The sequence below is a fragment of the Cupriavidus taiwanensis genome, assembly GCF_900250075.1.
GTDB lineage: Bacteria > Pseudomonadota > Gammaproteobacteria > Burkholderiales > Burkholderiaceae > Cupriavidus > Cupriavidus taiwanensis_C.
The window spans coordinates 559,906-615,082 of record NZ_LT977070.1; the positions used below are offsets into that span (position 1 = coordinate 559,906).

The 55,177-nt window shown below is 69.0% G+C and carries 56 protein-coding genes (2 of these 56 running past the window's edge); 43 read left to right on the forward strand and 13 right to left on the reverse strand.

Annotation, left to right across the window (positions count from 1 at the left end; all coding sequences use genetic code 11):
• From CBM2588_RS02600 to CBM2588_RS02610, 3 genes are all read right to left on the reverse strand, one after another.
• Positions 1-1,171 carry the 5' portion of a sigma-54-dependent transcriptional regulator gene (locus CBM2588_RS02600; RefSeq protein WP_115679231.1) on the reverse strand. It extends 155 nt beyond the left edge of the window, so 1,171 of the gene's 1,326 nt are visible here — the first part of the coding sequence; it begins with the start codon at positions 1,169-1,171; its stop codon lies off the left edge, out of view.
• A gap of 11 nt (positions 1,172-1,182) precedes the next feature.
• Complete coding sequence (locus CBM2588_RS02605; RefSeq protein WP_115681369.1) at positions 1,183-3,195, reverse strand: sensor histidine kinase; 2,013 nt, start codon at positions 3,193-3,195, stop codon at positions 1,183-1,185.
• 79 nt (positions 3,196-3,274) lie between these two features.
• Positions 3,275-4,576 carry a dicarboxylate/amino acid:cation symporter gene (locus CBM2588_RS02610; RefSeq protein WP_092307412.1) on the reverse strand — a complete coding sequence of 434 codons (1,302 nt, stop codon included), beginning with the start codon at positions 4,574-4,576 and terminating at the stop codon, positions 3,275-3,277.
• A gap of 389 nt (positions 4,577-4,965) precedes the next feature.
• Between CBM2588_RS02610 and CBM2588_RS02615 the strand changes: the two genes are divergently transcribed.
• The 5 genes from CBM2588_RS02615 (at position 4,966) to CBM2588_RS02635 (ending at position 9,109) form a co-directional block, all read left to right on the forward strand.
• Positions 4,966-5,286, forward strand: a complete 321-nt coding sequence (locus CBM2588_RS02615; RefSeq protein WP_012351580.1) for a (2Fe-2S) ferredoxin domain-containing protein — start codon at positions 4,966-4,968, stop codon at positions 5,284-5,286.
• 141 nt (positions 5,287-5,427) lie between these two features.
• Entirely contained in the window at positions 5,428-6,069 is a 642-nt protein-coding gene (locus tag CBM2588_RS02620) for an alpha/beta hydrolase (protein ID WP_012351581.1), read from the forward strand.
• Positions 6,070-6,132: 63 nt separating this feature from the next.
• Positions 6,133-7,332 (forward strand): D-alanyl-D-alanine carboxypeptidase family protein, encoded by a 1,200-nt coding sequence (locus tag CBM2588_RS02625; RefSeq protein ID WP_115679232.1) that lies wholly within the window; start codon positions 6,133-6,135, stop codon positions 7,330-7,332.
• Between the two features lie 61 nt (positions 7,333-7,393).
• Positions 7,394-7,702 carry a YbeD family protein gene (locus CBM2588_RS02630; protein ID WP_012351583.1) on the forward strand — a complete coding sequence of 103 codons (309 nt, stop codon included), beginning with the start codon at positions 7,394-7,396 and terminating at the stop codon, positions 7,700-7,702.
• A 210-nt stretch (positions 7,703-7,912) separates the two neighbouring features.
• On the forward strand, positions 7,913-9,109 hold the full coding sequence (locus CBM2588_RS02635; RefSeq protein ID WP_115679233.1) for a class I SAM-dependent rRNA methyltransferase: 1,197 nt from the start codon (positions 7,913-7,915) through the stop codon (positions 9,107-9,109).
• 18 nt (positions 9,110-9,127) lie between these two features.
• On the opposite strand, the gene CBM2588_RS02640 is transcribed toward CBM2588_RS02635, so the two are convergent.
• From CBM2588_RS02640 to CBM2588_RS02650, 3 genes are all read right to left on the reverse strand, one after another.
• On the reverse strand, positions 9,128-11,236 hold the full coding sequence (locus CBM2588_RS02640) for an ATP-dependent helicase (RefSeq protein ID WP_115679234.1): 2,109 nt from the start codon (positions 11,234-11,236) through the stop codon (positions 9,128-9,130).
• Between the two features lie 153 nt (positions 11,237-11,389).
• Positions 11,390-11,923 (reverse strand): TlpA disulfide reductase family protein, encoded by a 534-nt coding sequence (locus CBM2588_RS02645; protein ID WP_115679235.1) that lies wholly within the window; start codon positions 11,921-11,923, stop codon positions 11,390-11,392.
• A gap of 134 nt (positions 11,924-12,057) precedes the next feature.
• A complete protein-coding gene (locus CBM2588_RS02650; protein WP_115679236.1) occupies positions 12,058-12,561 on the reverse strand; it encodes a thioredoxin fold domain-containing protein in 504 nt (167 codons plus the stop codon).
• 140 nt (positions 12,562-12,701) lie between these two features.
• Between CBM2588_RS02650 and CBM2588_RS02655 the strand changes: the two genes are divergently transcribed.
• The 3 genes from CBM2588_RS02655 (at position 12,702) to CBM2588_RS02665 (ending at position 14,292) form a co-directional block, all read left to right on the forward strand.
• Positions 12,702-13,304 (forward strand): hypothetical protein, encoded by a 603-nt coding sequence (locus tag CBM2588_RS02655; RefSeq protein WP_115679237.1) that lies wholly within the window; start codon positions 12,702-12,704, stop codon positions 13,302-13,304.
• A gap of 80 nt (positions 13,305-13,384) precedes the next feature.
• Entirely contained in the window at positions 13,385-14,026 is a 642-nt protein-coding gene (locus CBM2588_RS02660) for a LysE family transporter (protein ID WP_115679238.1), read from the forward strand.
• Between the two features lie 77 nt (positions 14,027-14,103).
• Entirely contained in the window at positions 14,104-14,292 is a 189-nt protein-coding gene (locus CBM2588_RS02665; protein ID WP_111521806.1) for a hypothetical protein, read from the forward strand.
• Here the strand turns inward: CBM2588_RS02665 and CBM2588_RS02670 are convergent.
• Positions 14,274-14,996, reverse strand: a complete 723-nt coding sequence (locus CBM2588_RS02670) for a GntR family transcriptional regulator (RefSeq protein ID WP_115679239.1) — start codon at positions 14,994-14,996, stop codon at positions 14,274-14,276. The two genes, CBM2588_RS02665 and CBM2588_RS02670, sit on opposite strands and share 19 nt — an antisense overlap.
• Before the next feature lie 572 nt (positions 14,997-15,568).
• Between CBM2588_RS02670 and zwf the strand changes: the two genes are divergently transcribed.
• Positions 15,569-17,056, forward strand: a complete 1,488-nt coding sequence (gene zwf, locus CBM2588_RS02675) for a glucose-6-phosphate dehydrogenase (RefSeq protein ID WP_115679240.1) — start codon at positions 15,569-15,571, stop codon at positions 17,054-17,056.
• Positions 17,057-17,081: 25 nt separating this feature from the next.
• Here zwf and CBM2588_RS02680 read toward each other — a convergent pair whose 3' ends face one another.
• Positions 17,082-17,591 (reverse strand): MarR family winged helix-turn-helix transcriptional regulator, encoded by a 510-nt coding sequence (locus CBM2588_RS02680; protein ID WP_115679241.1) that lies wholly within the window; start codon positions 17,589-17,591, stop codon positions 17,082-17,084.
• 131 nt (positions 17,592-17,722) lie between these two features.
• On the opposite strand from CBM2588_RS02680, the gene CBM2588_RS02685 reads away from it, so the two are divergent.
• The 19 genes from CBM2588_RS02685 (at position 17,723) to CBM2588_RS02775 (ending at position 36,477) form a co-directional block, all read left to right on the forward strand.
• A complete protein-coding gene (locus CBM2588_RS02685) occupies positions 17,723-19,438 on the forward strand; it encodes an AMP-binding protein (protein WP_115679242.1) in 1,716 nt (571 codons plus the stop codon).
• Between the two features lie 22 nt (positions 19,439-19,460).
• Positions 19,461-20,645, forward strand: coding sequence for a thiolase family protein (locus CBM2588_RS02690; RefSeq protein WP_115679243.1), 1,185 nt, complete (start codon positions 19,461-19,463; stop codon positions 20,643-20,645).
• Positions 20,642-21,046: a Zn-ribbon domain-containing OB-fold protein gene (locus CBM2588_RS02695; RefSeq protein WP_115679244.1), complete on the forward strand. Its 405-nt coding sequence runs from the start codon at positions 20,642-20,644 to the stop codon at positions 21,044-21,046. Before CBM2588_RS02690 ends, CBM2588_RS02695 begins: the two co-directional genes overlap by 4 nt.
• Positions 21,043-21,801 carry an SDR family NAD(P)-dependent oxidoreductase gene (locus tag CBM2588_RS02700; protein WP_115679245.1) on the forward strand — a complete coding sequence of 253 codons (759 nt, stop codon included), beginning with the start codon at positions 21,043-21,045 and terminating at the stop codon, positions 21,799-21,801. The genes CBM2588_RS02695 and CBM2588_RS02700 overlap by 4 nt, the downstream gene beginning before the upstream one ends.
• Before the next feature lie 55 nt (positions 21,802-21,856).
• The gene (locus tag CBM2588_RS02705) at positions 21,857-22,273 is read left to right on the forward strand and encodes a cupin domain-containing protein (RefSeq protein ID WP_115679246.1); all 417 of its coding nucleotides are present in this window, start codon (positions 21,857-21,859) and stop codon (positions 22,271-22,273) included.
• Positions 22,263-23,378 carry an Ldh family oxidoreductase gene (locus CBM2588_RS02710; protein WP_115681370.1) on the forward strand — a complete coding sequence of 372 codons (1,116 nt, stop codon included), beginning with the start codon at positions 22,263-22,265 and terminating at the stop codon, positions 23,376-23,378. The genes CBM2588_RS02705 and CBM2588_RS02710 overlap by 11 nt, the downstream gene beginning before the upstream one ends.
• Positions 23,375-23,773 carry a RidA family protein gene (locus CBM2588_RS02715; protein WP_115679247.1) on the forward strand — a complete coding sequence of 133 codons (399 nt, stop codon included), beginning with the start codon at positions 23,375-23,377 and terminating at the stop codon, positions 23,771-23,773. Before CBM2588_RS02710 ends, CBM2588_RS02715 begins: the two co-directional genes overlap by 4 nt.
• A gap of 30 nt (positions 23,774-23,803) precedes the next feature.
• Positions 23,804-24,757, forward strand: a complete 954-nt coding sequence (locus CBM2588_RS02720; RefSeq protein WP_115679248.1) for a fumarylacetoacetate hydrolase family protein — start codon at positions 23,804-23,806, stop codon at positions 24,755-24,757.
• Positions 24,741-25,505 carry an SDR family NAD(P)-dependent oxidoreductase gene (locus CBM2588_RS02725; RefSeq protein WP_115679249.1) on the forward strand — a complete coding sequence of 255 codons (765 nt, stop codon included), beginning with the start codon at positions 24,741-24,743 and terminating at the stop codon, positions 25,503-25,505. Before CBM2588_RS02720 ends, CBM2588_RS02725 begins: the two co-directional genes overlap by 17 nt.
• A gap of 8 nt (positions 25,506-25,513) precedes the next feature.
• Complete coding sequence (locus CBM2588_RS02730) at positions 25,514-27,094, forward strand: FAD-dependent monooxygenase (RefSeq protein WP_231942091.1); 1,581 nt, start codon at positions 25,514-25,516, stop codon at positions 27,092-27,094.
• Positions 27,091-28,041: a VOC family protein gene (locus CBM2588_RS02735; RefSeq protein ID WP_115679251.1), complete on the forward strand. Its 951-nt coding sequence runs from the start codon at positions 27,091-27,093 to the stop codon at positions 28,039-28,041. The genes CBM2588_RS02730 and CBM2588_RS02735 overlap by 4 nt, the downstream gene beginning before the upstream one ends.
• Before the next feature lie 3 nt (positions 28,042-28,044).
• Positions 28,045-29,031 (forward strand): amidohydrolase family protein, encoded by a 987-nt coding sequence (locus CBM2588_RS02740; protein ID WP_115679252.1) that lies wholly within the window; start codon positions 28,045-28,047, stop codon positions 29,029-29,031.
• Between the two features lie 32 nt (positions 29,032-29,063).
• Positions 29,064-30,419 carry an MFS transporter gene (locus CBM2588_RS02745; protein ID WP_115679253.1) on the forward strand — a complete coding sequence of 452 codons (1,356 nt, stop codon included), beginning with the start codon at positions 29,064-29,066 and terminating at the stop codon, positions 30,417-30,419.
• 16 nt (positions 30,420-30,435) lie between these two features.
• On the forward strand, positions 30,436-30,978 hold the full coding sequence (locus CBM2588_RS02750) for a V4R domain-containing protein (protein ID WP_172583550.1): 543 nt from the start codon (positions 30,436-30,438) through the stop codon (positions 30,976-30,978).
• Positions 30,975-32,312, forward strand: coding sequence for an aromatic ring-hydroxylating dioxygenase subunit alpha (locus tag CBM2588_RS02755; RefSeq protein ID WP_115679255.1), 1,338 nt, complete (start codon positions 30,975-30,977; stop codon positions 32,310-32,312). The genes CBM2588_RS02750 and CBM2588_RS02755 overlap by 4 nt, the downstream gene beginning before the upstream one ends.
• Complete coding sequence (locus CBM2588_RS02760; protein WP_115679256.1) at positions 32,309-33,298, forward strand: PDR/VanB family oxidoreductase; 990 nt, start codon at positions 32,309-32,311, stop codon at positions 33,296-33,298. Before CBM2588_RS02755 ends, CBM2588_RS02760 begins: the two co-directional genes overlap by 4 nt.
• 16 nt (positions 33,299-33,314) lie before the next feature.
• Positions 33,315-34,649: an aromatic ring-hydroxylating dioxygenase subunit alpha gene (locus CBM2588_RS02765; RefSeq protein ID WP_115679257.1), complete on the forward strand. Its 1,335-nt coding sequence runs from the start codon at positions 33,315-33,317 to the stop codon at positions 34,647-34,649.
• Positions 34,646-35,146 carry an aromatic-ring-hydroxylating dioxygenase subunit beta gene (locus CBM2588_RS02770; protein WP_115679258.1) on the forward strand — a complete coding sequence of 167 codons (501 nt, stop codon included), beginning with the start codon at positions 34,646-34,648 and terminating at the stop codon, positions 35,144-35,146. The genes CBM2588_RS02765 and CBM2588_RS02770 overlap by 4 nt, the downstream gene beginning before the upstream one ends.
• Before the next feature lie 194 nt (positions 35,147-35,340).
• Positions 35,341-36,477 carry a porin gene (locus CBM2588_RS02775; RefSeq protein ID WP_115679259.1) on the forward strand — a complete coding sequence of 379 codons (1,137 nt, stop codon included), beginning with the start codon at positions 35,341-35,343 and terminating at the stop codon, positions 36,475-36,477.
• 30 nt (positions 36,478-36,507) lie between these two features.
• On the opposite strand, the gene CBM2588_RS02780 is transcribed toward CBM2588_RS02775, so the two are convergent.
• Positions 36,508-38,049, reverse strand: coding sequence for a YifB family Mg chelatase-like AAA ATPase (locus CBM2588_RS02780; RefSeq protein WP_115681371.1), 1,542 nt, complete (start codon positions 38,047-38,049; stop codon positions 36,508-36,510).
• An 88-nt stretch (positions 38,050-38,137) separates the two neighbouring features.
• Complete coding sequence (locus CBM2588_RS02785; protein ID WP_012351595.1) at positions 38,138-38,416, reverse strand: accessory factor UbiK family protein; 279 nt, start codon at positions 38,414-38,416, stop codon at positions 38,138-38,140.
• A 389-nt stretch (positions 38,417-38,805) separates the two neighbouring features.
• Here CBM2588_RS02785 and CBM2588_RS02790 point away from each other — a divergent pair, with 389 nt between their 5' ends.
• The 12 genes from CBM2588_RS02790 (at position 38,806) to mnmH (ending at position 50,449) form a co-directional block, all read left to right on the forward strand.
• Positions 38,806-39,588, forward strand: coding sequence for a TorF family putative porin (locus CBM2588_RS02790; protein WP_115679260.1), 783 nt, complete (start codon positions 38,806-38,808; stop codon positions 39,586-39,588).
• A gap of 52 nt (positions 39,589-39,640) precedes the next feature.
• Positions 39,641-39,979 carry a P-II family nitrogen regulator gene (locus tag CBM2588_RS02795; RefSeq protein ID WP_115679261.1) on the forward strand — a complete coding sequence of 113 codons (339 nt, stop codon included), beginning with the start codon at positions 39,641-39,643 and terminating at the stop codon, positions 39,977-39,979.
• Between the two features lie 32 nt (positions 39,980-40,011).
• Positions 40,012-41,571 carry an ammonium transporter gene (gene amt, locus CBM2588_RS02800; RefSeq protein WP_115679262.1) on the forward strand — a complete coding sequence of 520 codons (1,560 nt, stop codon included), beginning with the start codon at positions 40,012-40,014 and terminating at the stop codon, positions 41,569-41,571.
• Between the two features lie 557 nt (positions 41,572-42,128).
• Positions 42,129-43,424: a glutamate--cysteine ligase gene (gshA, locus tag CBM2588_RS02805; protein ID WP_115679263.1), complete on the forward strand. Its 1,296-nt coding sequence runs from the start codon at positions 42,129-42,131 to the stop codon at positions 43,422-43,424.
• 8 nt (positions 43,425-43,432) lie between these two features.
• Complete coding sequence (gene gshB / locus CBM2588_RS02810) at positions 43,433-44,398, forward strand: glutathione synthase (protein ID WP_115679264.1); 966 nt, start codon at positions 43,433-43,435, stop codon at positions 44,396-44,398.
• A gap of 78 nt (positions 44,399-44,476) precedes the next feature.
• A complete protein-coding gene (locus CBM2588_RS02815) occupies positions 44,477-44,932 on the forward strand; it encodes a PTS sugar transporter subunit IIA (protein ID WP_012351600.1) in 456 nt (151 codons plus the stop codon).
• Entirely contained in the window at positions 44,901-45,170 is a 270-nt protein-coding gene (locus CBM2588_RS02820) for an HPr family phosphocarrier protein (RefSeq protein WP_115679265.1), read from the forward strand. Before CBM2588_RS02815 ends, CBM2588_RS02820 begins: the two co-directional genes overlap by 32 nt.
• A gap of 49 nt (positions 45,171-45,219) precedes the next feature.
• Positions 45,220-46,992: a phosphoenolpyruvate--protein phosphotransferase gene (gene ptsP / locus CBM2588_RS02825; protein WP_018008657.1), complete on the forward strand. Its 1,773-nt coding sequence runs from the start codon at positions 45,220-45,222 to the stop codon at positions 46,990-46,992.
• Positions 46,993-47,206: 214 nt separating this feature from the next.
• Positions 47,207-47,512 carry a (2Fe-2S)-binding protein gene (locus tag CBM2588_RS02830; protein ID WP_026164535.1) on the forward strand — a complete coding sequence of 102 codons (306 nt, stop codon included), beginning with the start codon at positions 47,207-47,209 and terminating at the stop codon, positions 47,510-47,512.
• 123 nt (positions 47,513-47,635) lie between these two features.
• Positions 47,636-48,115, forward strand: a complete 480-nt coding sequence (bfr, locus tag CBM2588_RS02835; RefSeq protein WP_115679266.1) for a bacterioferritin — start codon at positions 47,636-47,638, stop codon at positions 48,113-48,115.
• 184 nt (positions 48,116-48,299) lie between these two features.
• The gene (gene selD, locus CBM2588_RS02840) at positions 48,300-49,343 is read left to right on the forward strand and encodes a selenide, water dikinase SelD (protein ID WP_115679267.1); all 1,044 of its coding nucleotides are present in this window, start codon (positions 48,300-48,302) and stop codon (positions 49,341-49,343) included.
• Complete coding sequence (mnmH, locus tag CBM2588_RS02845; protein ID WP_115679268.1) at positions 49,343-50,449, forward strand: tRNA 2-selenouridine(34) synthase MnmH; 1,107 nt, start codon at positions 49,343-49,345, stop codon at positions 50,447-50,449. The genes selD and mnmH overlap by 1 nt, the downstream gene beginning before the upstream one ends.
• Before the next feature lie 84 nt (positions 50,450-50,533).
• Here the strand turns inward: mnmH and CBM2588_RS02850 are convergent, their stop codons facing one another.
• From CBM2588_RS02850 to gpmA, 3 genes are all read right to left on the reverse strand, one after another.
• The gene (locus tag CBM2588_RS02850; protein ID WP_115679269.1) at positions 50,534-51,331 is read right to left on the reverse strand and encodes a HesA/MoeB/ThiF family protein; all 798 of its coding nucleotides are present in this window, start codon (positions 51,329-51,331) and stop codon (positions 50,534-50,536) included.
• Between the two features lie 31 nt (positions 51,332-51,362).
• Positions 51,363-52,970 (reverse strand): S41 family peptidase, encoded by a 1,608-nt coding sequence (locus CBM2588_RS02855; RefSeq protein ID WP_115679270.1) that lies wholly within the window; start codon positions 52,968-52,970, stop codon positions 51,363-51,365.
• A 179-nt stretch (positions 52,971-53,149) separates the two neighbouring features.
• Positions 53,150-53,896 (reverse strand): 2,3-diphosphoglycerate-dependent phosphoglycerate mutase, encoded by a 747-nt coding sequence (gpmA, locus tag CBM2588_RS02860; protein ID WP_115679271.1) that lies wholly within the window; start codon positions 53,894-53,896, stop codon positions 53,150-53,152.
• Between the two features lie 200 nt (positions 53,897-54,096).
• On the opposite strand from gpmA, the gene CBM2588_RS02865 reads away from it, so the two are divergent.
• The 3 genes from CBM2588_RS02865 to secB all read left to right on the forward strand — a co-directional run.
• Complete coding sequence (locus CBM2588_RS02865; protein ID WP_115679272.1) at positions 54,097-54,510, forward strand: rhodanese-like domain-containing protein; 414 nt, start codon at positions 54,097-54,099, stop codon at positions 54,508-54,510.
• 73 nt (positions 54,511-54,583) lie between these two features.
• Positions 54,584-54,841, forward strand: a complete 258-nt coding sequence (gene grxC / locus CBM2588_RS02870) for a glutaredoxin 3 (RefSeq protein ID WP_012351615.1) — start codon at positions 54,584-54,586, stop codon at positions 54,839-54,841.
• A 203-nt stretch (positions 54,842-55,044) separates the two neighbouring features.
• On the forward strand, positions 55,045-55,177 hold the 5' portion of the coding sequence (gene secB, locus CBM2588_RS02875) for a protein-export chaperone SecB (protein WP_062796574.1). The gene runs 389 nt beyond the window's last position; only the first 133 of its 522 coding nucleotides appear in the window; its start codon is at positions 55,045-55,047; its stop codon lies beyond the right edge, outside the window.

Here is a 55,177-nt window from a genome sequence, read left to right on the forward strand (position 1 = left end):
CGTCGGGGCCCGCCGCCTGCGCGCCGGCCTGGCCGCCCTCGGGCACGCCCAGCACCATGCGGTCGGCGGCATTGCGCAGCTCGCGCACGTTGCCCGGCCACGGCCGCTGGGCCAGCGCCTGGCGTTGCGCCTCGGACAGCAGCGGCGCGGGCCGCTGGTAGCGCACCGCCGACACCAGCGAGAAATGCTCGAACAGCGGCACGATGTCCTCGCGCCGCTCGCGCAGCGGCGGCAGCGCGATGGTGACGACATTGAGCCGGTAATACAGGTCTTCGCGGAACGTGCCCTGCGCCACCAGCGCGTCCATGTCGCCCTTGGCCGCGGCGACGATGCGCACGTCGATCTGCACCGAGGCGTTCGAGCCCAGCCGCTCCAGCGAGCCCTCCTGCAGCACGCGCAGCAGCTTGACCTGCAGCGCCAGCGGCATGCTTTCGATCTCGTCGAGGAAGAGCGTGCCGCCCGAGGCATGCTCGAGCTTGCCGATGCGGCGCTTGCCGGCACCGGTGAAGGCGCCGGCCTCGTGGCCGAACATCTCGCTCTCGAAGATGGCCTCGGGCACCGCGCCGCAGTTCAGTGCGATAAAGGGCCCCTCGGCGCGCCCGGACAGCGCGTGCAGGCTGCGCGCCACCAGTTCCTTGCCGGTGCCGGTCTCGCCGTTGATCATCACCGGCACGTCGGTGGGCGCGACATTGGCCACCAGCGCGCGCACCTGCTCGATCGCCGGCGAGCGGCCGATGATGCGCGTGCCGGCGGCGGGCCCCGCCAGTTCGCGGCGCAGCGCCTGGTTTTCCAGCTCCAGTGCGCGCCGTTCCAGCGCGCGGCGCACGGTGTCGGTCAGGCGGTCGGCGCCGAAGGGCTTTTCGATGAAGTCATAGGCGCCCTCGCGCATCGCCTGCACCGCCATGGTGATGTCGCCGTGGCCGGTCACCAGGATCACCGGCACGCCGGGCGCGGCGTTGCGGCAGTGCTGCAGCAGGTCCAGCCCGCTGGCGCCGGGCAGGCGCACGTCGGTCACCACCACGCCGGCGAAGGCGCCGTGCAGGTGCGGGATCGCGGCCTCGGCCGAAGGCAGCGCCAGCACGCGGAAGCCGGCCAGTTCCAGGCTTTGCGCGGTGGCCTGCCGCACCAGCGGCTCGTCTTCGACAAACAGGACACGCAGACCATCTTGCATGGCAATACTCATCAGGACGCGGAAACCGATGGCGCCGGATCGACGGCCGGCGCGCGCGCCAGCACCAGCGTGAACTGCGCGCCGCCGCCGGGGACATTGGCGACGCTGAGCTGGCCGCCGAACTCGCGCACGATCGACGACGAGATCGCCAGCCCGAGGCCCAGCCCCTGGCCGGTTTCCTTGGTGGTGAAAAAGGGTTCGAACAGGCGCGGCAGCGCTTCCGGCGCGATGCCGGTGCCGTTGTCGCGCACGACGATGGTGACGGCGTGCTCGCCGGCCTGCACTTGCAGGTCGATGCGGCCGGGGGCCGGAGCGGCCGGAGCGGCCGGCGCGGCCGCGGCGATCGCATCGAGCGCGTTGCCGAGCAGGTTCAGCAGCACCTGTTCCAGCTTCAGCTCGTCGGCGCGCACGGCGAGGCCGGGCACGGTATCCAGGCCGGTGAGGTGGATCGTGACCGCGCCGAGCCGCGGCGCCAGCAGCGCCAGCACGTGCTCGACGGCCGCGCGTAGCGCCACCGGCCGCTGCACCGGGCGCGCCTTGCCGGCAAACAGCTTGAGCTGGCCGGTGATCTTGCCCATGCGCTCGGTCAGGTCGGCGATCGCCGTCAGGTTGCCCTCGGCCGCGGCCAGCTGGCCGCGCTCAAGCAGCACGCGGGTGTTGTCCGAGAACGTGCGCAGCGCCGCCAGCGGCTGGTTCAGCTCATGCGTGATGCCGGCCGCCATCTGTCCCAGCGCGGCCAGCTTGCTGGCCTGCACCAGCTCGTCCTGGGCCGCGCGCAGCTCGCTTTCGGCGCGGGTGCGCTCGGCCACTTCGTCTTCCAGCTTTTCGTTGATCGCCATCAGGTCGGCGGTGCGGGCCTCGACGCGGCGCTCCAGCTGGTCGTAGGCAGCTTCCAGCAAACGGCGGCTGTACTGCATGTCGCGCGCGCGCTGGCGGCGCTGGCGCCAGTTGACCAGCAGCAGGCAGATGCAGGCATAGCCCAGCGCCGCGGCCACGGTGGCGTTGCGCGCGTTGGCCAGCACCGGGTCCAGCGGCGCCATCACCTGCATGGTCCAGCCTGCCGGGCCCACGGTGCGGTTCAGCGCCAGATAGCGGTCGGCGCGCTCGGCGCCGTCCGGCGCGAAGGTGGTGCGGCCGGCCGCGGCCTCGTCGCGCACGCGCACCAGGCGCGCGCCTTGCGCCAGCGTGGTGTCGGCCAGCCAGCGCGTGAGCGGCGACGTCAGCGGCTCCAGCGGCAGCGGCGTCACCGCGCGGCCGTGGTACTGGCGGGTCCGCTCCATCTCCGCGCGCAGCGCCGGCGGCAGCGGACGCAGCGTGCGGTATTGCCACGCCGACACCGACGACAGGAAGATCACGCCGTGGTCGTCGCTGACCATCAGCGGCTCGGCGCCGCTGCCGGCACGCTGGAACCACTCCAGGTTGAGCTTGACCACGGTCACGCCGATGACCTTGCCGCCGGCTTCGATCGGCTGCGCGAGGTAGTAGCCGGGTTCGTCGCTGGTGATGCCGATGGCGTAGAAGCGTCCCATCCTGCCGCCCGCGGCGGTCTGGAAGTAGGGGCGGAAGCGGTAGTCGGTGCCGACGAAGCTGCCGGGCTGGCCGTGGTTGCTGGCCGCCAGCGCAATGCCGTTGGCGGCGATCACATAGGTGGCCGACGCATGCGCGCGCCGGTTGACCTCGGCCAGGTACTGGTTGGCGGCGGCGACGCGCTGCGCGTCGTCGGGGGCGGCGAGCAGTTCGCGCACGAACGGATGCAGCGACACCAGCGCGGGCAGGAACTCGTAGCGGTCGAGCGTGCTTTCGAGCGTGGCGGCGTAGCGGTCGGCGCGCGTCGCGGTGCCTTGCTGCAGGCTGGCCAGTCCGCGCTGGACCGAGACCAGCCAGGTCAGCGCGCACAGCAGCAGCAGGCCCGCGGCAAGGGCGGCGGCAAAGCCCCACCAGCGCCCGCTGCCGGTCTCCGGCGCGTGCACCGGGCGGGTGGCGGCGGGGTCATGCACGGCGAGAAAGTCGTCGGAGTGTGGCATCGGCGCGCGCGAGGGGTGTCGCGCCGATGATACCCGCAGGCGCGCGGCGGGGGCAGCCGCGCGCGCGGGCGCAGCCGTTTCAGGCGGCGCGCTGGCCGGCTTCGCCAAGCGTATCGGCATCGTCGCCGGCACCGTGCTGCAGCACGCGTGCCAGGCGCTTGCGGTCCAGCTCGCGTTCCCACGCCGACACCACCACCGTGGCCACGCCGTTGCCGATGATGTTGGTCAGCGCGCGGCACTCGCTCATGAAGCGGTCGATGCCCAGGATCAGCACCATGCCCGCCACCGGAATGGTCGGCACCACCGCCAGCGTCGCCGCCAGCGTGATGAAGCCCGAGCCGGTCACGCCGCTGGCGCCCTTGGAGGTGATCATCGCCACCGCCAGGATGGTCAGCTGCTGCATCAGCGTCAGCTCGATGCCGGTGGCCTGGGCGATGAAGATCACCGCCATGGTCATGTAGATGTTGGTGCCGTCCAGGTTGAATGAATAGCCGGTCGGCACCACCAGGCCCACCACCGACTTTGAGCAGCCCAGCTTCTCCAGCTTTTCCATCATGTGCGGCAGCGCGGCCTCGGACGAGCTGGTGCCCAGCACGATCAGCAGCTCTTCCTTGATGTACGAGATAAAGCGCACGATGCTGAAGCCGGTCATGCGCGCGATCGTGCCGAGCACCACCAGCACGAACACGATGGCGGTGAAGTAGAAGGTGCCGATCAGCTTGAGCAGCGGCACCAGCGAGCCCAGGCCGTACTTGCCGATGGTGAACGCCATCGCGCCGAAGGCGCCGATCGGGGCCACCTTGGTGATCACGTGGACGATGTGGAAGAACACCTTCGAGACCTGCTCGATCAGCTGCACCACGATGCGGGCGCGTTCGCCCAGCACCGCCAGCGCGGCGCCGAAGAACAGCGACACCAGCAGGATCTGCAGGATGTCGCCGTTGGCGAAGGCGCTGAACACGGTGTCGGGGATGATGTGCATCAGGAACTCGACCGTGCTCTGGCCGTGCGCCTTCGACACGTACTGGGCGATGGCCTTGGTGTCGAGCGTGGCGGGGTCGATGTTGAAGCCCACGCCCGGCTTGAGCAGGTGCGCGGCGCCCAGCCCGATCAGCAGCGCGAAGGTCGACACCACCTCGAAGTACAGCAGCGCCTTGCCGCCGACGCGGCCGACCTTCTTCATGTCGCTCATGCCGGCGATGCCGGTCACCACGGTACAGAAGATGATCGGGCCGATGATCATCTTGATCAGCTTGATGAAGCCATCGCCCAGCGGCTTCATGGCGACGCCGGTGTCGGGCCAGAAGTGGCCGAGCAGGATGCCGATGCAGATGGCGAACAGGACCTGCACGTACAGGATCTTGTAGAAGGGTTTCCTCATGATGTCGTCCTCGGTGTTGACCGTACCCGGGCGGGTCCGCGCGGGCGCGCGCCGTCACGGTTGCGGCGCGTTCAGGGGCGGGAATTCGCAACCGGCATGCCAGTCCAACCGGTATTGCTAACTGGTTGATTCACAAGGAAAGGCTGGCCGCGGACGGGCGCCCGGCCTCCGGGATTCCGGAATCCCGGACGGCGCGGATCCGGCAATCCGGAAGAGCGGGCGGGCACAGGGTGCGCGAGGCGCCACCTGACAGGGCCCGGGGTGCATGGCGGTGCGCGCAAAGCTGCCGCATATCGCGGCCCGGCGCTCGCAACGCCGTATAATTCCGAGCTTCCGTTCAATGCCGTCCGGGCCGTGCCGCCGTCCGGGGCCGTCTTCACACCGTACGCATGCGCAGCTACTACCAGCACCACGTCTTTTTCTGCCTGAACCAGCGCGAGGCCGGCGAGAACTGCTGCGCCAACTACAACGCCAAGGCCATGCAGGAATACGCCAAGAAGCGCTGCAAGGAACTGGGCATCGCCGGCGGCGAAGGCCGCGTGCGCATCAACAAGGCGGGCTGCCTGAACCGCTGTGAACTCGGCCCGGTGCTGGTGGTCTACCCCGAGGCCATCTGGTACACCTATGTCGACGAGCATGACATCGATGAAATCATCGACAGCCACCTGCTCAAGGGCAAGCCGGTCGAGCGGCTGATGGTGGATCGCTGAACGAGAACGAAGTCCGCGGCGCTGCCGATGCCGCAGCGCCGATGCCTGACCCCGCCGCCCGCACGCCGGACGGTTTTTTCATTTTTTGCCCCGGGATTTCCGGGCCTGAGCCAGCCGGTTCATCGCCATCCAGACCGCCCTATGAACGCGCATACCCAGGTACTTTCCATCGCCGGTCCCGTCGGCGCGATCGACGTGTCGGTGGACCTGCCGCAAGGCGAGCCCCGAGGCCTGGCGCTGGTGGCGCACCCGCATCCGCTGTTCGGCGGCACCAAGGACAACAAGGTTGCGCAGACGCTGGCGCGCGCCTTCGTGCAGCTGGGCTATGCCACCGTGCGCCCCAACTTCCGCGGCGTCGGTGCAACCGCCGGCGAGCATGACAACGGCATCGGCGAACAGGACGACCTGCTCGCCGTGGCGGCCTGGATGCGCCAGCAGACCGCGTGGTCGGCGCAGGCCGCGACGCTGCCGCTGGCGCTGGGCGGGTTCTCGTTCGGCAGCTTCGTCAGCACCCACGTGGCGCGCCGCCTGGCCGAGGCCGGCACCCCGGTGCAGCGCCTGGTGCTGGTGGGCACCGCCGCCAGCCGCTGGGAAGTCGCGCAGGTGCCGGCCGACACCATCGTGATCCATGGCGAACAGGACGACACCGTGCCGCTGGCCAGCGTGTTCGACTGGGCCCGCCCGCAGGAGCTGCCGGTGATCGTGATCCCCGGCGCCGACCATTTCTTTCACCGCAAGCTGCACCTGATCAAGCAGCTCGTCGTCAATGCGTGGGACCGGTAAGGCCGGCACGCCGCCGTCCCGGAACTTCCCGCGCCACCTTCTTACCGTCGGAAAAACAGAAACATGCTGAATCGAGCCACGACACGCCTTTCGTCCGCCTTTGCTCCCGCCGCCATCGCCGCCGCCGTCGTGCTGGCCACCGCGCCCGCCGCCGTGCTGGCGCAGGGCGTGCCGATGCCGCAGGTCGCAGCCAAGTCGTGGATGCTGTATGACGTCACCAGCGGCCAGGCCCTGGCCTCGCAGAATGCCGACGCGCGCATCGAGCCGGCTTCGCTGACCAAGCTGATGACCGCCTACCTGGCGTTCGAGGCCCTCAAGGAAAAGCGCCTGACGCTGGACCAGGCGGTGGTGCCGACCAACCTGGTGCTCAAGGTCAAAAGCGACGAGTCGCGCATGTTCATCGAGCCCAACAAGCCGGTCACGGTGCAGGACCTGCTGCTGGGCCTGATCGTGCAATCCGGCAACGACGCCGCGCTGGCGCTGGCCGAGGCCGTCGGGGGCTCGGAAGAGGGCTTCGTCGCGATGATGAACCGCGAGGCCCAGCGCATGGGCATGAAGAACACCCACTTCACCAATACCGACGGCATCCCCGACCCCAACCACTACACCACCGCGGTCGACCTGGCGACGCTGACCACGCGCCTGATCAAGGACTTCCCCGAGTACTACAGCATGTACTCGCAGAAGGAGTTCACCTATAACAAGATCAGGCAGCCCAACCGCAACCGCCTGCTGTACATCGACTCGACCGTCGACGGCGTCAAGACCGGCCACACCAAGTCGGCCGGCTACTGCCTGATCTCGTCGGCCAAGCGGCCGCTGGCCAACGTGCCGGAGGGCTCGCGCCGCCTGATCTCGATCGTGATCGGCACCACCACCGAACAGGTGCGCACCCAGGAAAGCCTGAAGATCCTCAACTACGGCTTCCAGTTCTTCGACACGCTGCGCCTGTACGACAAGGGCCAGGTGCTGGCCACGCCGGACATCTACAAGGGCAAGAGCGGCACGGTCAAGATCGGCGTGCAGAACGAGACCTTCGTCACCGTGCCCAAGGGCACCGGCGGGCGCCTCAAGCCGGTGCTGGAGCGCCAGGAACTGCTGATCGCGCCGATCTCGGCGGGCCAGCAGGTGGGCATGGTCAAGCTGATGGACGGCGCCAACAAGGTGGCCGAATTCCCGGTGGTGGCACTGGAAGAGGTGCCCGAGGCCGGCTTCTTCGGCCGCCTGTGGGACACCATCCGCCTGTGGTTCAAGCGCAAGTGACCTGAATGCGCGCGAGCCGGTGCGCCACGCGGCGCGCCGGCCTCGCGCCGGAGAATCCGAGATGACGACCGACAACCAAGGCAGCGGCAACAAGCCCGGCGATATTCCGCCGGAGCAGTCGCTGATCGAATACCCGAGCCATTTCCCGATCAAGGTGATGGGCGCGATGCAGGACGGCTTCGCCGAAGCCATCGTCGCGCTGGTGCAGGAGTTCGATCCGGACTTCCACGCCGGCAAGATGGAAATGCGCCCGTCGAGCAAGGGCAACTACCTGGGCCTGACCGTGACGGTATGGGTCACCAGCCGCGAGCAGCTGGATGACCTGTACCGGGCGCTGACTTCGCATCCGATGGTGAAGGTGGTGCTGTAACGCGCCGGCGTTTCTTTCGCGCCATGTTTGCTCCCCTCTCCCGCGCGCGGGAGAGGGGCCGGGGGAGAGGGCAGGCGCGCGCATACCGACGCGCTTCACTTCGTCTGAAGCTCCTGCCCTCTCCCCCAACCCCTCTCCCGCAGGCGGGAGAGGGGAGCCTTCCGCAGCCCTGGCGATTGTCCGCTCCGGCATGCCAATTCCCATACCAACATGAACACCATCACCCTGAAACCCGGCAAGGAAAAATCCCTGCTGCGCCGCCACCCGTGGATCTATGCCACCGGCATCGCCACCACCGAAGGCCGCTGCGAGCCGGGCGCCACCGTGATCGTGCGCGCCGCCGACGGCCGCTTCCTGGCCAAGGCCGCCTACAGCCCCGAATCGCAGATCCGCGCGCGGGTGTGGACCTTCGACGAGAACGAGCCGGTCGACCACGCGCTGTTCAAGCGCCGCGTGGCGGCGGCCATCGCCTACCGGCGCCAGTGGGTGCGGGACAGCGACGCGGTGCGGCTGATCTTCGGCGAATCGGACCGGCTGCCCGGCCTGATCGTCGACTACTACGGCAACGGCGCCACGGGCCAGCTGGTGTGCCAGTTCAACTCGGCGGGCGTCGAACACTGGAAGACCGCGATCGTGCAGGCGCTGGTCAAGGAGACCGGCTGTCCCAATGTCTATGAGCGCTCCGACGCCGCCGTGCGCCAGCGCGAGGGGCTGGAGCTGGTCACCGGCGTGCTCGCCGGAGCCGAGCCCGATCCGGCACTGTCCGTGACCGAGCACGGCGTGCGCTATTACGTCGACGTGCGCAACGGGCACAAGACCGGCTTCTATGTCGACCAGCGCGACAACCGCAAGCTGGTCGGCGATCTCGCCGAAGGGCGCGAGGTGCTGAACTGCTTCTGCTATACCGGCGGCTTCTCGCTGGCCGCGCTGCGCGGCGGGGCGAAAGCGGTGACGTCGATCGATTCCTCGGGCGAGGCGCTGAAGATTGCCGCGGGCAACGTGACGTTGAACGGCTTCGATCCGGAGCGCGCGACCTGGCTCGACGCCGACGTGTTCAAGACGCTGCGCGAATTCCGCGCCGAGGGCCGCCAGTTCGACCTGATCGTACTGGACCCGCCCAAGTTCGCGCCGTCGGCGCAGCATATCGACCGTGCCGCGCGCGCCTACAAGGAGATCAACCTGGTCGGCACGCAGCTGCTGCGCCCGGGCGGGCTGCTGTTCACGTACTCATGCTCGGGAGCGATCAGCATGGAGCTGTTCCAGAAGATCGTGGCGGGCGCGGTGACCGATGCTCGGGCGGATGCGCGCATCCTGCGCAGGCTGTCGGCGGGAACCGATCATCCGATGCTGGCGGCGTTCCCGGAAGGAGAGTATTTGAAGGGGTTGCTGCTGGAAAAAGTGGCCTGAGCTGAAGGCCAATTCCCATCACCGCCACATATTCCGCATCCGACTGGCCAGATCCACCGGCGCCAGCGCCGGCTTCACTGCGCCTTCCCCCGGCATCGGCGGTGGCGGCCACGAGCGGCTGTAGAAGTTCGGCATCACCCGGTTCGGCAAGAACCGCGTGCGCGACGCATACACATGCCGGTCGCCGAAGCCCACCTGCTGGTGCACGTAGAACCGCTGCGGCACGATGACATCGAGGTGGTCCCTGGCCCGCGTCATCGCCACATAGAGCAGTCGCCGCTCCTCCTCGATCTCTTCGGTGGTGCCGGTGGCCAGGTCGCTCGGCATGCAGCCGTCGACGGCATTGAGCACATAGACCGCCTTCCACTCCTGGCCCTTGGCCGAATGGATGGTCGACAGGATCAGGTAATCCTCGTCGCGCGAAGGCACGCCGGATTCATCGCTGGAGGCGCTGGGCGGGTCCAGCGTCAGCTCGGTCAGGAAGCGCTCGCGCGCGCCATAGGTGGCGGCGATGCGCTCCAGTTGCTGCAGGTCGGCCTGGCGCGCGGGCGCATCGTCGTGCAGGCGTTCGAGGTGCGGTGTGTACCACGCCAGCACCTGCTCGAATTCCGACGGCCACGGCGAGGTCGGTGCCATCAGCGCGCGCGCCAGCGCAAGCAGGTCGGCCCACGCCGGCGCGGCGGCCGGCGGCGGTTCGAATTCCTGCAGCGAGAACAGCGGCTCGGTCGCCAGCGCCATGGCATCGAGCACGCGCGCCGCGGTCTTGGGGCCGATGCCCGGCAGCAGCTGCAGCGTGCGGAACCCCGCCATGCGGTCGCGCGGGTTCTCGAGCCAGCGCACCACCGCCAGCACATCCTTGACGTGGGTCGATTCCAGGAACTTGAGCCCGCCGAACTTCACGAACGGGATATTGCGCCGCGCCAGCTCGATCTCTACCTGCGCGCTGTGGTCGGCGGCGCGGAACAGCACCGCCTGCGCCATCAGCGCCAGGCCGGCCTCGCGCCGCGCCAGCACCTGCTCGACCACGTAGCGGGCCTGGTCGGCCTCGTCGTTGACCACGATCACGCCGGGCTTCTCGGCCGACTGGCGCTCGGACCACAGGTCCTTGGTATAGCGCTCGGCCGCGAGCCCGATCACCGCGTTGGCGGCCTGCAGGATCGGCTGCGTCGAGCGGTAGTTCTGCGACAGCGTGACCTGCTGCGCCGCCGGCGTGAACTGCGCGGGGAAATCCAGGATATTGCGCACGGTGGCGCCGCGGAAGGCGTAGATCGACTGCGCGTCGTCGCCGACCACGGTCAGGCCGCGGCCGTCGGGCCGCAGCGCCAGCAGGATCGACGCCTGCAGGGCGTTGGTGTCCTGGTATTCGTCGACCAGGATATGGTCGAAGCGGGTGCCCATGTCCTGCGCGATGGCGGGCTCGGCCATGGCCTGCGCCCAGTACAGCAGCAGGTCGTCGTAGTCGAGCACGTGCTGCTTCTGCTTGGCCTCGACATAGCCGGCGAACAGCGTGCGCAGCGCATCGGCCCACATCGCATAGCGCGGGAACTGCTGCCTGAGCACGTCTTCCAGCGGCGCCTGGGTGTTGACCACGCGCGAATAGATCGACAGGCAGGTTTCCTTCTTCGGGAAGCGGCTGGCGGTCTCCGACAGGCCCAGGTCGTGGCGCACCACGTGCATCAGGTCGGCGGAATCGCCGCGGTCGCTGATGGTGAAGGCCGGCGACAGGCCCAGGGTCTCGGCATATTCGCGCAGCAGCCGCGCGCCAATGGCGTGGAAGGTGCCGGACCACTGCAGCGCCGCGCGCCCGGTGCCGGTGCTGGTGCCCAGCGCCTGGTCGACGATGCGCTCGACGCGCCGGCCCATCTCGGCGGCGGCGCGGCGCGAGAACGTCAGCAGCAGGATGCGGCGCGGATCGGCGCCGGCCAGCACCAGGTGCGCGACCCGGTGCGCCAGCGTATTGGTCTTGCCCGAGCCGGCGCCGGCGATGATCAGCAGCGGCGCCTCGCTGCCGTGCTCGACCGCGGCGCGCTGCTCCGGATTGAGCCGGGACAGGTAGGCGGGGAGCGCTTCGGCGTCAGGGGTGGCGGCTTCGGCTGATTCAGCCGCGGGGGCTAGGTCCAGGGTCACGGGTTGGGGCGGGCAGGACACGCGATGAGAAAACTGGCGCCAACTGTATATCCATACAGCCCGCGGGCGCAACCCGCCGCACGCGGGATCGGTCCCGAAAACAAAAAAAGGTGCTCGATGAGCACCTTTTGTCGTGTGTTCGCAGCGCCTGAGTTACGCAGACTTTGCCAGCGCGCCGTCGAGCAGCTTGTGCAGCGCTTCCCATTCGGGCTCGCCGACATAGCGCTTCAGGATGCGGCCTTCCTTGTCGATCACGAACGTCGTAGGCGTCAGGCCCACATTGCCAAAGGCCTTGGCCGCGCTGCCGTCGCTGTCCATCGCCACCTTGAACGGCAGCCCGCGCGTCTTGGCGAAGTTCATCACGTACATGGGCGGGTCGTAGTTCATCGCCACCGCGACGAATTCCAGTCCCTTGCCCTTGAACTGCTCGTAGGTCTTGACCATGTCCGGCATCTCCTTGATGCAGGTGGCGCAGCTGGTCGCCCAGAAGTTGACCAGGTAGACCTTGCCCTTGAGGTCGGCGGTGCTGACCTTTTCGCCGGACAGCAGCGTGAAGGTAGCGGCCGGCGCGGTACCGGACGGCGACAGCGCGCGGTAGCCGAACCAGCCCAGCAGCGCCAGCACCACCACGGCGGCGACGATGGGCCAGGGCTTGCGGGAGGTCTTGGAGGCGGGGGTAGTGGTCATGGGAATCCGGCTGGAGCCGCTTCGTTGGTGCAGGGAGGACCGGGCGGGGCCGGTCAGCAGTGGGACATTCTAATGCGGCAGGCGTTCGCGCGCTGCGCGGTACCGCCTTGCGGTGATGCGCTGGAACCCTTCCGTCACTTGCGCGCGGCGACGGCGGCGCGCGCCTGCGCCAGCGCCTGTTCCAGGTAGGCGCCGTAGAAGTCGGGCTGCATGCCGCGCAGCGGGCTGGCGGCGGCGCGGCCCTGGCGGTCCAGGAACAGCACCGTCGGCGCCACCCGGACCTGGTGCGCGCGGGCCCAGGCGCGCGCGGTGGTCTGGCTGCCGTCGGCATCGCGCAGCGGGGTGTCGGCGGTCATGTCGAGCTCGCGCACGGCGATCTCGCCGGCGGCCGCCTGCGGGCCCAGGTAGTTGCGGCGCACCGCGTCGCAATAGCCGCAGCCCGGCATCGACACCAGCACCACCAGCGGCTCGCGGCGGCGGGCGGCGTCGGCGCCGTGGGCGGCGAGGTCAGTGGCCGGCGGCAGGTGCGCCGGGCCCGCGGCGGACTCGCCGGCCAGCGCCGCCAGCAACACGCCCGCGGCCAGCCAGTGCAGACGGGTGCTGGCGGCAGCAGTTCGGGCGAGGCGGGAGGCAGGCATGGCGGTTCGGGGGGCGGCACAGGTGGGACAGGCGGCGCGGCAAGCACTGGCGCGCCGCTTCCGGGATAATACCGGTTTCCGCGCGCCGGCGACCGCGCCCGCGCGCGCCGTCCCGAGCCTGTGCTTCCGTCCCGTTTTCCATGCGTCCCGTGCCGCCCCCGCCGAGCCCTGCTGCCGCGCCCCGCTGGTCCCTGACATGCTGTGCCGCGCTGCTCGCGCTGGCCCTGTGCGCCTGTTCGCCGCGCTATGACTGGCGCACCATCCAGTCGGGCGAGGGCGGCTACGCCGCGCTCTATCCCGGCAAGCCCACCAGCGCCGCGCGCGACGTGACCATTGCCGGGCGCAAGCTGCCGATGACGATGGAGGCCGCACGCGTCGACGACACGCTCTTCGCCGTCGGCGTGGTGACCCTGCCCGCCGATGATGAGGCGCTGCGGCGCGAGGCCCTGGCGGCAATGCAGGCCGGCCTGCTGGCCAACCTGGGCACGCTGTCGGGCGAGCCGCGCACGCGGCCGGTCACCATCATGAGCGCGGACCGGCCGGGCCGCCCGCTGGCCGGGCTGGAGCTGCAGGCCAGCGGCGTGTCGCCGCAGGACCAGTCGCCGCGCCGGCTCAGCGCGCGGCTGGTGGCGGTGGGCACGCGCGCCTTCCAGGCGGTGGTGCTGGAATCCGGCGAGGCCGCGCGCGACGCGCGCCAGGCCGAGCAGGTGGAGCAGTTCCTGGGCGGGTTCCACCCGCTCTGAGGCGCCGCTGCGCCGCAGCGAATCACAGGTGCCGGGGGGCGATGCGCCGCCCCGCATGTTGCAGTCATAGGAGAGATGAAATGCGTTGGGAAGTCTGGTTGGCCTATTTCGCCGCGTGCTGGGTGATCGCGGTGTCGCCGGGGTCGGGTGCGGTGCTGTCGATGAGCCATGGCCTGTCGTACGGGCTGCGCCGGACCACCACTACCATCTTCGGCCTGCAGGCCGGGCTGGTGATCGTGCTGCTGGTGGCCGGCGGCGGGCTGGGCGCGCTGCTGCTGGCCTCGGAGCAGGCCTTCATGGTGGTCAAGACCATCGGCGCGCTGTACCTGATCTATCTCGGCATCCAGCAATGGCGTGCCCGCGTGGAAGCGGATGCGGCGCAGGACGGCGGCCCGGTGCGCGTGGCCGTGATGAGCCGGCGCCGCCGTTTTGCGACGGGCTTGCTGACCAACGTGACCAACCCCAAGGGCATCATCTTCATGGTCGCGGTGCTGCCGCAGTTCATCGACCCGAACCGGCCGCTGGCGCTGCAGCTGGCGATCCTGGCGGCCACCATGTGCTGCGTCGACCTGGTGGTGATGCATGGCTACGCGCTGCTGGCGTCGCGCATGCAGGGGCTGTTCCGCAATGCCCGCGCGGTGCTGTGGCAGAACCGGTTTTTCGGCAGCGTGCTGATGGCGGTGGGCGCGGCGCTGTTCTTCGTGCGCCGCCAGCACGCCTGAGCGGCGCGGCATCCGCACTGGCGCGCGCTGGCGGGGTTTGCTTCAATGAGGAAGTAAGCCCGCCACGGAGTCCCCGCATGCCTGCCTCGCTGAACCCGATCGCCGGTGCGCGCCTGCAGCCGCGCCATACCGTGCCCCCGGTGGAAGAGCCCGCGCCGCCGGGCGTGCCGCCCGATGTGCCGCTGTCGCCCGAGGACGACCCGCCCCCGCCGCCGGTGGAACCACCAGTGGCCGGCGCCGCCGGGCGCTACTGCTTCAGTTCGTAGAAGTCGTTCAGGCAGTATGCGTCGGTCAGCTCGACCGGCTTGTCGCCATGGGTGTAGCCAGTGCGGCGGATATGCAGCAGCGGCTCGCCCGGCTCGATGCCCAGGCGCGCGGCCAGTTCCGCCGTGGCGACCACCGCGCGCAGCGTCTCGGTGACGCGCAGCACCGGCTTGCCGATCCGCTCCAGGTAGGCGTAGAGCGATTCGCCGATGGCGCTGGCATCGGGCACCACGGCCAGCGCCAGCGTGGTCACGTCCATCCAGTAGATCCGTCCATCGGCCTTGCGCAGCCGCGTCAGCCGGACGATCTCGTCGCCCTCGGCCAGGGCCAGTTCCGCGCTTTCCTGCGCGGTGGCGCGGCGGCGCTCGAACCCCACCAGCTCGCTCGCCGGCGTCATGCCGCGCCGGCGCGCCAGTTCGCTGAAATTGTCCAGCCGCGCCGGCCTGGGCTCGGCGCGCGGGGCGATAAAGGTGCCCGCGCCGCGGTTGCGCGTGATGGCGCCTTCCTCGGCCAGCACCTGCAGCGCGTGCCGCGCGGTGACACGCGAAATCCCCAGCGAATCGACCAGCGTGCGTTCCGACGGCAGCGCATCGCCCGCCCGCCATTGCCCCGCCTGGATGGCCGCGGTGAGCTTGCGCGCTACCTGCAGGTAGATCGGCGTGGCGTCGGCCTCGTCGGGCCGCAGCGCCTGCAGCCTTTGATCCATGCGACTCCTCATACGTACCAGGGCCTGATGTCGGTGATACCACTTTAGGACATTTAATCGCCCTGCGGGGGAGTGGAGCGCAAAGGGTGACGCCCATGCCATGCGCACGGTATCCGTCAATTGGTACTGCATAGCCGGGGCATGCCCGAACCGCATTGCGGCAGGGCACGGTCGACGGAGCCCACTGCGGTTTGCGCTTTTGTGTGGGAAACCGAACTTCCGCCCCAGGCCTGCCTGTGATACTGCCCGCAGCGCCGTCGTTGAATACCAGTTCAATGCATCTTGGTCGAAGTGGCTCGTACCGGTATCCCCGATTTGACGTAAACCGTTCATCGTTACGCTGACCGTGCAGGGCTCGGGTGCTCCGTCCGCTTGCGCGGCCGCGTTCGATGGCACGGATGATGCGGATGGTCCGGTGGCGTTTGCCGCTGTGCCGGCCGGCCAGCCGCAATAGCCGCGCAACGTGACCGAGACATGCTGGTCGGGCAGACTGCATGAACAACGCAAACAATGCCGGCTTGCCCCGCCCCCGGCCAACCTCATCCGCCCCATCGGCACGCAAGGAGCCCGTCATGCCAACCTCCCGCACCGTCTCCGCCTTCGGCACGGCCGACGCCCGGCCGCTCGACCTCGTCATCTTCGGCGGCGCCGGCGACCTGTCGGCGCGCAAGCTGCTGCCCTCGCTCTACATGTGCCACCGCGACGGCAACCTGCCCGACGGCACCCGCATCCTCGGCGTGGGCCGGCACCGCTGGGACCGCGAGGCCTTTGTCAATTTTGCCGACCAAAGCGCACAACCGTTTGTCGATGCGCGCTATATCGAGGCCGCCAAATGGCAGGCTTTCCTGCAGCGGCTGGATTTCGTCCATCTCGACGCCGCGCAGGCGGCGGACTACCCGGCGCTGGCCGCGCAACTGCGCAGCGATGCGCTGCGGATCTACTACATGGCGATGCCCCCCGGGCTGTTCGCCGCCACCTGCGACAACCTCGCCAGCCACGGACTGATTGCCGACGACACCCGGCTGGTGCTGGAAAAACCGCTGGGCGTGGACCTGGCGTCAGCGATCGACATCGGCGAGGTGGTCAGCCGCTATTTCAGCGAGGACCGCACCTACCGCATCGACCACTACCTGGGCAAGGAGACGGTGCAGAACCTGATGGCGCTGCGCTTCGGCAATTCGATCTTCGAGCCGCTGTGGCGCACGCCGTTCGTGCGCAGCGTGCAGATCACCGTGGCCGAGACCGTGGGCGTGGGCACGCGCGGCGGCTTCTACGACGAGGCCGGGGCCATGCGCGACATGGTGCAGAACCACCTGCTGCAGCTGGTCAGCATCCTGGCGATGGAGCCGCCCGCGTCGCTCAACTCCGACGCGGTGCGCGATGAAAAGCTCAAGGTGCTGCGCTCGCTGCGGCCGATGTCGCCCGAGGACGTGCGCCGCAATACCGTGCGCGGCCAGTACACCGCGGGTGCCATCGGCGGCGAGCTGGTGCGCGGCTACCTGCAGGAAGACGGGATTCCGCCCGACAGCCGCACCGAGACCTTTGTCGCGATGCGGGCCGAGCTTGGCACCTGGCGCTGGAACCAGGTGCCGTTCTACCTGCGCACCGGCAAGCGCATGCAGGAGCGCGTGACCGAGGTGGTGATCCACTTCGCCGAGGTGCCGCACTCCATCTTCGATCCGGGCAGCACGCTGCAGCCCAACCGCATGGTGATCCGGCTGCAGCCGGAAGAATCGGTGCGGCTGACGCTGATGGTGAAGCAGCCGGGCGAGGGCATGAAGCTCAAGCCGCTGAGCCTGGCGCTGAACCTCGACTCGGCCTTCACCACGCGCCGGGCAGAAGCCTACGAGCGCCTGCTGCTCGACGTGATCCGCGGCCGGCTGGCGCTGTTCGTGCGGCGCGACGAACTGCAGGCCGCATGGACCTGGGTCGATCCGATCCTGGAGGCCTGGCGCGCGCAGGACGAGGGGCCGCGACCCTATACCGCCGGCACCTGGGGGCCGGCGGCTTCGTCGGCGTTCATGGCGCGCGAGGGCGTGCAGTGGTCGGAAGAGGCCTGAGGCACAGCGCCCGCGCCGTCCTGCCTCAGGTGCCGCCCGCGGCCTGATCGTCGATTTCGGCGAGCAGATGGCGCAGCACGCGTGTTGCCGCGCTGCTGTCGTCGGCATCCATGCCGGCCGTGAGCGCGTGCAGCCGCGCCACACGCTCGTCCAGGGCGCGGTCGATCAGGTCCTTGCCGGCCGGTGTCAGCTCCACTTCCAGGCGGCGCCGGTCGTTGGGGTCGCGCAGGCGGCGCACCAACCCTTTTTCTTCCAGCCGGTCCAGCAGCACCGTCATGGTGCCCGTGGTCAGGATCGCGATCCGGCTCAGGTCTGACGGCGACGCGGTTTGAGGATAGCGGCGGCGCAGCGCCGCCAGTACCTGGAATTGCCCGGCCGAGATGCCGTGCGCCTGCGACAGGCGGCCGAGCTCCCGCTCCAGGATGCCGCCGAGGCGTATCACGCGGATCAGCAGGTCCGCGTGCTCCAACTGCAGATCCGGACGCGCGGTGCGCCACTCGGCAAGAAACTGGTCGACGTAGTCATAAGTAGTCATGCCGTCATTCTACTTGAGCCCAAATCATTCGCCAAAAAATAACTTGAATTCAAGTTACTTGAGATATAGCATTCGAGCCATCACGAAATCGGGAGGCGCTGCGCGCCACCCAACGAACGGGGACAACAACGATGTCTGGTGGTATCTCAGGGGTGCACGCGCACGAAGGGTCTGCCGCAAGCCACCCGGCGCGGCGCGAGGAAGGTGCGGCGGGTTGCCCGCGCTCGGTGCGCGGGGCGTTCGATGCGGCCTGCGGCCGCTACGCGCACCGGCCGTTCCTTCATATCCCGCAGCAAGCTGCCGCCGCGTATGGAAACCAGCCGGTGGAGTGGACCTATGGCCACGCCGGCCAGCGCATCCGGGAACTGGAAGCCGCGCTGCGCCAAGCCGGGCTGGCCCGTGGGCAGCGCGTGGCGCTGCTGCTCGACAACCGCGCTGAATTCTTCCTGTGGTGGCTGGCCCTCAACGGCATCGGCGCTTCGGTGGTGCCGCTGAACGCGGAGAGCAGCGCGGCCGAGCTTGCGCATGTGCTGCGCGACAGCGGCGCCGCGCTGGTGCTGGCGCTGGCAGAGCGCTGGCAGGCGCTCGCGCCGGCACTGGCCAGCACCGGCCTGGCCCTGCCGCCGGTGTACAGCGTCGATGGCGGGGCGGCGGCGCTGCCCGCGCCGCGGGGCGGCCGCACGGCGGCCGACGACGAGTGCGCGCTGGTCTATACCTCGGGCAGCACCGGCCTGCCCAAGGGCTGCATGCTGTCGAACGCCTACATGCTGGCATTCGGCCGCTGGTACAACGGGCTCGGCGGGCTGTGCGCGATCTCGCCCGGCGCCGAGCGCCTGATCACGCCGCTGCCGCTGGTGCACATGAATGCGCTGGCGTGCTCGTCGATGGCGATGATCCTCAGCGGCGGCTGCATCGTGCAGCTGGACCGCTTCCATCCCAATACGTGGTGGCAAACCGTCGCGCAGAGCGGCGCGACCATCGTGCATTACCTGGGCGTGATGCCGGCCATGCTGCTGCAACTGCCGCCGCAGCCGGGCGACCAGGCGCATGCGGTGCGATTCGGCTTCGGCGCCGGCGCGCATCCGAAGCACCAGGCCGCATTCGAAGCCCGCTTCGGTTTCCCGCTGGTCGAATCGTGGTCGATGACGGAAGTCGGGGCGGGCGCGGCGGTGGCGGCCAATGTCGAGCCGAGGCATCCGGGCCTGCGCTGCTTCGGCCGGCCCGCGCCCCATATGGAGTACCGCATCGTCGACGAGCACGGCAGCGACGTGCTGCCGGGCGCAGCCGGAGAGCTGCAGGTGCGCGCCGCCGGCAGCGATCCGCGCGCCGGCTTCTTCTCGGGCTACGCCAACCAGCCGGAGCTGACCGAAGCCGCATGGGCGGGCGGCTATTTCCATACCGGCGACATCGTCCGGCAGGGCCGCGACGGTTCGCTGTACTTCGTCGACCGCAAGAAAAGCATCATCCGCCGCAGCGGCGAGAACATCGCCTCGCTGGAAGTGGAAGCAGTGCTCAACCAGCTGCCCATGGTGCACCACGTCGGGGTGGGTCCGGTCGACGACGAAATCCGGGGCGAGGAAGTCATGGCCTGCATCGAGCTCGCCCCCGGGCATGCACCCGCGCATGCGCTGGCGCTGGAAATCTTTGCGGCAGCGGCGCAGCGGCTGCCGTACTTCAAGCTGCCCGGCTATATCGCCTTCGTGAGCGAGCTGCCGCTGACCGCCTCGCACAAGCTGCAGCGCGGCGCGCTCAAGGAAACCATGCGCGCCCTCGTCAGCGAGCAGGCGGTGTTCGACCTGCGCGCGATGAAGAAGCGTTCCGTGTCCGGCGCCGCCGGGCGCGGCTGACGCGGCATGCCAGGGGAAATCCATGCATAACACCTGCGATCATGCCGCGACGGACGACGATGTGGTGCTCGCCGTGCCGGTCACCACGGCCTACACGCGCTACAGCACCGAGCCGGCCGGCTGGTACGTGGCGCAATGCCTGCGCGAGCTGCTGGCGCGCGCAGGCCTGCGCAAGGACTGCCTCGATGGCCTGGCGGTATCCAGCTTCACGCTGCCGCCGGACCCGGTGGCCAGCCTGTCCCGCTCGCTCGGCCTGTCCTTGCGCTGGCTGGAATCGGTGCCGTTCGGCGGCGCCAGCGGCGTGATCGCGCTGCGCCGCGCCGCGCGCGCGGTGCAGGCCGGCGACGCCGACGTGGTCGCCTGTATCGGTGCCGACGCCAATCCGCAAGGCGGCTTTGCCAGGCTGGCGAGCCGCTTCTCGTGGGCGGCCATCGACGCCATCCACCCGTACGGCGCGGCAGGGCCAGGCATGCCGTTCGCGCACCTGACGCGGCGCTACATGGATGCCACCGGCGCCACCCGCGCAGACTTTGGCCGCCTGTGCGTGAGCCAGCGCCAGAACGCCAGCGCCGTACCGCATGCCCTGCTGGGCACCGCGATCACGCTGGACGACTACCTGCACGCGCGGCCGATCGCAGAGCCCTTGCACAAGCTCGACCTGGTGATGCCGTGCGCGGGCGCCGAAGGTTTCCTGGTGATGTCGCGCGGCAGGGCACGCCGTCTGGGCCTGGCGCACGCGCGCCTGCGCGCGGTGGTGGAGCGCCACAACGCCTATGCCGACGACGACGCCATCCTGCGCGGCGGCTGGGCGCTCGAGCATGCGCGGCTGTACCGGCAGGCCGGCGCGACGCCGCAAGACATCGACGTGCTGGCCACCTATGACGATTACCCCGCCGTGGTGTTCCTGCAGCTGGAAGGGCTCGGCTTTTGCCAGCCTGGCACCGCCGCGGCTTTTATACAGGCGCATGACCTGGGCTTTCGCGGCGATTTTCCGCACAACACCAGCGGCGGGCAGCTTGGCTGCGGCCAGGCCGGCGCGGCCGGCGGCTACCTGGGTCTGGTCGAGGTGCTGCGCCAGGTCACCGGGCAGGCCGGCGCCAACCAGGTGCCGGGCGCACGGCTCGGGCTCGCCAGCGGCTATGGCATGGCCGTGTACGACCGCTGCCTGGCGACCGGCGCCGCCATCATCGAAGGAGACCTGGCATGAGCGCCCATTCTCCCGCCTGGCAGGCGCTGGCCGCGGCGACGCCGCCGAACGGCCTGGCGCTGCCGCATTGCGCGGCCTGCGGCCACCGCTTCTATCCACCGCAGCGGTACTGCCCGCGGTGCCTGCACGGCGATATCGAACACTTGCCTGACAACGGCGCCGGCGTGGTGCTGTCAGTGGCGGTGCTGCACTACACGCTCGAGCCGCGCTTCGCGGACCGGCTGCCGGTGCACGTGGCCGCGGTGCGGCTGGATGCCGGCGTGACGCTGTTCGCGCTCGCCGACACCATGCTGGCCGCCGGCACGCGCGCGACGGTATGGCTGGACCGAGACCATGCGCATCCCGATGGCGTGCTGCGCGCCCGCTGCATCCCCATGAACCAGGACGGAGACCACGCATGAGCCCGCGCACCCAACAAGGTTTGCGCTTTGCGGGGCGCACCGCGCTGGTGACCGGCGGCAACGCCGGCATCGGGCTGGCAATCAGCCATGCACTGCTGAAACAGGGGGCCCGCGTGATCGCGGCGGGCCTCGCGCCGGCGGAGACCGCGCACCCGTTGCTGACCAGTGTCGTGACCGACCTGTCCACGTCCGACGGCGTTGCGGCGCTGGTGGCCGCGGTTGCGCACGAGCCCCGCATCGACATCCTCGTCAACAACGCCGGCGTGGTGCGCAACACCGCGCTGGCCGACGTCGGCAATGCCGAATTCGACCTGATGATGAACCTGCATGCGCGCTGTGCCATGCAACTGGCGCAGGCATGCCTGCCGCGGATGCAGGCGCGGCACTTCGGCCGCATCGTCAACGTGGCCTCGCGCGCCATCGTCGGCCTGGCCGGACGCACGGCCTACGGCGCCAGCAAGGCGGCGCTGGCGGCAATGACGCGCACCTGGGCGCTGGAGCTGGGGCCGTGGGGCATCACGGTCAATACCGTGTCCCCCGGCCCGACCGTCACCGGCATGCTGATCAGCGATTTTCCCGAGGACGGCGAGCGCGCCCGCGCGCTGGCCGCCTCGCTGCCGGCGCGGCGCCTGGGCCTGCCCGAAGACGTGGCCCACGCCGCGCTGTTTTTCGCCGACCCGGCCAGCAGCTGGATCACCGGCCAGAACCTCTTTGTCTGCGGCGGCGGCAGCCTGGCCGCGTCGCTGGCCTTGTAAGCGCCGTCACCGGCGCCTGCCACGCAATAAAACCAGAACGATCGGAGATAACACGATGAACCCGTCCTGTCCTCAACCGGCGCTGCCGGGCATTCCACCGCTCGAGGAGGTGCTGCTGCAAAGCGCCGACATGCCCTGGCGTCCCAAGTCCCTGCCCGGCCTCTACGAAAAGATGCTGTGGCGCGACGAGGCAACCGGCGCTTCGATTGCGCTGATCCGCTTCGACAAGGGGGTGTCGATCCCGGAGCCCCATTCGCACGCATCGAACCAGTTCATGTTCTGCCTGCAGGGCCGCTACGAATACACCGCAACCCAGGTGGTGCTGACGCCCGGATGCTTCTACTGGAATCCGAAGGGCAACGTTCACGGTCCCACGCTGGCGCATGAGGACACCATCGTGGTCGAGATCTACGACGGTCCGCACTATCCGCAGAAACCGAGCTGGTACACCGATGAACGCGATGCCCACTGACACCACCGGCGGCGACGCGCATCGCCATCGCACGCACTGCGAGGTCGACGCGGGCGCGCTCAGCGCGGCCGTGAGTGCCATCTTCGCGCGGCTTGGCGTGGCCGACGCGGACGCGGTGCGCGTGGCCGATGCGCTGGTCGACGCCGACCTCGAAGGGATTCCGTCGCACGGCGTGATGCTGGTGCCCATGTATGTGCAGCGGTTGCGCAGCGGTTCGGTGACGCCGGCCGCGCACGCCGCCGTGGTCAGCGACCGGGGTGGCTGCGTGGTGCTCGACGCGGCCAACATGCTCGGGCAGCTGTCGGCGTTCCAGGCGGTGGCGCTGGCGCGCGACCGGGCGCGCGCGCACGGCATCGGTGCCGTGGCGGTGCGCAACGCCTTCCACTTCGGCGCGGCAGGGCTGTATGCGCGCGCGCTCGCCCGGGACGGCTGCGTCGGCATCGTGATGTCGAATACGCGCCCGCTGATGCCCGCTCCGGGCGGCGCGCAGAGCGTGGTCGGCAACAACCCGCTGGCGATCGCGCTGCCGGGCGCCGACCCGATTCCGATCGAACTCGACATGGCCATGAGCGCGAGCGCGATGGGCAAGATCCGGCTGGCCGCGACCCGGGGGCTCGAGCTGCCGCCGGGCTGGGCCACCGACGCGCAGGGCAATCCCACCACCGACGCCGTGGCCGCGCTGAGCGGCATGCTGCTGCCGGCCGCGGGCGCGAAGGGCTTCGGCCTGGCCTTCATGGTCGACCTGCTGTGCGGCGGCTTGTCCGGCGGCGGCACCGGTGCGGCGGTGCGCCCGCTCTATGGCGACAGCGCCATCCCGTACAACTGCGCGCACTTCTTCCTTGCACTCGACGTGGCGCATTTCCGCGACCCGGCCGCGTTCGCGCGCAATGCCAGCGCCGCCGCCGCCGCGGTACGCGGCTCAGACCACGCGCCCGGGGTCGAGCGCGTCTATAGCCCCGGCGAACTGGGCTGGGCCACGCGCTGCCGGCAGGGCAGCCGCTGCAGCATCGAACGCGTGGTGCTGGCCGAAATCGTCAGCGTGGCGCGCGCACTTGCGGCGCCGGTTCCGTCATCCATTGCCAACCATACCGATTCACAACCATGAAGACCCAGATCCATTCCGACGCCCTGCGCCAGCCCAACGGCCACTTCTCGCAAGCGACAGCCATCGAGGCACGCGGCCGGCTGGTGTTCATTTCGGGCATGACCGCGCGCCGGCCCGACGGCAGCATCGCCGGCATCGGCGACATCGAGGCGCAGACGCGGCAGGTCTGCGAAAACCTGAAGGCCGCGGCCGAAGCCGCCGGTGGCACGCTCGACGACATCTGCCGCGTCGACGTCTATGTGCGCAACATCGAGAACTTCGACCGCATCCACAAGGTCCGGCGCGAATACTTCCGCGCGCCGCTGCCGGCTTCGACCATGGTCGAAGTCAGCAAGCTGGTATCGCCGGACTACCTGATCGAGATCAGCGCCGTCGCCGTCCTGCCGGACGCCTGAGCCCACCCTTATCCGTACCGGAACTCAATCATGCGATTCGCAAGTTTTACCTGCGACGGCCAGGCCCGCATCGGCGTGGTCGAAGGCGAGGAAGTCGCGCTGCTGCCGCTGGCGCTGGGCGACCTGCGCGACCTGCGCGACGTGATCGCGGGCGGCGACGCCGCGCTGCAGGCGGTGGCCGCGGCGCAGCGTGGCGGCAAGCTGCCGCGCCTTGCGCTGGACCGCCTGCGGCTGCTGCCGCCGCTGCAGCGGTTGCGGCGCGACGTGCTCTGCGTCGGCTGGAACTACTGGGACCACTTCGACGAAGGCAAGGGCAAGCGCGAGGGCCAGGACGTGCCGCGCCCGCAGGCGCCGACGTTCTTCACCAAGAGTCCCGACACCGTGATCGGGCCGCGCGACGAGATCGCCTTCGATGCGCGCATCTCGGCCAAGTGGGACTACGAGGCCGAGCTGGCGCTGGTGATCGGCACCGACGGACGCAGCATCCGCGCCGACAGCGCAATGCGGCATGTGTGGGGCTATTGCCTGGCCAACGACGTCTCGCAGCGCGACCTGCAGCGGCGCCATGGCGGCCAGTGGCTCAAGGGCAAGAGCATCGACGGCACCATGCCGCTGGGCCCGTTCCTGGTCACCGCCGACGAGCTCGACCCCGAGTCGGTGCGGCTGCAGTGCCTGGTCAATGGCGAGCTGATGCAGGACGCGTCGGTGGCGCAGATGGCCTTTCCGATCCCGGAGCTGATTGCCGAGCTGTCCTTCGGCATGACCCTGCAGGCCGGCGACCTGGTCATCACCGGCACCCCGGCGGGCGTCGGCAATGCGCGCGAGCCGCAGGTGTTCCTGCGCGCTGGCGACACCGTCACCGTGCGCGGCACCGGACTGGGCCAGCTGGTGAACCGGCTGGTCGACACCGACCTGTACCACCAGTCGAGCGTCCCCGCGATGACCGGCAACGACACGGGAGGCGCCCATGCAGGCAATCTTTGACGCGGCCGGCGATGTGATCGTGATCACCGGCGGCGCCAACGGCATCGGCGCCGAGCTGGCACGCCGCTGCGCGCAGGCGGGCGCCACCGTGGTGGTGTGCGATGTCGACGAGCACGCCGCCGCGCAATTGCTGGCTGGCGAGCCGCGGCTGCGCTTCTGCCGGCTCGATGTCAGCGACCGCGACGCGGTGATGCGAGCGATGCAGTCGATCGAGGCCGAGCATGGCCGCATCGACGGGCTGGTGTGCGCCGCCGCGGTGCAGCCGCGCCGGGAAGTCCACGCGACCGAGCCGCAGGCGTGGCAGCAGGCACTGGCGATCAACCTGGACGGCGTGGTGTGGTGCTACCAGGCCGTGGTGCCGGGCATGATCCGGCGCCGGCGCGGCAGCGTGGTGGCGTTTTCGTCGGGACTGGCCCACAGCGGCTGGCCACAGGCCGCGGCCTATGCCTCGAGCAAGGCCGCGCTGGGGGCCTTCGTCAGGAGCGCCGCCAAGGAGGTGGCGCAGCACCGCGTGCGCGTGAACCTGATTGCGCCGGGCGTGATCGACACGGCGCAGTACCGCAACGCCAACGCCGGCAGCGACGACGCGCACTGGGCCAACACCCTCGGCGTGGGCCGGGCCGAAGACGTGGTGGGCCCGCTGATGTTCCTGCTGTCGGATGCCGCCACCATGACCGCGTCGCTGCTGAGCCGCGACCATGCCTATCCCGCCAGCGCGCCCGCTGCCGCCACCAAGGACACCCCATGAGCCCCGGCATGAAGCCCGTATTGATCGTGGGCGCGGGGCCGGTTGGACTGACCACCGCGCTCGGCCTGGCGTACTACGGCATTCCGTTCCAGATCTTCGAGGAGGACGGCAGCCTGTCGCTGGACACCAAGGCCGGCACGCTGCTGACGCGCACGCTGGAAGCGTTCCGCCGCTATGGCGTGGCCGACGACGTGCTGGCGCGCGCGCTGCGCGTCGAAGAGATCGGCGAGATCGAGCGCGAAGCCAACCTGGCGCGCCAGTCGGTGCGCACCGCGGTGCTGCGCGACGAAACCCGCTATCCGTTCGTGGTCAACCTGCCGCAGCACCATCTCGAGCCGATCCTGCGCGCGGCGGTGGAGCGCGTGCCGCAGGGCAGCCTGCATATGCAGCACCGGCTCGAGTCGTTCAGTTCCGGGCCGGACGGCGTGGTGGTCCAGCTGGATACGCCGGCAGGTCCGCGCAGGGTCGAGGGCAGCTACCTGCTGGCGTGCGACGGCGGCCGCAGCACCGTGCGCGCGCAATGCGGCGTGCCGGTCGACGGCATGTCGCTCGACGTGCGCTACATGCTGGTCGACCTGAAGCTCGACCTCGACGTGGCCAACCCGCGCGACTATCCGTACCTGGCGTATTTCTCGGATGCGCAGGAGTGGATGATCCTGGTGCGGCAGCCGCATTGCTGGCGCTTCCTGTATCCGCTGGCCAAGGATGCCGACGAGCCCGGCGACGAGGAACTGCGCGCCAAGGTGCTGCGCTTTATCGGCAAGGTCGACAAGGTGGAGCTGCTCGGCCGCGTGACCTACCGCGTGCATCACCGCATCGCGCGCCAGTGGCGGCGCGAGCGCGTGTTTCTGATGGGCGATGCCGCGCACCTGATCACGCCGATGTGGGCGCTCGGGCTGAATACCGGCGTGCTCGATGCCATCAGCCTGCCATGGCGGCTGGCGTGGGTGCTGCGCGGCTGGGCCGACAGCAGCCTGCTCGACGGCTACGAGCGCGAGCAGCGCCCGGTGGCGACCAAAGGCGCCGGCGAGATGGCCGAGGCCGCGCGCCACCACATGGCCATGCAGGGCGGCGCCAATGCGCCCACGGCGCTGCAGGACTGGGGCAATGCCTGCACCCGCACGCTGCTGGGCGTGCGCCTGGACATCGACGGCAGCGGCGACTGGTCGATGATCCGCGCCGAAGCCGAGCCGCCACCGCTGCGCGTGGGCGAGCGCATTCCGGATTTCCTGCTGCATGGCCCGGCGGGACGGCCGCTGCGGCTCCATGACCTGGTCGACGGCAACTTCCTCGCGCTGTATTTCGCCGATGTGCGCCGCCAGCCCGAGATCCCGCGCAACACCTCGCCGGCGCTGCGGCATTTCGTGGTGTCGCGCTGGGATGCACCGCTCGATTCCGGGTTGCGCGAGCGCGCGCTGCTCGACGTCGGCAACCAGTTGCGCGAACGCCTGGGCGTGCCCGACGGCACGCTGGTGCTGGTCCGTCCCGACGACCACGTTGCCGCGATCGTGCCGATCGCGCCGCGGCGCGCCGAAGACCTGTATGCAGCCATCGTCGGCGCGCCCGCGCCGCAAGGGAGCCCCCAATGATCGCCGGACCCAAAGTGCTGGGCCTGAACGGCTTCGGCCTGGAAGTGCCCGACCTGGCCGCCGCCAGGACTTTCTATGAAACCTTCGGCCTCGAAGTCGTGGCGCAGCCAGGGCCGGACCAGCCGTCGGGCGCGCTGCGCCTGCGTTCGCCAGGCCGCAGCAACGACGAGCTGGTGCTGGTGCCGGGCAGTGCCAAGCGCCTGCACCACCTGTCGTTCTACTTCGACCCGCTGCAACGCGACGCCTTTGCCGACCGGCTGCGCCGCGCCGGCCTCGCGGTGCGGGACCAGCCGCCGCCGGGCGGCGGCCGCGACGGCTTGTGGTTCCAGGACCCGTGGGGCACATGGATCCACCTGTGCCCGCAGCTTCCGGCCTCGACGCGCCGCCGCGAAGGCGGCCCGGGCGATGCCGGCTGGGCTGCGCGCGTCGACGTTGCCGCCTGGCAGGCGCTGGAGGCGCCGCGGCCGCCGCGCAAGCTTGGCCACGTGCTGATCTTCACGCCGCAGCTGGCCGAGGCCGAGCGCTTCCTGTGCGACGTGCTGGGCCTGCGCGTGGCCGACCGCGCCGTCGGCAAGGTCAGCTTCCTCGCCGCCGGCGAGGGGGTGATCGACCATCACTGCTTCGGCCTGGTCCACAGCACGCACCGCGGCTTCCAGCATGCCAGCTTCCAGGTCGGCGGCATCGACGATATCGGCCTGGGCGCGTGGCGCATGCGCGAGGCCGGCTACCGCGACAGCTTCGGCCCGGGGCGCCATGCGCTAGCGTCGAACCTGTTCCAGTATGTGCGCGATCCATGGGGCAGCTGGGTCGAGTACTACGCCGACATGGACAAGATCAGCGAGCGCTGGGTCAGCCGCGACTGGTCGGTGCTGCCCTATATCTGGGGGCCGGAATGGTCGCCGGAATTCTGGGGCGGCGAGATGAACGCCAACCTCGAGCCTCGCTAAGCCATGGAACCGATCCAATCCGAGGCCGGCGCCGCGTCCGCGATCGCACTGGACGTGCATGCACACCTGGTGCCGGTGGACACCGCGGCACTGCGGCGGCTCGACGGCGTCTGGTGGCGCGAGGCCGACGGCGTGCTGGTGATCGACGGCCAGCCGCTCCGGCAACCAGACCTGTACCACCCCGGACGCCTGCTGGCCTGGATGGCAGCGCAGGGCGTGCAGCGCGCGCTGGTGTCGGTGCCGCCGCCGCTGTACCGCCAGCAGTTGGACGCGCCGGCGGCGCGTAAGTGGGCGCGCTACCTGAACGACGGGCTGATGGTGATGGCTTCGCGCCATCGCGAGCGGCTCGGCGCGCTGCTGCACCTGCCGCTCGAGCATGCCGCGCTCGCGCATGCGCTTGCCGACAGCTATGACGGCGCACCGTGCGCGGGTTTTGCGCTGGCGGCCGGCGGCAACCCGGCGCTCGACTACGGCGATCCCGCGCATCGGCCGCTATGGGAGCTGCTGGACCGGCGCGGCGCCTTCGTTTTCCTGCACCCGGGCCGCTGCGGCGATGGCCGGCTGGCGCGCGCCTACCTGGACAACCTGCTCGGCAACCCCTACGAAACCGCGCTGGCGGCCACCCAACTGGTGCTGGCCGATGTGCCGCGGCAGTACCCGCGCATCCGTTTTTGCCTGGCGCATGCCGGCGGCCTGTTCCCCGCGGCATGCGGGCGGTTGCAGCGCGGCTTCGACACCGGCCGGCCCGGGGTGCCTGCCGGGATCGAACCGCCATTGCAGGCGGCAAGGCGGTTCTACGCCGATTGCATTGCACACCACCCGGCCGGATTGCGGCTGGCCGCGGAGGTGTTTGGCGCATCGCACCTGTTGTTCGGCTCCGACTGGCCATTCCCGATGGGAATTCCGTCACCCGGCACCGACGGCAGCGCGCGCACCTGGCGGGGCGCCGCCATGCCGCAAGACCACGCAACCACCACCGGCAACACCTGACCAAATTCCAGAAAGGACAAGGGGGAGACAGCATGAGCATGGAAGAGGCAAGCATCACCACCGGCATGCCCGCGGCGGCCGGCACGCAGCAGGCCACGCTGCGCAGGACCATCATCACGTCGATCGTCGGGCAGGCGCTCGAGTGGTATGACTTTTTTCTTTATGGAACGGCCGCGGCGCTGATCTTCGGCAAGCTGTTCTTTCCGCTCGGCACCGATCCGCTGGTTGGCACGCTGGCGGCATTCGGCGGCTTTGCCGTGGGCTTTGTCGCGCGCCCGCTGGGCGGCGTGATCTGCGGCCACCTGGGCGACCGCTACGGGCGCAAGCTGGTGCTGGTGCTGACGCTGGTGGTGATGGGCGTGGCCACCACCGCGATGGGCCTGTTGCCCACTTACCAGCAGATCGGCATCTGGGCGCCGGTGCTGCTGGTGTCGCTGCGCTTCCTGCAGGGCCTGGCGGCCGGCGGCGAATGGAGCGGCAGCATCCTGATCATCAGCGAGAACGCGCCACCCGCGCGGCGCGGCTTCCTGTCGGCGTGGAGCCCCAGCGGCGCAACCATCGGCTTCGTGCTGTCGGCGGCGGCGTTCTGGGCGGTGCAGAAGCTGCCCGCCGACGACTTCATGGCGTGGGGCTGGCGCATGCCCTTCCTGGCCAGCATGGTGCTGGTGGTGGCGGGCTACTACATCCGCAGCCGGATTCCGGAGAGCGCGGAGTTCGTCGCGGCCAGGCGCAGCGGACACGGCGTGCGCATGCCGGTGGTGGAAGTGCTGCGCCAGCAGCCGAAGCAGATCCTGATGGTGGTGGGGCTGCGCATGGCCGAAGGCGGCGCGTCCTATATCTTCTTCGCGTTCTCGCTGGCGTACGGCGCCTATCGCGGCATCCCCAGCCACGTGATGCTGGAGGGGCTGACCATCTCGATGATGATCGTCACGGTCACGGCGCTGTGCTACGGGCACCTGTCGGACCGGCTCGGCCGTCGCACGGTCTATATGGCGGGCGCCATCGGGCTGATGCTGGTGGCGTTCCCGTTCTTCTGGCTGATCGATACCCGCGAGCCGTCGCTGGTGCTGCTGGCCTATGTGCTGGCCGACTCGGTGGTGCTGGCCGCGATGGTGGGCGTGCAGCCGAGCTATATGGCGGAGCTGTTCAGGACCGAGGTGCGCTATTCGGGCATGGGCATCGGACGCGAACTGTCCTCGGTGATCGGCGGCGGCATCGCGCCGATGATCGCGACCGCGCTGCTGGCCAAATACCACTCCGGCACGCCGGTGGCGATCTACCTGATCCTGCTGGGGCTGGTCACCGTGATCGCGCTGCTGTTCACGCCGGAAACGCTGCCGCGCGAGGCGCGCAGCGCGCGTGGCGCGCGTGGCGTGGACCGGGCCTGAGCCGATGGAGCCTGCCATGACCACCGTTGCCGCCCGCCTGGAAACGCCGCTGGCGCAGCGCCTGCAGTTCGACGCGCAGCGCGGCGAGGTGCGCGACCAGGACCGCCGCTACCTGCTGATGCGCCCCGACGTGCTGATGGGAACGCTGCGCCTGCTCGATGACGCGACCCGCGCGTGCGTGCTGGCTGCATTCGCCGAGTCCGCGGCGGTGCACGGGCGGCGCAGCATCCTGGCCTACGTTGCCGGCCTGGGGCCGGACGCCGGCGAGGCGCTGCTCGACCTGATCCGCCGCACCTCGCCGGCGCTCGGATGGGGCTGCTGGGACCTGGCACGGCGCGGCAACGGGCTGGTGCTCGCCGTTGCCAACAGCCCGTTCGCCGCCGGCTACGGCCCTGCCGCGCAGCCCGTGTGCGCACCGATTGCCGGCATGTTCCGCACCATCGCCGAGACCGTGCTGGCGTGCCCGGTGCAAGTCGAGGAAACCGCATGCGCCGCCATGGGCGGGCACGACACATGCCGCTTCGTGGCCCGGCCGGCCGCGCAAGGAGTCTCACCATGACCGACTACCGCAACGACGCCGGCGCGATTGCCGCGCTGGTGGAGGAAGACCGCGTGCATCGCGACGTCTACCTGAGCGAGGCGCTGTTCCAGCTCGAGCGCGAGCGCCTGTTCCTGCGCAGCTGGAACTACGTTGGCCACGAAAGCCAGGTGCCCGATGCGGGCGATTACTACACCACGGATATCGCCGGCCAGCCGCTGATCATGGTGCGCCATGTCGACGGCAGCGTGCGCGTGCTGATGAACCGCTGCGCCCACAAGGGCGCGCGCCTGGTGTGCCAGGTCCGGGGCAATACCGGCAAGTTCTTCCGCTGCCCCTACCATGCCTGGTCCTACCGCACCGACGGCACGCCGCTCGCCGTGCCGCTGAAGCAAGGCTACGAGCACACGCGCCTGCACGCCTGCGAGTCGGGCGCGGGGCTGGTGGCGCCGCGGGTCGCGGTGTACCGCGGCTTTGTCTTTGCCTGCCTGTCCGAACACGGCCCGGGGTTCGACGACTACTTCGGCGCCGTGCTGCGCGCGCTGGACGACCTCGCCGACCGCTCGCCGGAGGGTGCGCTGCAGGTTGCCGGCGGCTGCCTGCGCAGCGTGGTGCGCTGCAACTGGAAGATGTACCTCGAGAACATCAATGACTCCGTGCATCCGGTGTCGACGCACGAATCGGTGTCGGCCACCGCCATCGCCATCCACGGCGCCCGCCCCGCCGATGCGCCGGCCTCGATGGCGCTGGACCAGCTGCTGCCATTCGGCTCGGGCTACGCCTTCTTCGCCAGCACCGGCGCGCGCGTATTTCCGCATGGCCACAGCGTGCTCGGCACCCAGGCCAGCATTCATTCCGCCTACGCCGTGCCCGAGGCCTACCGGCAGGCGCTGGCGCAGGTCCACGGCGACCAGCGGGCCCAGCACGTGCTGGGCTTTGCGCCGCAGAACGTGGTGCTGTTTCCGTCGCTGGCGTTCAAGGGCTCGCCGCAAACCTTGCGCGTGATCCGGCCGCTGGCGGTGGACCGCACGCTGGTGGAGATCTGGGGGCTGGCGCCCAGGGGCGCGCCGCCGGAACTGCTGCGGCAAACGCTGACGTACAACCGCCTGACCTTCTCGCCGATGTCGGTGGTGGCGCATGACGACGTGCATATCTTCGAGGGCATCCAGGCCTCGCTGGCCGCGCAGGGCAACCCGTGGGTCAGCCTGCATCGCGAGTATCGCGACGACGAGCGCTTGCAGCCGATACAGGATGCAAGCGGCACCAGCGAGCTGCTGATGCGCAACCAGTTCCGCGCGTGGGCCGCGCTGATGCACGCCGGGGATGCCCTGGCGCAAGGCGGAGGCCACGCATGAGCGCCGACCACAAGACCCTGGAACTGGTGGTGGAAGACGTGATCGCATTGACCGACGCGATCACCGAGTTCCGCTTGCGCGACCCCGCCGGCAAGGCCTTGCCGGGCTTTGCCGCGGGCGCGCACCTGCGCGTGCAGGTGGCGCCCGGCGGCACGGCGGCCTGGCGCCATTACTCGCTGGTCAACGGCGACGGGCGTGCCGGGGCCACGGCCGCACCATCCGTCTATCGCATCGCGGTGCGCCGCGACGACGGCGGGCAGGGCGGTTCGCTGTGGATGCACACGCAGGTGAAGGCCGGCAGCCGGCTGGTCACCAGCGCACCGGTCAACGCGTTCGCGCTCGATGAGCGCGCCGAGGACGCGGTACTGATCGCCGGCGGCATCGGCGTGACGCCGATCGTATCGATGGCCGCCGCGCTGATGGCCGCCGGGCGCCGCTACCGCGTCCACTACAGCGCACGCCATCCGGACCAGCTGGCACTGGTCGATGAACTGATGGCGCTGGCGGGGGCGAACCTGTCGCTATATGCAGACCAGGAACCGATGCCGGCGCTGGATCTCGCCGCGCTGCTGGACGGCCTGGCGCCGACCCAGCCGATCTATGCCTGCGGCCCCGCCGGCATGATCGACGCGGTGCTGGCGCTGGCTTCGGCGCGCGGCTGGTCGCGCGACGATATCCATTTCGAGCTGTTTTCCGCAGCGGCGCCCGGCGCTGCGGACCGCGCCTTCGAGGTCGAGCTGCGCCAGTCCGGGCGGGTGCTGGCGGTGCCGGCCGGGCAGACGATTCTCGATGCGATGCTCGCGGCCGGGCTCGATCCGCTCTACGACTGCAAGCGCGGCGAGTGCGGCGTGTGCCAGGTGCCGGTGCTGGCCGGCGACATCGACCACCGCGACTACTGCCTGTCCGAGGCGCAGCGCTGCGCTGGCGACGTCATGCAGATCTGCGTGTCGCGCGCCAGCAGCGGACGGCTGGTGCTCGATGCATGAACGGGAGGAAAGACCAATGAGCAGATACCGGGACAATGCCGAGGCCTTGCGCAGCCTGGTGCAAGACCGGCAGGTGCACCGCGACGTGTACCTGGACCAGGAAGTGTTCGCGCTGGAGATGGAGCGGCTGTGGGCGCGGGCGTGGGTGTACGTGGGGCACGACAGCCAGGTGCCGGCGGCCGGCGACTACATCACGGCCGATATCGCGGGGCAGCCGGTGGTGATGGTGCGGCAGCCCGACGGGAACGTGAAGGTGTTGCGCAACCGCTGCGCGCACAAGGGCGCCAGGCTGGTGTCGCAACCGAGCGGCAACACCGGCCGCTTCTTCCGCTGCCCCTACCACGCATGGACCTACAAGACCGACGGCGCGCTGTTGTCGATCCCGTTGCGGCAGGGCTATGCGGGCACCGGGCTGGAGGCCTGTCCCGCCGGGCAGGGCATGGGCGCGCTGCGCCACGTCGAGAACTACCGCGGCTTTGTCTTCGTGCGGCTGTCCGATGAGGGGCCGGGCTTCCGCGATTATTTTGGCGCGACGTTATCCTCGATCGACAACATGGTCGAGCGCTCTCCCGACGGCGAGCTGGAAATCGCCGGCGGCGTGCTGCGCTATCGCCACGACTGCAACTGGAAGATGTTCGTCGAGAACCTGAACGACACCATGCATCCGATGGTGGCGCACGAGTCATCGGCGGGCACGGCGAAGGAACTGTGGGCGGACCAGCCCGAGGACGCGCCCAAGCCGATGGCGATCGAGCAGCTGGTGCCGTTCACCTCCGGCTATGCCTTCTCGGACGAGATGGGGGTCAGGGTGCTGGCCAACGGCCACAGCTATACCGGCGTCGGCGCGGTGTCGCTGCATGCCGGCTATGTGGGGCTGCCCGAGTACGAGGCGCGCATGGCGCAGGCCTATGGCGCCGAGCGCGCGGCGCAGATCCTGGCCACGGTGCGGCACAACACCGTGCTCTACCCCAGCCTGACCCTCAAGGGCGCGATCCAGGCGATCCGCGTGGTGCGCCCGCTGGCGGCGGACCAGACCGTGGTCGAGTCGTGGACCTTCCGGCCCAAGGGGGCGCCGGACACGCTGCTGCGGCGCACGCTGATGTACACGCGGCTGATCAACTCGCCGATGTCGGTGGTCGGCCATGACGACCTGCACGCCTACCGGGCGATGCAGCAGGGCCTGCGCGCGGATGGCAATGAGTGGGTCAGCCTGCACCGCAACTTCGACGCGAATGAACTCGGCCAGCACGACACCACTGCCAATGGCACCAGCGAGATCTCGATGCGCAACCAGTTCCGCGCATGGATCCGCTACATGGCGCCGGATTTCAACACGGGAGACGCAACATGAATGCAACCCAGCAAGCCGTGCCGCCGGGCCGGGACGACCTGGTCGCGCTGGTCTATGAGGAAGCCAGGCTGATCGACGAGAAGCGCTTCGACCAATGGCTGGCGCTGTTCGCCGATGACGGGCACTACTGGATTCCGCTGGTGCCCGGCCAGCAGGACGGCATCGACCACGCCTCGCTGATGTATGAAGACCGGCTGCTGCTGCAGCTGCGCATCGAGCGCATGCGCAACCCGCGCGCGTTCTCGCTGCAGCCGGAGCCGCGCTGCCTGCACGTGCTGCAGTGTCCCGAGATCGTCGCCATGGCGCACCACGAAAACACCTACCTGACGCGTACCCGCTACATCTATGTGGAGACCGCCGGGGAGACGCAGCAGGTCTACGCCTGCACGGCCGAGCACACGCTGTCGCAGCAGGACGGCCGGCTGAAGATCCGCCAGAAGCGGGTCAACCTGCTGAACTGCGACGCGGCGTTGCCTTCGGTCCAGCTGTTCATGTGACCGCCGCGGGCCTGCCGCACCGCATCGGCTGCTAGCCACGCGCCGGGCGCCGCTCTCGCGGCGCCCGGCATATCAGGGAAGGGAAAAAGGGGGAAGTGCCCGCGCGCCGGGCACGGGGCGCGCTCATGCCTGCGTTGCCGGAAGCGGCAAGCAGTGGGGGGTTCCGTGCGCATAAAAACTACAGGAGACATGGCATGACAAGCAATGGAAAACGAAAGCTGGCGCGGCTGTGCGCCGGCGCGCTGGGCCTGGCGGGTTCGGCGTACGCGCAGGAAGGGGTCACGCTGTACGGCTTGTTGTCCGTCGGCGTGGCCTACGTCAACAACGAAGGCGGCCACGCCGCCACCAGGATGGTGCCCGGGACCATGCAGAACAACCGCTGGGGGCTGCGCGGCACCGAGGACCTTGGCGGCGGCGCCAAAGGCATCTTCGTGCTGGAAAGCGGCTTTGGCCTTGACGACGGCAAGTCGCAGCAGGGGGGGCGGCTGTTCGGCCGCCAGGCCTATGTCGGCCTCAGCCATGACCGCTACGGCACGGTCACGTTCGGGCGCCAGTACGATGCCGTGTTCGACACGCTCGGCGCGATGTCGGCGCCGGTGGCGGCGGGCGGGCTGGCGACGCATGTGGGGGACAACGACAATGTGTTCGGCAGTTTCCGCCACAACAACGCGGTCAAGTACATCTCGCCGTCGTGGGGCGGCCTGCGCGCGCAGGCGACCTATGCCTTGTCCGATACCGGCCAGTCGGCCAACAACCGTTCATTCAGCCTCGGCACCAGCTACGCGAGCGGCCCGCTGAAGCTGGCCGCGGCCTACATGCAGCTGGACCGCCCGGGCCTGCTGGCCAGCAACAACGCCGCCGGCGCGGTGACCGACGACTATGCCGGCGCGCCCTTCGTGCTGTTCCACAGCAGCCCGCTGACGCCGGCGGCCGGCGTGGCGCGGCAGCGCGTGGGCGGCATCGCGGCGGGTTACAGCGTTGGTGCGGCCCGCGTCAATGCGATGGTCACGACGGCCCGGTACCGCTACCAGGACGGCACCGCCATGCGGCTGAACAACTACGACGTCAATTTCGGCTACCGCCTGACGCCGGCGCTGGAACTGGGCGCGGCCTATGTCTTCACCGACGGCCACTACACCGGCACGGAAGCCCGGCCCAGATGGCATATGGGGCAGCTCAGCCTCGACTATGCGCTGTCGCGGCGCACGGACGTCTATGTCTATGGCGTCTACCAGCGTGCGCGGTCGGCCAGGGCGGACATCTACCTGTTCGCGCCCTCCAGCAACGGCGGGCAGCTGGTGTTCGTCACGGGCATCCGCCACAAGTTCTGACGGCCATGCCCACGCTGCCGGCGAATCGCCCTAGCCAGCCATGCGCAGCGCGCGCCGGTACTGGATCGCCTCGCCCACGTGCGCCGCATTCAGCAGGTCGGCGCCGGCCAGGTCGGCAATGGTGCGCGCCACCTTCAGCACGCGGAAGTACGAGCGCGCCGACCACGCCAGCCGTGTCATCGCGCCGCGCAGCAGGGCTTGCGCCTGCGGGTCCATGGCGCAGTGCTGCTCGATCTCGCGCCCGCCCAGTTCATTGTTGGGCTTGCCCTGCCGGGCCAGTTGCCGCTCGCGCGCGGCCAGCACGCGCGCGCGCACCACGGCGCTGGCTTCGCCGGGCGGGCCGTCGAGCATTTCGCCCTGGTCCTGCGCGGGCACCTCGACCTGCAGGTCGATGCGGTCAAGCATCGGCCCGGAGATGCGCGACTGGTAGCGCCGCACCTGGTCGGGCGTGCAGCGGCACGGGCGGTCGGGGTGGCCGAGGTAGCCGCACGGGCAGGGGTTCATCGCCGCCACGAACTGGAAGCAGGCGGGGAAGTCGGCGTGGCCGTTGGCGCGGGCGATGGTGATGCGGCCGGATTCCAGCGGCTCGCGCAGGACTTCCAGCACGCGGCGGTCGAACTCGGGCAACTCGTCGAGGAACAGCACGCCGTGGTGCGCGAGCGAGATTTCGCCCGGGCGCGGATTGCCGCCGCCGCCGACCATGGCCGGGCCCGACGCGGTGTGGTGCGGCGCGCGGCACGGGCGCAGCCCCCATGCCTCGGCGCGGAAGCCGCCTGGCGTCAGGCTCATCACGGCGGCGGCTTCCAGCGCCTGCTGCAGCGACATGGGCGGCAGCAGGCCGGGCAGGCGCTGGGCCAGCATCGACTTGCCGGTGCCGGGCGGGCCCACCAGCAGCACCGAATGCTGGCCGGCGGCCGCCACCTCCATGGCCCGGCGCGCCTGCGCCTGGCCGCGCACGTCGCGCATGTCGGCGCCGCGCTCCGCGGCGGGGGGCAGCAGGGGCGGCATGGCGCGCGGCAGCCGCGCCTCGGCCAGCGGGCCGAGGTGGTCGCACGCCTGGCGCAGCGTGGCGGCGGCGTGCACCGCCAGGTCTTCGATCAGCGCGGCTTCGCCGCCGTTGCCGGCGGCGACCAGGAACGCACGCGGCGCCTCGCCCGCGCAGGCGCGGGCGGCGTTGTCGCGCGCCAGCCCCATCGCCATGGCCAGCGCGCCGCGCACCGGGCGCAGTTCGCCCGACAGCGACAGCTCGGCGGCAAATTCGTGCGTGTCCAGCGCGTCGGCCGGGATCTGGCCGCTGGCGGCCAGGATGCCCAGCGCGATGGCCAGGTCGAAGCGGCCGGACTCCTTGGGCAGGTCGGCCGGCGCCAGGTTGACGGTGATGCGACGGTTGGGAAACTCGTAGCCGCTGTTGAGGATGGCGGCGCGCACGCGCTCGCGGCTTTCGCGCACCCCGGTGTCGGCCAGGCCGACGATGGTGAAGGCGGGCAGGCCGTTGGCGAGGTGGGTCTCGACCCGCACCGGCGGCGCGGCGATGCCGGTCAGGGCCCGGCTGCGTAGGACGGCAAGGCTCATGGCATCGAACCGCACGGAACTGTTAACGAAAAAGGCCGCCAGCACTGGCGGCCTTCATACAGGCGGGATGGCGGCGGAACCGGCGGGCTCACGCGCCCCCGGTCGAGTCCACCGAGCCGGCGCCGGGCGGGATGCCGGCGCGGCGCTCCAGCTCCGCCACGCGGCTTTCCAGTTCCTCGAGGCGGGCGCGGGTGCGCGCCAGCACCTGCGACTGGACGTCGAATTCCTCGCGCGTGACCAGGTCCAGCCGGGCAAAGCCCTGGGTCATCATGCTGCGCACGTTTTTCTCGATATCCCTTGCCGGCGAATTGCGCAGCGCCTCGCTGACCTTGTTCTGCAGGTCGTTGAAGAGGTCGGTCGGTTTCATGGTTTCTCCTTTGCGCACCTGAGTGGTGCCAATCCGGGTGGGCATCTGGCGTATGGCGCGCTTTCGCACAGGAATTGGGCGCCCTGAATGCGGGCGGTTCCTGCGCGCGCGGGTCATATGCAGCCACCGTCAGACCTCGATTATCGCCCCAGCGGCACGCCGGCGAAAGCATCGGCGCCGCGCCGTTCACACCTTTTAACCCGATCTGGCGTTGCTGCGCGGTGGTTTCCCGGCTGCCCGGGCTCCGGTCCACCACGCATTGCAGCGCACGGACCGCCGCTTTTCGTGGGGTGGCACGGCTGTTGCAGTAGTGAGTGCGAGCTGCCTCAAAGCTTTACCGGAATCCAACTAAACGAAATCCGAGCCATCAGGAAAAGGAGAAAAATCCCATGAAGAAGTTGGCCCTTGCAGTCAGCGCGATGGTCCTGGCCAGTGCCGCCGGCGGCGCCCTGGCGCAGAGCACCGACGCCGCGGCCCCGGCTGCCGCGCCGGCCTCGCCGCATACGTTCACGGCCAACGTGTCGCTGGTCACGGATTATCGCTATCGCGGCATCAGCCAGACCAACCTGCGACCGGCCATTCAGGGCGGTTTCGACTACGCGCACGAAAGCGGCTTCTACCTGGGCAACTGGAACTCCAGCATCAGCTGGCTGGAAGACGCCAACCCTGCGGTCTCGGCACCGGTGGAAATGGACTTCTACGGCGGCTTCAAGAACACCTTCAAGGTGGCCGGCACCGAATTCGCCTATGACCTGGGCGTGCTCGAGTACTACTACCCGGGCGGCTACAACAATCCGCGCCCGTACACCACCGAACTGTATGCGGGGATCGGCTGGGGCCCGGTCATGCTGAAGTACTCGCACTCGGTCACCAACCTGTTCGGCTGGGCCGACAGCAAGAACAGCTACTACGTCGACCTGAGTGCCAACGTGCCGCTCAACTTCTGGGACCTGACGCTGAACGCGCACGTCGGCTACCAGGGCGTGAAGCACAACAGCGATGCCTCGTACACCGACTGGAAGATCGGCCTGACCAAGGACCTGGGCAAGGGCTTTGCGCTGGCAGTCGCCTATGTCGACACCAACGCCAAGGAAGTGGCCTATACCAGCGCCAATCGCGGCCGCTACCTGGGCAAGGCCGCGGCGTGGGCCTCGATCACCAAGACTTTCTAATTCTGACGCAGCCCGGGCGGGCTGATGCCGGTCCGCTCCCAGGAGAATCCTGATGAAACTCATCATCGCAGTCATCAAGCCGTTCAAGCTCGACGAGGTGCGCGAAGCGCTGTCGGACGTGGGCGTGTCCGGCATCACCGTGACCGAAGTGAAAGGCTTTGGCCGCCAGAAGGGCCATACCGAGCTGTACCGCGGCGCCGAATACATCGTCGACTTCCTGCCCAAGGTGAAGATCGAGGTGGCGGTGCCCGACGACGTGGTCGAGCGCGCCATCGAGGCGGTCGAGAAATCGGCCCGCACCGGCAAGATCGGCGACGGCAAGATCTTCGTGACCCCGATCGAGCAGGTCATCCGCATCCGCACCGGCGAGACCGGCGGCGATGCCCTGTGACCCAAGACAGCATAGAGACAAAGGTGAATCCCATGAAAACCTGGATGAAGCGATTCCTGGCGGCGGGCGCGATGGCGCTGGCCGTCGGCACCGCCGGCGTCGGCATGTCGAGCCCGGCCGCCGCGCAGGACAAGCCGGCAGCCGAAGCCTCGGCCGCCGCCACTTCCGCGCCGGCCGCTGCAGCGGCTGCGGCAGCCCCGGCTGCGGCGCCCGCTGCCGCCCCTGCAGCAGCGCCTGCCGCGGCCGCGCCGGCGGAAGCCGCCGCCGCGCCGGCTGCGCCCGTGCCCAACAAGGGCGACACTGCCTGGCTGCTGGTCTCGACCGCGTTCGTGATCCTGATGACGCTGCCTGGCCTGGCGCTGTTCTATGGCGGCCTGGTGCGCTCCAAGAACATGTTGTCGGTGCTGATGCAGTGCCTGGTGATCTTCTCGCTGGTGTCGCTGCTGTGGGCCATCTACGGCTACAGCTTTGCCTTCACCGAGGGCAATGCGTTCTTCGGCGGCACGGACCGGCTGTTCATGAAGGGGCTGACGGTCGACGCCGTGGCCGCCACTTTCAGCAAGGGCGTGGTGCTGCCGGAACTGGGCTACTTTGCCTTCCAGTGTGCCTTCGCCTGCATCACCTGCGGCCTGATCATCGGCGCCTTCGCCGAGCGCGCGCGCTTCTCGGCGGTGCTGGTGTTCGTGGTGCTGTGGTTCACCTTCGCCTACCTGCCGATCGCCCACATGGTGTGGTTCTGGCCGGGCCCTGACGCCTACACCGACGCCGCCGCCGGCACCGCCGCAACGGCCAAGGCAGGCTGGCTGTTCCAGAAGGGCGCGCTGGACTTTGCCGGCGGCACCGTGGTGCACATCAATGCCGCCGTGGCCGGCCTGGTGGGGGCCTTCATGTTCGGCAAGCGCATCGGCTTCGGCCGCGAGGCGATCCGTCCGCACAGCCTGACCTTCACCATGGTGGGTGCCTCGCTGCTGTGGTTCGGCTGGTTCGGCTTCAACGCCGGCTCGGCGCTGGAAGCCAACGGCTCGGCCGCGCTGGCCTTCGTCAACACGCTGCTGGCGACCTGCGCCGCGGTGCTGTCGTGGACCTTCGGCGAGTGGATCGGCAAGGGCAAGCCGTCGATGCTGGGCGGCGCCTCGGGTGCGGTCGCCGGGCTGGTGGCGATCACCCCGGCCGCGGGCTTCGTCGGCCCGATGGGCTCGATCGTGATGGGCCTGGTAGCCGGCCTGCTGTGCCTGTGGGGCGTGACCGGACTGAAGCGCATGCTGGGCATGGACGACTCGCTGGACGTGTTCGGCGTGCACGGCGTGGGCGGCATCGTCGGCGCGCTGCTGACCGGCGTGTTCGCCGCGCCCAGCCTGGGCGGCACTGGCATCTACGACTACGTCGCCAACAAGGTGGCGGACGACTACTCGATCGCCGGCCAGCTGTGGATTCAGTTCGAAGGCGTGCTCACCACCGTGGTGTGGTCTGGCGTGGTGGCCTTCGTCGCCTACAAGCTGGTGGACATGCTGATCGGGCTGCGCGTGCCGGAAGACGAAGAACGCGAAGGCCTGGATATCACCTCGCATGGCGAAACCGCCTACGAAGGCTGATCGCAAAGGTGTTGTGCTGGAGGGCTGATTGGGAATCTGCTCTCAGGAGTTTTGCCCGGCTGCGTGCCGGGCTTTTTTCTTTGTTGCGTTGACCGGGGTTGCAGACATTAGGCCTGCGGCGATCACGCATGGCGACGCGGACAAGCCCGTCGCGACGCCTGCCCGGATTGCCAGCGAAACCCGCGAAGCCAGTGCTGGCGCGGGCCAGCCGGCAATCCCGCGCGCTGCGCGCGGGCTTTTCGCAAAGTGCTTAACTCCGATCTTAAAAAGCTTCAATTGTCTTTAATGTGCGGCGCACATACATTGCCATTGAGGCAGTTTCCTCCACCTGCAGAACGCTCCCCGTATCTGTCAGGCCATTTAAAAGCGCGGCATCGCCGCGCTTTTTTTTTGCCCGCACGCCGCGCGGGCGCGGCCCTCTTTATTTCGCGCCGCCCATCCCCATATGGTTATCCCTTATGCCAGGCGCTGCATATCCTTATAAAGGGTGTGCCAGCGCCCGGTTGGACGTTCCTCTACAATCGGGGCGAACGATTAAGACGATCTATAGGATGGATATGGTCCCGCATCTCATCACCGCGCTGAACGGTCCGCTGCTCGAACTGGAAAAGAAGATCCTGGACGCGACCCCGTCCATCGAGCGCTGGTTCAGGCTGGAATGGCAGGAGCATACGCCCCCGTTCTATTGCTCGGTAGACCTGCGCAACGCCGGCTTCAAGCTGGCGCCGGTCGATACCAACCTGTTCCCGGGCGGCTTCAACAACCTGGCCCCCGAGATGCTGCCGCTGGCGGTGCAGGCGGCGATGGCCGCGATCGAGAAGATCTGCCCGGATGCCAAGAACCTGCTTCTGATTCCGGAGCGCCACACCCGCAATATGTTCTACCTGCAGAACGTGGCGCGGCTGTCGCTGATCATGCGCCAGGCCGGGCTGAACGTGCGCCTGGGCTCGCTTTCCGAGGAAATCACCGAACCGACCCCGATCGAGCTGCCCGACGGCCAGACCCTGGTGGTCGAGCCGCTGGCGCGCCTGGGCACCAAGGGTCGCCGGCTGGGCCTGAAGGACTTCGATCCCTGTTCGATCCTGCTCAACAACGACCTGTCGGCCGGCATCCCGCCGATCCTGGAAAACATCAACGAGCAGTACCTGCTGCCGCCGCTGCACGCCGGCTGGTCCACGCGTCGCAAGAGCAGCCACTTTTCCGCCTATGACGAAGTGGCGAAGAAGTTCGCCAAGCTGATCGACATCGACCCGTGGATGGTCAACCCGTACTTCGCCCGTACCAGCGGCGTGAATTTCCACGAGCGCGTGGGCGAGGAAGAGCTGGCCGACGCGGTCGAAGGCGTGCTGAAGAAGATCGCCAAGAAGTACCGCGAGTACGGCATCAAGGAAACGCCGTACGTGGTGGTCAAGGCCGATGCCGGCACCTATGGCATGGGCATCATGACCGTGCGCGACCCGTCCGAGATCAAGGGCCTGAACCGGAAGGAGCGCAACAAGATGAGCGTGGTCAAGGAGGGCCTGGAGGTCAGCGACGTCATCATCCAGGAGGGCGTGCACACCTTCGAGAAGGTCAACGAGGCGGTGGCCGAGCCGGTGGTGTACATGATCGACCGCTACGTGGTGGGCGGCTTCTACCGCGTGCACACCGGCCGCGGCAACGACGAGAACCTGAACGCGCCCGGCATGCATTTCGTGCCGCTGGCGTTCGCGCCCAACGGCATCCCGGACAGCCACGCCAAGCCTGGCGCGGCGGTGCCGAACCGCTTCTACATGTATGGCGTGGTGGCGCGGCTGGCCTTGCTGGCGGCGTCGCTGGAGCTCGAGAAGACCGACCCCAACCCGATCATCTGAACGCCACCATGCGCATCCTCTTCATCACCGATCCGCTGGAGACCTTCAAGACCTACAAGGACTCCACCTACGCCATGATGGCCGAGGCCGCCGCGCGCGGCCACGAGCTGTACTGGTGCCTGCAGCCGCAGCTGGCGCTGTCCGGACGCACGGTCGAGACCGTGGCCACGCGCCTGCACCTGACCGGCGAGGATGGCGGCGAACACGGCGCCTGGTACCGCGAAGGCAACAGCGCGCTCGAGCCGCTGTCGGCCTTCGACGCGGTGCTGATGCGCAAGGACCCGCCCTTCGACATGGAATACGTGACCAGCACCTGGCTGCTGGAGCTGGCCGAGGCGCAGGGCGCGCGCGTCTTCAACAAGCCGCGGGCGATCCGCGACCATTCCGAGAAGCTGGCGATTGCCCAGTATCCGGAGTTCATCACGCCGACGCTGGTCACGCGCGACCTGGCGCGCATCCGCGATTTCCACGCCGAGCATCGCGACATCATCGTCAAGCCGCTCGACGGCATGGGCGGCATGGGCGTGTTCCGGGTCGGCGCCGACGGCATGAACCTCGCCGCGATCGTCGAGACGCTGGGCCAGGACGGCGCCCGTTCGCTGATGGTGCAGCGCTATATCCCGGCGATCAAGGACGGCGACAAGCGCGTGCTGCTGATCGGCGGCGTGCCGGTGCCGTATTCGCTGGCGCGCGTGCCGATGGCGGGCGAAGTGCGCGGCAACCTCGCCGCGGGCGGCACCGGCCGCGCCCAGGAGCTGAGCCGGCGCGACCGCGAGATCGCCGAGGCGCTGGCGCCGGGGCTGTGGGAGCAGGGCCTGCTGCTGGTTGGCCTGGATGTCATCGGCGACTACCTGACCGAGGTCAATGTGACGAGCCCGACCTGTTTCCAGGAGATCACGCAGCAGACCGGCTTCCATGTCGCGGCGATGTTCACCGACGCGCTGGAGCACGCGGTCGGGGCGGCCGGGAGCTAGGCGGCACCGGCCCGGGCGGGCAGCGGGAGCGCCGGGGGGCGCCTGCTACAATCGGGGCAATCCAACGGATTCACCATCATGGCAGGCATCCTGATCATCGCGCACACCCCGCTGGCATCAGCCCTGCGCGATTGCGCCGCCCACGTCTACTGTGGCCAGCCGCAGCGGCTGGAAGCCATCGACGTCCTTCCCGATGCCGATCCCGCGGCCGTGCTGGCCGAGGCCAGGCGCCGGCTGGAAGCCATATGCGAAGACAACGGCGCGCTGGTCCTGACCGACATCTTCGGCGCCACCCCCGCCAATATCGCCGCGCGCCTGGCCGAGCCGGGCCGCGTGCGCGTGCTGGCCGGCGTCAACCTTCCCATGCTGGTCCGTGCCATCTGCTACCGGGCCGAAAAGCTGGACCAGCTCGCCACCAAGGCGCTGGCCGGCGGCTCGCAGGGCGTGCTGCAGGTCGGCACCACCACCGTCCAGAATCAAACCGCCAATCATCCCGACAAATATGCTGCAGAGGGACACCACCATCATCAATAAACTCGGACTGCACGCACGCGCGTCCGCCAAGCTGACCCAGCTCGCCGGCAACTTCGTCAGCCAGGTCAAGATGTCCCGCAACGGACGCCAGGTCGATGCCAAGAGCATCATGGGCGTGATGATGCTGGCCGCCGGGATCGGTTCGACCATCACGATCGAGACGGAGGGTCCCGACGAGCAGGAGGCGATGGACGCGCTGCTGGCACTGATCGCCAACCGCTTTGGTGAAGGGGAGTGAGGCCGGCGGCCTTGACCCGAATTGATAAACGTTCCTGACGGAGCGGTACATGCCTTTCGCCTTGCACGGCATCCCGGTCTCGCGCGGCGTCGCCATCGGCCGCGCGCACCTGCTTGCGCCCGCGGCGCTGGACGTGTCGCACTACCTGGTCGATGAAGAGCAGCTCGACGCCGAGGTGGAACGGCTGCGCGCCGCGCGCGCCGCGGTGCGGGCCGAACTGGCCGCGCTCAAGCGCGACCTGCCGCGCGACGCGCCCGAAGAAATGGGCGCCTTCCTCGACGTGCACGCGATGATCCTCGACGACGAGGCGCTGGCGCGCGAGCCCGAGGCGCTGATCCGGGGCCGGCGCTACAACGCCGAGTGGGCCCTGACCACGCGCCTCGAAGAGCTGATGCGCCAGTTCGACGAGATCGAGGACGAATACCTGCGCGAGCGCAAGGCCGACATCCAGCAGGTGGTGGAGCGCATCCTGAAGGCGCTGGCCGGCGCCCCGGTGCTGGTGCCGGCGCCGGTGCCCGCGCTGGCCGCCGACGGCGAGCCCGCGCCGGGCGTGATTGTGGTAGCCCACGATATCGCGCCGGCCGACATGCTGCAGTTCCGCCACACCGTGTTCCACGGCTTCGTCACCGACCTGGGCGGGCGCACCTCGCATACCGCCATCGTCGCGCGCAGCCTCGACATCCCGGCCGCGGTCGGCGTGCAGAGCGCGAGCGAGCTGATCCGCCAGGATGACTGGATCATCATCGACGGCGACGCCGGCCTGGTGATCGTCGACCCCACCGCCATCATCCTCGAGGAATACCGCCACCGGCAGAGCGAGCGCGTGCTGGAGAAGAAGCGCCTGCAGCGCCTGCGGCATACGCCGGCGGTGACGCTGGACGGGATCGAGATCGAGCTGCTGGCCAACATCGAGATGGCCGAGGATGCCGGCGCCGCGCTGGCCGCCGGCGCGGTCGGCGTCGGCCTGTTCCGCTCCGAGTTCCTGTTCATGAACCGGCGCGACGAGCTGCCGGGCGAGGAAGAGCAGTTCCAGGCGTACCGCGGCGCGGTCGATGCCATGCACGGGCTGCCGGTGACCATCCGCACCATCGATATCGGCGCCGACAAGCCGCTCGACGCCCGCGGGGACGGCCGCGCCGATGACTTCGAGACCGCGCTGAACCCGGCGCTGGGCCTGCGCGCGATCCGCTGGTCGCTGTCGGAACCAGGCATGTTCCTGACCCAGCTGCGCGCGCTGCTGCGCGCGTCGGCCTTCGGCCCGGTGCGGCTGCTGGTGCCGATGCTGGCGCATGCCAGCGAGATCGACCAGACCCTGGCGCTGATCGCCAAGGCCAAGCGCCAGCTCGACGAGCGCGGCGAGCCCTATGATCCCGGCATGAAGGTCGGGGCCATGATCGAGATCCCGGCGGCGGTGTTGCTGCTGCCGCTGTTCCTGCGCAAGATGGATTTCCTGTCCATCGGCACCAACGACCTGATCCAGTACACGCTGGCGATCGACCGCGCCGACAACGCCGTGGCGCACCTGTTCGACCCGCTGCATCCGGCGGTGCTGCAACTGGTGGCGCGCACCATCCGCGAAGCCAATCGAGCCGGCGTGCCGGTGGCGGTGTGCGGCGAGATGGCTGGCGACCCGTCGATGACGCGGCTGCTGCTGGGCATGGGACTGCGCGAGTTCTCCATGCATCCCGCGCAGCTGCTGCGGGTAAAGCAGGAGATCCTGCACGCCAATTGCGAACGGCTGGAACCGCTGGTCGACCAGCTGCTGCAGGCCTACGACCCCGAGGAACAGGCCGCGGTGCTGCGGCAGATCGCACGACCCTGACAGCGTCAGGGTTTTCCGAGGCAAAAAGGCGGCTGGCGCGGCACTTCCCTAAGCAGAAAAGTGCCGCGCCAGCCGCCTTCTTTTTGCGTCCAGTGACGTCTTCCCGACCTTCCTCGATGTGGCTTAATGGGAATTGTTATCATTATTGATCTCTGATATTCTGACGTTCATTCGCAGGGACATGCCGGTGTCCCGCGCCCCAACGGAGGGACTTGTGTACGTCTGCATCTGCAACCAGATCACCGATCGTGAGATTCACGGTGCCGCGCACCTGGGCGTCGAAACCCTCGACGAACTGGCTGAAACGCTCGGCGTCGGCACGTGCTGCGGCCGTTGCCGCGAGTGCGCGCAGCAGGTGTTGCAGGAAGGCGTGGCCGCGGTACGCAATGTCACGGTGGCGACCCTCGCCAGCATCCAGGTTGTGGAGATTTCTTCCTGTTCCGCTTCGGGCCCATGTACCATAATGGACACTCGGGACCCGGCAGTCGCGAACGACCAGCGCAAGGCGCTGGTGGCCTGAACGCGCCCATGAACTGAAAGTTCAGTTCACGGCGCGTTTTTGCGCATTCCTTTTTTCTGACTGCACGGCGCCATTGGCGCCGTTTCGTATTTCTGCGCGGGCCCGATGCAACAGGAGCCGCCAATGAAAGGTGACAAGAAGGTCATCCAGCATCTGAACGCCCAGCTCAAGAACGAGCTGACCGCGATCAACCAGTATTTCCTGCACGCCCGCATGTATTGCCACTGGGGCCTGAAGAAGCTCGGCGACGTGGAGTACAAGGAATCGATCGGCGAGATGAAGCACGCCGACCGCCTGATCGACCGCATCCTGATGCTGGACGGCCTGCCCAACCTGCAGGACCTGCACAAGCTGCTGCTGGGCGAAGACACGCCCGAGATGCTCAAGTGCGACCTGAAACTGGAACAGACCGCGCACACCACCGTCAAGGAAGGCATTGCCTATTGCGAATCGGTCGGCGATTACGTCAGCCGCGAAATTCTGGTCGATATCCTCACCGATACCGAGGAACATATCGAGTACCTGGAAACGCAGCTGGACCTGATCGACAAGGTCGGGCTGCAGAATTACCTGCAGTCGCAGATGGAGCCGGGCGAGCAATAAGCCGCCGTTTTCGGCGCGGCCGCTCCTACGGGCGGCCCGCCCCAGCGCGCGGCGCCGATCGGTGCCGCCCGGTTGCTCGCCTGCAGGCAGTAACCCTTCTCATTCCAATTCCTCTCTTCATCCAGGCGTCGCCGGCGGGGCCAAGGCTCCTGACCCGCCGGCGCGCCGCGCGGAGCCCACGCCCATGACCAGTCCCATCCGCCTGACGCAGTACAGCCACGGTGCCGGCTGCGGCTGCAAGATTTCCCCCAAGGTGCTCGACGTGATCCTGGCCGGCAGCGGCGCGCAGCACCTTGACCCGCGCCTGTGGGTCGGCAATGCTTCGCGCGATGACGCGGCGGTGTATGCGCTGGATGGCGCCGACGGCCAGCGCGGGGTGGTTTCGACCACCGATTTCTTCATGCCCATCGTCGACGATCCGTTCGACTTCGGCCGCATCGCCGCGACCAATGCGATCAGCGACATCTACGCCATGGGCGGCGACCCGCTGATGGCCATCGCCATCCTGGGCTGGCCGGTCAACGTGCTGCCGCCCGAGGTGGCGCGCGAAGTGGTGGCGGGCGGGCGCCGCGCCTGCGACGACGCCGGCATTCCGCTCGCGGGCGGCCATTCGATCGACGCACCCGAGCCCATCTTCGGCCTGGCGGTCACGGGACTGGTCGAGCGTGCGCACATGAAGCGCAACGACACCGCCACGCCCGGCTGCCGGCTGTACCTGACCAAGCCGCTCGGCATCGGCGTGCTGACCACGGCCGAGAAAAAGGGTCTGCTGCGTGACGACAACCGCCACCTGGCGCGCGACTGGATGTGCGTGCTGAACCGGCCCGGCAGTGCCTTCGGGCGCTTGCCCGGCGTGCGCGCGATGACCGACGTCACCGGTTTCGGGTTGCTGGGCCACCTGGTCGAGATGGCCGACGGCAGCGGCCTGACCGCACGCATCGACTATGCCGCGGTGCCGGTGCTGGATGACGTGGCCGACTACATCGGCCAGGGCTGCGTGCCGGGCGGCACCCAGCGCAACTTCGACAGCTACGGCCATCGCATCGCGCCGCTCAGCGAGACCCAACGCGCGCTGCTGTGCGATCCCCAGACCAGCGGCGGCCTGCTGGTCGCGGTCGAGCCCGCGGGTGAAGGCGAGTTCCTGGCTGAATGCCAGCGCCTGGGGCTGGCGCTCGCCCCGATCGGCGAGATGGTGGCCCGCGCCGCACTGGCCGTAGAGATCCGCTGATGCGTCCAGATACGGCCGACTTCCGCAAACTGTTCCTCAGTGGCGTCGCCATGCTGGACGTGCGCGCGCCGCTGGAGTTCGCGCGCGGGGCCTTCCCCGGCGCGGTCAACCTGCCGCTGATGGACGATGCCGAGCGCCACGAGGTCGGCCTGTGCTATGCGCAGAAGGGCCAGCAGGCGGCGATCGAACTCGGCCACCAGCTGGTGTCCGGCCAGCGCAAGGCGGCGCGCATCGCCGCCTGGGCGGAGTTTGCGCGCGCCCATCCGGACGGCTACCTGTATTGCTTCCGCGGCGGGCTGCGCTCGCAGCTGGTGCAGCAGTGGCTGCGCGAGGCGGGTGTCGACTATCCACGCGTGACCGGCGGCTACAAGGCAATGCGTGGCTTCCTGATCGAAACCATCGATACCGCGGCGGCAACGCAGCCGTGGTTCGTGGTGGGCGGGCTGACCGGCAGCGGCAAGACCGACGTGCTGGCCGACGTGCCCGCGTCGATCGACCTGGAAGGCCATGCGCGCCACCGCGGCTCCGCCTTCGGCCGCCGCGCGCTGCCGCAGCCGCCGCAGATCGACTTCGAGAACGCCCTCGCCATCGACGTGCTGCGTCATCTCGACGCCGGCTGGCGCTCGCTGGTGGTGGAAGACGAAGGCCGTTTCATCGGCAGCCGCGACGTGCCGCAGGCGCTGTCGCAGCGCATGCAGGCCAGTCCGCTGGTATGGCTGGAAGCGCCGTTCGACGCCCGCGTCGAACGCGTGCTGCGCGACTACGTGCAGGGGCTGGCGGCGGAATTCATCGACACGAAGGGCAGCGTGGAAGGCTTCGACGCCTACGCCACGCGCCTGCGCGATGCGATGGCCGCGATCGCGCCGCGGCTGGGCGGCGCGCGCTACGGCAAGCTGTCGGCACTGCTGGACCAGGCGCTCGCGCGCCAGGCCGAGTGCGGCGAGGTAGCGCTGCACCGCGGCTGGATCGAAGTGCTGCTGCGCGATTACTACGACCCCATGTATGACTTCCAGCGCGCCCAGCGCGAGGCGCGCATCGTCTTCCGCGGCGACCGCGAAGCCGTGACGGACTGGCTGCTGGCGCACACGGCGCGGCAAGGGGAATAGGGAGATCCGGGGCCGCAAGCGAGTAGCGGCTGGCCGGCAAGACCGGCACCGCCACGCATCGGGGTGTGGATCAGTCGGCCGGGCTCAGTGCCCGCCGCACACCGGGCAATCCGGCGTGCGCGCCAGCCGCATGGTGGTCCATTCCATCGACAGCGCATTGACCATCAGCAGCCGGCCGGCGAGGCTGTCGCCGACATCGGCAAGCAGCTTGAGGGCCTCGGCTGCCTGTACGGTGCCGACCATGCCGACCAGTGGCGCGAACACGCCCATGGTGGCGCAGGCGACTTCCGGCGCGGGTTCGGCCGGCGGGAACAGGCAGGCGTAGCAGGGCGCGTCGGGCTGGCGGCGGTCGAAAACGCTGATCTGGCCGTCGAAGCGCAGCGCTGCGCCGGAGACCAGCGGCACCTTGTGGCGCACGCAGGCGCGGTTGACAGCCTGGCGCGTGGCGAAGTTGTCGCAGCAGTCGAGCACCACGCTGGCCGACGCCACCAGCTGGTCCAGTTCGGCATCGCCCACGCGCGCCGGCACCGTGACGATGTCCAGGCCGGGGTTGATGCGCAGCATGCCTTCGCGGGCGGAGTCGACCTTGGGCCGGCCCACGTTGGCGGTGGTGTGGATGATCTGGCGCTGCAGGTTGGTCAGGTCGACCTCGTCGTTGTCGACCACGGTGATGCGGCCGACGCCGGCCGAGGCCAGGAAGGGCAGGGCGGCAGCGCCGAGGCCGCCGGCGCCGATCACCAGCGCATGTCCGGCCAGCAGGCGTCGTTGGCCTTCGATGCCCAGCTCGTCGAGCAGGATGTGGCGCGAATAGCGCAGCAGTTGTTCGTCGTCGAGGCCGTCGGACGGGTCGTCCTGCGGGCCTGCGTGAATCGCGTCGCTCATGCCGGCAGCCTCAATGAAAGGCGTCTGGAGTTTACGGTGCCTTGCCGGTCGGCGTGCCCAGCGGCTCGCCGATCGGCGCGCTGGCCGGAGGCTGCTTGCCGGGGGCCGGTGCCGCCGGCTTGGTGGCCGGTGCGCTGACGCCCTTGGCGCCGCTCTTGCCCGAGGGTTTCGCCGCCTTGCCGTTGTCGGCGGGCGGGTTCGTTTCCAGCTTGGACTTGGAGCGCTTGACCGGCTGTCCGTTGAGCTGGGCGATGGCCTGCTGCAGCATGAAGTCGTCCGCCGAGCCGAATTCCACCGGCTTCTTGCGGCGCTCTTTTTCGCGCTCTTCCGGGGTCTTCTTGGCGTTCTCTTCTTCCAGGCGGCGCAGTTCCTCGACGCGGCGCTGCTCGCGCTCGGTCATTTCCGGTTCTTCCGATTCCTGCTTGTTGTGCAGGTGGCGCTCGGTATCGATCTCGCGCGTGATCAGCGCGTCGTCCGGATCGCCTTCCGGGTTCTGGTCGACCGGGATATCCGGGCGGATGCCCTTGGCCTGGATCGACTTGCCGCTCGGCGTGTAGTAGTACGCAATGGTCAGCTTGATGCCGGTGTCGTTGGTGAGCGGGCGCACGGTCTGCACCGAGCCCTTGCCAAAGGTGGTCTTGCCCATGATCTGCGCGCGGTGGTGGTCCTGCAGCGCGCCGGCCACGATCTCGGAGGCCGAGGCCGAGTAGGCGTTGGTCAGCACCACCATCGGGATCTTCTTGTACAGCGCGGGCAGGTCCTTGAGCGGATCGTCTTCCAGCGACGACAGGCGGTAATTGTTGTACGAAGCCTTGTACACGCGCTTGGCATCGGGCACCTGGCCGTTGGTCGACACCACCGTGGCATCTTCCGGCAGGAACGCCGCGGCCACGCCGACCGCGCCCTGCAGCACGCCGCCGCCGTTGTTGCGCAGGTCCAGCACCAGGCCCTTCATGTTGGGGTTCTTCTGCGCCAGCTCGGTCAGCTTGCGGGACAGGTCGGAGATGGTGCGTTCCTGGAAGCTGGTCAGGCGGATCCAGCCGATATTGTTGTCCAGCATCTTGGCCTTGACCGACTGCACGCGGATCTCGGCGCGCGTGATCGAGACCGGGAAGGTGCGTTCCTCGCTCTTGCGATAGATCGTCAGCGTGACCTTGGTGCCGGGCTCGCCGCGCATGCGCTTGACCGCCTGCTCCAGCGGCAGGCCGCGCACGGGCTTGTCGTCGATACGGGTGATCAGGTCGCCGGGCTGGATGCCGGCGCGGAAAGCGGGCGTGTCCTCGATCGGGTTGATCACCTTGACCAGCCCTTCTTCCTGCGAGATCTCGATGCCCAGGCCGGCAAAGCGCCCGCGCGTGCCTTCCTGCAGCTCCTTGAAATCCTTCTCGTCGAGGTAGGACGAATGCGGGTCGAGGCTGGCGACCATGCCCTTGATGGCTTCGGTCAGCAGCTTCTTGTCATCGACCGGCTCCACGTACTCTCGCTTGATCTGCCCGAAGATATCGGCCATCAGCCGCAACTGGTCCAGCGGCAGGGGCCCCGATGAATTCTGCGCGGTCGCCGAAATCTGCAGCGTGGCGAGCACGCCGGCGACGAGGCCGACAGAAACTAGGCTGATGTTCTTGAGCGTCTTGCGCATGAGGGCTGCCTGAACTTGTACGCGAAGTACGGGTGTACGGTATGGGGATTATGCCGGCTGCGGCCGCCCGGTGCCGGGCGGTTTGTCCGACAGTATAAGTGCGAGTGGAGAAATGGACCTGTCCCGTCCCGGCTCAGGGTGGGCGGCCGCACATCCGTGCGCGGCCGCCCGGGCGGGTCTCAGCGCGCCTTGCCCTGGCTGGCCACGGCTGCGAGCGACGCGGCGATGGCTTCCTGGTCACCCAGGTAATAATGGCGCAGGGGGCGCAGGTCGGCGTCCAGCTCGTAGACGAGGGGGGTGCCGTTGGGGATATTGAGGCCGACGATGTCGTCATCCGAAATCTGGTCCAGGTATTTCACCAGCGCGCGGATGCTGTTGCCATGGGCGGCAATGACCACGCGCTTGCCGGATTGGATGTCGGGGGCGATGGATTCGTTCCACAGCGGCATCACGCGGGCCACGGTGTCCTTCAGGCACTCGGTCAGCGGGATTTCGTTGCGCGGCACATTGGCGTAGCGGGGATCGTCGTACGAGGCGCGCGGATCGGTCGGCTCCAGCGCCGGCGGCGGCGTGTCGTAGCTGCGGCGCCAGACCAGCACCTGTTCGTCGCCGAACTTGGCCGCGGTCTCGGCCTTGTTCAGGCCGGCCAGCGCGCCGTAGTGGCGCTCGTTCAGGCGCCATTCGTTGCGCACCGGAATCCACATCAGGTCCATTTCATCCTGCACATGCCACAGGGTGCGGATGGCGCGCTTGAGCACCGAGGTGTAGGCCACGTCGAAGCCCATGCCGGCCTCCTTGAGCAGCTTGCCGGCCTGGCGCGCCTGGGCGGCGCCGGTTTCGGTCAGGTCGACATCGACCCAGCCGGTAAAGCGGTTTTCGAGGTTCCACGTGGATTCGCCGTGGCGGATGAGGACGAGCTTGTACATGCTGCTGCTTCCAGAGAGTAGGTAACCTGCATGCGTCCGCGCCGTCACCTGGAGGGGCCGTAAGAAGGGCCAGGACGGGATTCGGTAAACATCCCATGTCTCGGACAGGCGACAATGGCGGATGGCCGTGCAACGGCAGGGCCTGGACGCCAAACCGCGTATTTTATAATGCCGCCGACCCAACCTACCGGAAAGCCAACGTGAATTTCTTCGCCGACTACAACAACCTCGCCCTGATCGCCCTCGCCGTGGTGTCGGGCGGCCTGCTGGCCTGGCCCGCGATCTCGCGCAGCGCGGGCGGCAAGTCGGTCAATACGGCCACCGCGACCCAGATGATCAACAAGCGTGGCGCGATCGTGGTCGACATCCGCGAGCCCGCGGAGTACGCCAAGGGCCACCTGCCGCAGGCTAAGAGCGCGCCGCTGGCCGACCTGCCCTCGCGCGCGGCCGGGCTTGCAAAGGACAAGGCTGCCCCCATCATCGTGGTATGCCAGACCGGCCAGCGCTCGGGCAAGGCCCAGGCAGCGCTGAAGGAAGCCGGTTACAGTGAGATCTACGCGCTCGAGGGCGGCATTGCCGCCTGGCAGCAGGCCGGCCTGCCGCTGGTGAAGTAAGCGCGGCAACCTGTCGTAACCGTCACGGCGTTTCCCGGCCAGGGCGCGCCCATTGCATTCAAGGAGAACCCACATGGCCCGCGTCGTCATGTACAGCACCGTGGTGTGCCCGTATTGCGTCATGGCTGAACGCCTGCTCAAGTCCCGCGGCGTGGAAACGATCGAGAAGATCCTGATCGACCGCGAACCGGGCAAGCGTGAAGAGATGATGAGCCGCACCGGCCGCCGCACCGTGCCGCAGATCTACATCGACGACACCCACGTGGGCGGCTTCGACGACCTCTCGGCGCTCGACCGCCAGGGCGGCCTGGTGCCGCTGCTGGCCGCCTAGGCAGCGCATTGGGACGGCCCCTGCGCAGAATCGTCTGATTTCGCGCGGGCTGGTCCCGCCATCCCCTCCGGCGCGGGTGAATTCGCCACTCGCGTCATGTACCATATGCGTTTTCCAACCGGGCACCGGCCGGCCCTGCACGATGCAGGCGTTGCCGCCGCCGTACCCGACACGCATCCAGCCCATCCTCCCGGAAGCCTTTCATGAGCGACCAGCAAAACACCCAGCAGGACGATCAACCTTTCTTCAACATCCAGCGCGTCTACCTGAAGGACATGTCGCTGGAGCAGCCCAATTCGCCGGCCATCTTCCTGGAATCGGAAGCCCCGTCGGTCG

Coding starts and splice junctions, on each gene's coding strand:
- CBM2588_RS02755 (WP_115679255.1), top strand. CDS start 30,975: ATGACCGACTACCGCAACGACGCCGGCGCGATTGCCGCGCTGGTGGAG.
- CBM2588_RS02815 (WP_012351600.1), top strand. CDS start 44,477: ATGGCAGGCATCCTGATCATCGCGCACACCCCGCTGGCATCAGCCCTG.
- CBM2588_RS02610 (WP_092307412.1), bottom strand. CDS start 4,576: ATGAGGAAACCCTTCTACAAGATCCTGTACGTGCAGGTCCTGTTCGCC.
- CBM2588_RS02650 (WP_115679236.1), bottom strand. CDS start 12,561: ATGCCTGCCTCCCGCCTCGCCCGAACTGCTGCCGCCAGCACCCGTCTG.
- grxC (WP_012351615.1), top strand. CDS start 54,584: ATGGCCCGCGTCGTCATGTACAGCACCGTGGTGTGCCCGTATTGCGTC.
- CBM2588_RS02760 (WP_115679256.1), top strand. CDS start 32,309: ATGAGCGCCGACCACAAGACCCTGGAACTGGTGGTGGAAGACGTGATC.
- ptsP (WP_018008657.1), top strand. CDS start 45,220: ATGCCTTTCGCCTTGCACGGCATCCCGGTCTCGCGCGGCGTCGCCATC.
- CBM2588_RS02740 (WP_115679252.1), top strand. CDS start 28,045: ATGGAACCGATCCAATCCGAGGCCGGCGCCGCGTCCGCGATCGCACTG.
- CBM2588_RS02745 (WP_115679253.1), top strand. CDS start 29,064: ATGAGCATGGAAGAGGCAAGCATCACCACCGGCATGCCCGCGGCGGCC.
- CBM2588_RS02785 (WP_012351595.1), bottom strand. CDS start 38,416: ATGAAACCGACCGACCTCTTCAACGACCTGCAGAACAAGGTCAGCGAG.
- CBM2588_RS02720 (WP_115679248.1), top strand. CDS start 23,804: ATGCGATTCGCAAGTTTTACCTGCGACGGCCAGGCCCGCATCGGCGTG.
- CBM2588_RS02660 (WP_115679238.1), top strand. CDS start 13,385: ATGCGTTGGGAAGTCTGGTTGGCCTATTTCGCCGCGTGCTGGGTGATC.
- selD (WP_115679267.1), top strand. CDS start 48,300: ATGACCAGTCCCATCCGCCTGACGCAGTACAGCCACGGTGCCGGCTGC.
- CBM2588_RS02725 (WP_115679249.1), top strand. CDS start 24,741: ATGCAGGCAATCTTTGACGCGGCCGGCGATGTGATCGTGATCACCGGC.
- CBM2588_RS02635 (WP_115679233.1), top strand. CDS start 7,913: ATGAACACCATCACCCTGAAACCCGGCAAGGAAAAATCCCTGCTGCGC.
- CBM2588_RS02625 (WP_115679232.1), top strand. CDS start 6,133: ATGCTGAATCGAGCCACGACACGCCTTTCGTCCGCCTTTGCTCCCGCC.
- CBM2588_RS02615 (WP_012351580.1), top strand. CDS start 4,966: ATGCGCAGCTACTACCAGCACCACGTCTTTTTCTGCCTGAACCAGCGC.
- mnmH (WP_115679268.1), top strand. CDS start 49,343: ATGCGTCCAGATACGGCCGACTTCCGCAAACTGTTCCTCAGTGGCGTC.
- gpmA (WP_115679271.1), bottom strand. CDS start 53,896: ATGTACAAGCTCGTCCTCATCCGCCACGGCGAATCCACGTGGAACCTC.
- CBM2588_RS02750 (WP_172583550.1), top strand. CDS start 30,436: ATGACCACCGTTGCCGCCCGCCTGGAAACGCCGCTGGCGCAGCGCCTG.
- CBM2588_RS02695 (WP_115679244.1), top strand. CDS start 20,642: ATGAGCGCCCATTCTCCCGCCTGGCAGGCGCTGGCCGCGGCGACGCCG.
- CBM2588_RS02710 (WP_115681370.1), top strand. CDS start 22,263: ATGCCCACTGACACCACCGGCGGCGACGCGCATCGCCATCGCACGCAC.
- CBM2588_RS02780 (WP_115681371.1), bottom strand. CDS start 38,049: ATGAGCCTTGCCGTCCTACGCAGCCGGGCCCTGACCGGCATCGCCGCG.
- zwf (WP_115679240.1), top strand. CDS start 15,569: ATGCCAACCTCCCGCACCGTCTCCGCCTTCGGCACGGCCGACGCCCGG.
- CBM2588_RS02630 (WP_012351583.1), top strand. CDS start 7,394: ATGACGACCGACAACCAAGGCAGCGGCAACAAGCCCGGCGATATTCCG.
- gshA (WP_115679263.1), top strand. CDS start 42,129: ATGGTCCCGCATCTCATCACCGCGCTGAACGGTCCGCTGCTCGAACTG.
- CBM2588_RS02735 (WP_115679251.1), top strand. CDS start 27,091: ATGATCGCCGGACCCAAAGTGCTGGGCCTGAACGGCTTCGGCCTGGAA.
- CBM2588_RS02645 (WP_115679235.1), bottom strand. CDS start 11,923: ATGACCACTACCCCCGCCTCCAAGACCTCCCGCAAGCCCTGGCCCATC.
- CBM2588_RS02655 (WP_115679237.1), top strand. CDS start 12,702: ATGCGTCCCGTGCCGCCCCCGCCGAGCCCTGCTGCCGCGCCCCGCTGG.
- CBM2588_RS02765 (WP_115679257.1), top strand. CDS start 33,315: ATGAGCAGATACCGGGACAATGCCGAGGCCTTGCGCAGCCTGGTGCAA.
- amt (WP_115679262.1), top strand. CDS start 40,012: ATGAAAACCTGGATGAAGCGATTCCTGGCGGCGGGCGCGATGGCGCTG.
- CBM2588_RS02665 (WP_111521806.1), top strand. CDS start 14,104: ATGCCTGCCTCGCTGAACCCGATCGCCGGTGCGCGCCTGCAGCCGCGC.
- CBM2588_RS02730 (WP_231942091.1), top strand. CDS start 25,514: ATGAAGCCCGTATTGATCGTGGGCGCGGGGCCGGTTGGACTGACCACC.
- CBM2588_RS02850 (WP_115679269.1), bottom strand. CDS start 51,331: ATGAGCGACGCGATTCACGCAGGCCCGCAGGACGACCCGTCCGACGGC.
- CBM2588_RS02680 (WP_115679241.1), bottom strand. CDS start 17,591: ATGACTACTTATGACTACGTCGACCAGTTTCTTGCCGAGTGGCGCACC.
- CBM2588_RS02795 (WP_115679261.1), top strand. CDS start 39,641: ATGAAACTCATCATCGCAGTCATCAAGCCGTTCAAGCTCGACGAGGTG.
- CBM2588_RS02855 (WP_115679270.1), bottom strand. CDS start 52,970: ATGCGCAAGACGCTCAAGAACATCAGCCTAGTTTCTGTCGGCCTCGTC.
- CBM2588_RS02775 (WP_115679259.1), top strand. CDS start 35,341: ATGACAAGCAATGGAAAACGAAAGCTGGCGCGGCTGTGCGCCGGCGCG.
- CBM2588_RS02605 (WP_115681369.1), bottom strand. CDS start 3,195: ATGCCACACTCCGACGACTTTCTCGCCGTGCATGACCCCGCCGCCACC.
- CBM2588_RS02690 (WP_115679243.1), top strand. CDS start 19,461: ATGCATAACACCTGCGATCATGCCGCGACGGACGACGATGTGGTGCTC.
- CBM2588_RS02705 (WP_115679246.1), top strand. CDS start 21,857: ATGAACCCGTCCTGTCCTCAACCGGCGCTGCCGGGCATTCCACCGCTC.
- CBM2588_RS02700 (WP_115679245.1), top strand. CDS start 21,043: ATGAGCCCGCGCACCCAACAAGGTTTGCGCTTTGCGGGGCGCACCGCG.
- gshB (WP_115679264.1), top strand. CDS start 43,433: ATGCGCATCCTCTTCATCACCGATCCGCTGGAGACCTTCAAGACCTAC.
- CBM2588_RS02620 (WP_012351581.1), top strand. CDS start 5,428: ATGAACGCGCATACCCAGGTACTTTCCATCGCCGGTCCCGTCGGCGCG.
- CBM2588_RS02820 (WP_115679265.1), top strand. CDS start 44,901: ATGCTGCAGAGGGACACCACCATCATCAATAAACTCGGACTGCACGCA.
- CBM2588_RS02770 (WP_115679258.1), top strand. CDS start 34,646: ATGAATGCAACCCAGCAAGCCGTGCCGCCGGGCCGGGACGACCTGGTC.
- CBM2588_RS02715 (WP_115679247.1), top strand. CDS start 23,375: ATGAAGACCCAGATCCATTCCGACGCCCTGCGCCAGCCCAACGGCCAC.
- CBM2588_RS02685 (WP_115679242.1), top strand. CDS start 17,723: ATGTCTGGTGGTATCTCAGGGGTGCACGCGCACGAAGGGTCTGCCGCA.
- CBM2588_RS02790 (WP_115679260.1), top strand. CDS start 38,806: ATGAAGAAGTTGGCCCTTGCAGTCAGCGCGATGGTCCTGGCCAGTGCC.
- bfr (WP_115679266.1), top strand. CDS start 47,636: ATGAAAGGTGACAAGAAGGTCATCCAGCATCTGAACGCCCAGCTCAAG.
- CBM2588_RS02670 (WP_115679239.1), bottom strand. CDS start 14,996: ATGGATCAAAGGCTGCAGGCGCTGCGGCCCGACGAGGCCGACGCCACG.